We start from the raw sequence: 56,958 nt of genomic DNA, 5'->3' as shown, positions 1-56,958 counted from the left end.
GGGCTCGGGCCTCCTTGGAATGAGTAGTTGCGTACATCGTACCCGGTTCACTACAGTCACAACCGCGTACAACGTACTCACTTAATCTGGAGGGGAAAATGACCCGACCTCACGGCGACGCGATCGTCGTCACCGAAGGACTCCGCAAACGGTTCGGCACCAAGGAAGCCTTGACCGGCCTCGATCTCTCCGTGCCCACCGGCACGATCTTCGGGCTGCTCGGCCCGAACGGCGCCGGCAAGAGCACCGCCGTCCGCGTCCTGTCCACGCTGACCCGGCCGACCTCGGGCCGCGCCACGGTGGCCGGCTACGACGTCGCGACCGAAGCCGGGGAGGTACGCAAGCGCATCGGTCTCGCCGGGCAACACCCCGCGGTCGACGACAAGCTCACCGGGCGCGAGAACCTGCGGATGTTCGGCAGGCTCGCCAGGCTCGGCGAACGCGGCGCGCGGGCCAGGGCCGACGAGCTGCTGGCGAAGTTCGGCCTCGAACACGCCGCCGACCGGCTCACCGAAACCTATTCCGGCGGCATGCGGCGGCGGATCGATCTGATCACCAGCCTCATCACCGCACCGGCCGTGCTCTTCCTCGACGAGCCGACCATCGGGCTCGATCCCCGCAGCCGCAACGAAATCTGGGCCACCGTCCGCGACCTCGTCGCCGACGGGACCACGGTCCTGCTGACCACCCAGTACCTCGACGAGGCCGACCAACTCGCCGCGAACATCGCCGTCGTCGACGGCGGCAAGGTGATCGCCTCGGGAACGCCGGACGAGCTCAAGGCCCGGATCGGCTCCCATCTCGACGTGATCGTGTCGGACCCCGCGCATCTCGAAGGCGCGGCCACAGTGCTGAGCCTGCTCGGAAACTCCGTCGCGGCAACGGATCTCGACGAACTGAGCGTCAGCGTTCCGCTGCGCGCGGAGGTTCAGCTGCCTGTCGTCGTCCGCGAGCTCGACGCGGCCGGCGTGGTGGTGCGGGACGTGGGCTTGCGCAAACCGACGCTCGACGACGTTTTCCTGACTCTCACGGGAAAAGAGGTGGCGGCATGACCACGGCACTCGACGGCTGGACGTTGACCCGGCGACGGCTCGAACAGCTCAGGCACCAGCCCGGCCAGATCGCCGGGATGCTCATCTTCCCCGCGATCATGGTGGTGCTGTTCGGTTTCGTCTTCGGCAGCGCGATCGCGGTGCCCGGCGGCGGGAACTACCGCGAATACCTCATGCCGGGGTTGTTCGTGATGACCAGCTTCTCCGCACTGAGCGTCACGATGCTGAGCGTCGCGGGCGACCACACCCGGGGCGTGATGGACCGCTTCCGCGCGCTGCCGATGAGCCGGGCCGCGGTCCCGCTCGGGGAAACCGGCGCCGACGTCTTCGGTGGCCTGATGAGCCTGGCGATCATGCTCGCCTGCGGGTACGCGTGCGGCTGGCGGGCGCACGACGGACTCTGGCCCACGCTCGGGGCGATCGGCGTGCTGGTTCTCTTCCGGTACGCGGTGTCCTGGATCGGGACGTACTTCGGGCTGCTGGTGAAGAACGACCAGACCGCGGACCAGCTGGCACCGCTGACGTTGCCGGTCACCATGCTGTCCAACGCCTTCGTGCCGACCGGCGGGATGCCCGCGTGGCTCCGGGTGATCTGCGACTGGAACCCGATCAGCGCCACGGTGGCCGCGTGCCGCTCGCTGTTCGGCAACCCGGGGGTGCCCGCGGCCGACGCGGCCTGGCCGCTGGCGAACCCGGTCACGGCGTCGCTGCTGTGGTCGCTCCTGCTGCTGGCGGTGTTCGTGCCGCTGTCGGTGCGGCGGTTCAGCCAGGCAGGTCTGTAGTGCTATGAACGGACCCTTCCTCTCAAAAAACGAGAGGAAGGGTCCGTTCATAGCACTTCACGAGATCGCCATCTGTCGACAGATGGCGGCAGGTGTCAGGCCTTTTCGGCGACGGCCAGGCGCACGCAGACGGCGAGACCGGCGATGGCGGCCTCGACCTCGGCGAGCTCGGGGTACGTCGGCGCGATGCGGATGGTGCGGTCCTCGGGGTCGTTGCCACCGGGGTGCGTCGCGCCCGCGGGCGTCAGCGCGATACCGGCGCCCTTCGCGAGACGCACGACCTCCTTGGCGCAGCCTTCCGGCACCGTGAGGCTGATGAAGTAGCCACCGGCGGGCTTGGTCCACGTCGCGAGGCCGCTGTCGCCGAGCTCCTTGGTCAGGATCTTGTCGACGGCTTCGAACTTCGGCGCGATGAGCTCGCGGTGCTTGCGCATGTGCGCGCGGACGCCGTCCTCGTCCCGCAGGAACATCGCGTGACGGAGCTGGTTCACCTTGTCCGGGCCGATGGTCCGCTTGCCCAGCAGGCCGAGCAGCCACTTGACGTTCGCGGGCGAGGAGCCGACGAACCCGACGCCGCTGCCGGCGGTGGTGATCTTCGACGTCGAGCCGAAGACGAACACGCGGTCGGCGTTGCCGCTGTCCTCGGCGAGCTTGAGGATGTCGGCGATCTCGACCGACTCGTCGGTCAGGTCGTGCACCACGTAGGCGTTGTCCCAGAAGATGCGGAAGTCCGGCGCCGCCGTCGGCATGGCCGCGAGCCGGCGCACGGTCTCGTCGCTGTACGAGACGCCGTCCGGGTTGCTGTACTTCGGCACGCACCAGATGCCCTTGATGGCCGGGTCCTCGGCGGCGAGCCGCTCGACGACGTCCATGTCGGGGCCGGTCGCGGTCATCGGGACCGGGATCAGCTCGATGCCGAAGCGCTCGGACAGCGCGAAGTGCCTGTCGTAGCCCGGAACCGGGCAGAGGAACGCGATGCGCGGCTCGTCGGCCCAGCGGCGCTCGGCACCCGGCAGCTTGCTCAGCATCGACTGGACGACGGTGTCGTGCATGAGCTCCAGGCTGGAGTTCCCGGCCGCGACCAGCTGCGCCAGCGGGACCTGGAGGAAGCCGCTGAACAGGCGGCGGACCTCGGGGAGTCCTTGCAGGCCACCGTAGTTGCGGCAGTCGGTGCCGTCCTCGGCGGTGTAGACCTCGCCCGGCAGCTTCAGCATCTCCAGCGACAGGTCGAGCTGCCGCGGGGACGGCTTGCCCCGGGTGATGTCGAGGGCGAGGCCCTGCTCGACGAGGGCGGCGTAGTCGCGGCGAGCGCGCTCGAGGTCAGGGGAGAGAGAGGTCATATCCAAACGTTAACTCGCACCCTTGACGTCGGCGCTCGGGGGTGCAGTCTCTTTTTCACGAGAAGGCCGAATGCGGCATCGGCGGGGAACCATGACGCGCCGAGGGGTGTCCTGAACGACGCGTTAAGGACGTTGAGTGACACCAACGAGCCGTTTGAGACATCGCCTGGGCGGCTAAGAGTGCCCAGGCTCGGCTTGGCTGAGTGGCTCAATGACCTTCGCCATCTGTCGACAGGTGGCTGTGGTTGCGGACGCTGGGTCGGAAGGTGCCTTCAGAGGGCGGTGAGGCCGGCGATCTTCCAGCGGCCGTCGACGCGTTTCGCGGTGATGTCGAGCTGCGCCCCGGCGGACTCCTGTTGGTTGTCGGCCGTGTGCAACGTCTGCTGGTCCAGGAACAGCAGCACCGTCGCCCGGTCGCCCCGGATCTCGCGGACGCCGATCGAGCGGACCGTGGTGGTGCGGACGAGTTTCTGCTCCTCCGCCTGCTTTTTCGCCGCCGCGAAGCTGCCGCGGTACTGAGCCACCGCCGTGTCGACGAGGACGTCGGCGGCGGCGCGTTCGGTGCGCGGCAGATTGCTGAAGTCGTAGGAGAAGATCGCCTTGACCGCGGCGCCGACCTGCTCGGAGACCGCGCCCGTCTCGGCCTGGTCGACCAGTGCCTTGTTCCCGGCCGGGTCGCCGGCGGTCAGCGAGTTCGCCTGGAACGCGAACGAAACCGCGCCGCCGAGGGCGAGGACCACCACAGCGGCGAGCACGGGCAGCACGGCCGCCCGGTTCCGGAGAAACGCCTTCATCGCCCGCCCGCCTGTACCGCGCTGACTTTCCAGCCGTCGCCCGTCCGGGTGAGATCCACGTTCAGCCGGCTCAGCGCGGGGGCCGCGGCGGCACCGCCGGTGCTCAGCCGGACGTCGAGCACGGCGATGAGCTTGGCCGTCCCGGCGCCGGCGTTCAGCTCGGTGACCGCGGCCTGCCGGAGCGTGGCCGTGGCGAAGGTCTGGCTGGAGTTGGCGCGGTCGAGCTGCAGTTTCCGGTCCGCGCTGAGGTCCTTCTCGAGCTGCCCGGTGGTGACGCCGATCCAGCGGTCCAGGTCGCGTTCGCCGTTGCGGTAGTCGAAGGTGTTCAGCACGACCAGCCCGTTGCTCGCGACGGCGAGAGCGGTGTCGCGCTCGCGGGCCAGCGAGAGCTCGTCGTCATGGGAGGCGCTCCACCAGGACCAGCCGAACCACGCGGCCGCGAGCAGGGCGAGCACCGTGAGTACACCGAGGCCGTCGCGGATCTTGTCCCGGCTCAACCCGGCAACCCGAGTAGACGACCGACGCTGGCCGGACCGAGGCCGCCGGTGACCAGGCCCAAGACACCCGGCAACTGTCCCTGCCGTGCGTCCGCCGGGGCCTGTTGCCGGGCCGGAGCGGGCACGTCGACGGGCTTACCCGCGTAGGGCGCGTTCTGCGCCCCGCGCACCCCGGTCGGGCTGCCCGGCGGCTCCGCGCAGTACGCCGACATGTTCACCGGCGCCTCCGTGAGATCGTTGGCAGGACGCTGCGTCGTGCCTTCATACCCTTTAGTACAGGACGCCGGATCGAAGAGGTTCAGCACCACCCCCAAATGCCCGGTCCCGTCGGGCGAGGTGCTGGGCGCGAACGCCGAGATGATCGGGTACGCCACCAGCAGTTCCTCGATGGAACTGGTACGCGCCGAGGTGATCTGCGCGGTGGTCAGCAGATTCGCGAACACGATCCCGAGGTCGCTGCCCGAAACCGCCAGCACGTCGCTGATCTCGCGGCTCAGCTTCGGCGCTTCTTCGATGACCTTGCGCAGCTGCGGGTCCGACGACTTCAGCTGCGCGGAGATCGTCTTCAGCCCGCTGGAGAACGTCGTGATGTTGGCGGCCTGACGCTGTTGCGTGTCCAGCACCGTGCGGGCGTCGGCCAGCAGCCCTTGCGTCTGCGGCAGGTATTGGACGGCGGTCGTGGTGAGCGAATCAGCGCTGTCGAGGAGCTTCTGCAGATCCGGCCCGGCGTCGGCGAACGCCGTGTACGTCTCGTCGACCACGGTCCGCAGCGACTCCGGGTGCACGCTCGACACCAGCTTGTCGAGGTTGCTCAGCACGGTGTCCGGCGAGAGCGGGATGGACGTCCGGTCCGTGCGGATCACCGAGCCGTCTTCGAGGTACGGCCCGTTCTCGTTCTGGGGTAACAGGTCTACGAATTGCTCGCCGACCGCGGACCGGTTGGACACCGCCGCGTGCGTGTCCGCCGGGACCTTCGGGCTGTCCGCGTCGATGTCCAGTCCGAGGTCCACCCCACGATCGGTCAGGGTCATCGTCGCGACCCTGCCGATCGCGACCCCGCGGTAGGCGACCTCGGCGTTGACGAAGATGCCGCCGGAGTCGCTCATCTGCGCTGTCACCAGATACCCGGTGGTGCCGAACAGACGGCCGAGGCCGGCGTATTTCCCGCCCGCGTACACCACGGAAACCACCGCGATGACCACGAACGCCAGCAGCTTCAGCCGATGCTTCCCGGTGATCATCGGCCACCGCCGAGCAACGTGCCGAGCAGGCCACCGACCAGATCGCCCGGCTGTGGTGCCGAGGGCACGTTGGCGGGCAACGGAAGCGGGGGCGGCGGGGTGCCGTTGTTGAACCCGGTCGCGCCCGGTGTCCCGGTGCCTTGTGTGCCGGGGATCGGGATGAACGACTGCGAGGAGCTGCTGAGGTTCTCCAGGAGCGTGTCGAGGTTCAGGTCCACAGTGGCCTCGACGTTGGCGTAGTCACCCTTGATGACGTTGCCGGCGTAGTCCGGCAACGGATACGTCAGCAGGATCTGCAGGGCCTTCGGCAGGTTGTCGCCAGCTTCGACGAGTTTGTGCAGCGACGGCTGCAACGCCTTGAGGTTCGCGATCAGCTGGTCCCCGCTCTTGTTGACCGTGTCGACGGCGACCCCGGAGAGCTTGTTCAGCGCGTCCAGCATGCCGACGAGCTGATCCCGTTGCTCGGTAACGACTTTGAGACCGGGCGCGAGGTGGTCGAGCGCCGTCGTCAGGTTCCCGGTCTGGGTGACGAGTGTGCCGGAGAGCTTGTTCAGCCCGTCGATGGCCCGGACGATCTCACCCTTGCTCGCGTCGAGTTCGGTCGCGATCTCGTCCACATGGGACAGCAGTGCCCGGATCTGCGGTTCGTTGCCCGACAAAGCGTTCGTCAGTTCGTGACTGATCTTCTGCAGCTGCTCGACCCCGCCGCCGTTGAGCAGCAGCGAAAGCGCGCCGAGGACTTCCTCCACCTCGGGGTTGCGGTTGGTCCTGGCCAGTGGAATGTTCGCGCCGTCGGCGAGCCTTCCGGTAGCCGCTTCCGCCACCGGCGTGTGCAGCTCGACGAACTTTTCCCCCAGCAGACTGGATTGCCGCAACTCGGCACCCGCGTTGGCCGGGAGAACGATGTCGCCGTTCACGGTCAGCGTGACGAGGGCGGAATGTGTGTCCGGCGCCAGTTCGATCTTCTCGACGCGGCCGACCGGGACGTCGTTGACCTTGACAGTCGCCTGCGGAACGAGGTCGAGCACGTCGGAGAACTGCGCGGTGACCCGGTACGGATGGTCACCGAGGTCGGCGCCACCGGGCAGCGGGGTGTTGTAGAGCCCGGAAAAACCGCCGTCGCTGCAGGACGCGAGCAGCAGAACCCCGACGAGCACGCCTGCGATCCGCCTCATTTCGGGCCACCTCCCGAAAGCTGCGTGAGCACACCGAGCAGCGGGAGCGGCAACGGCGGCAGTTCCCCTTGCTGGATCGACGCGAGCGTCTGCGACACCGTCGGCAGCGGGAGTGTGCCGTCGAGGACCGGTGCGAGCTGCTTGCAGATGTTGCCGAGCGTGTCCGGGACTTGCTTGGGGGTACTGGCGCTGATCAACCGGCAGACGGTCAGGATCGGCGGATGGGTGATCTCGTTGAGATTGTCGCGCACCGCGATCGTGCCGGACGCGGCGTCGTAGGAGTTGATGAAGTTGGTCGCGCCGACCGGAGCGATGTCGAGCACCTCGGCGAGCGCGGCCCGCTGGTCCACGAGCACCTTGGTCAGCCCGGCCAGTTTGTCCACATTGGACGAAAGGAGATCCTTGTTCTCCTCCACGAAGGACCGCACATCCCCGAGTGACGTCGAAAGTGACGTCAGCGCGGCGCCGACGTCTCCCGATTCCGCGGCGAGGAATCCGCCGACGTCGGCGGCTCGCCGGTAGAACTCGTTGAGCTGAGCATCGCTGTCCGCCAAGGCTTTCGTGAACGAGTTGAGGTTCTGCACGGTCGCGAACAGGTCGTCCTTGGAACCGTCCAAAGTGGCGGCCAGTTCCGACAACCGGGTCACCGTGGTGTTGAGGTTCTGCCCGTTACCGTCGAGGTTGGCCGCGGCGGTGTCGAGCACACCCGACAACGCGCCGTTCTTGTTCGCGCCATCGGGCCCGAGGCCGGTGGAAAGCTCGTTCAGGCTGTTGTACAGATCGTCGAGTTCGACGGGGGTCGCCGTGCGCTGCTTCGGGATCACCGTCCCGGTCGCCATCACCGGGCCGACGTCGTAGGCCGGGGTCAGCTGGACGTACCGGTCGCTGACGAGACTCGGCGCGACGACGACCGCCCCCGCGCCGGCCGGGATCGGCACGCCGTCGTCGACCCGCAACTCCACCCGGACGGCGTCGCCCTGCGGGGTCACGCTGGTGACCTCACCGACCTTGACTCCCAGCACCCGCACCGAAGATCCCGCGTACAGCCCGACCGTCTTCCCGAAGTACGCGCTGAGCTTGGTGCCGCCCGGATCCCGGAAAGCCAGCCAGAGCCCGGCCGTCAGGAGCAGGACCACGACACACGCGAACGCCAGCCAGGTGTAGAGATCACGACCGGTTCTCGTCGACATCGTCATCGTCCCCCCACCCCCTGGTTCGGCGCGGCTATCGGCGGGGTGCAGCCCTCCGGGTTGATCTCCAGCCCGAGCGGCGTGAGCGTCGGCGGCAGCAGCCCGCACAGATAGCCCTCGAACCAGCGGCCGTTACCGGTCGCGTTGGCGCCGACCCTGGCGAACGGCGCCATCAACGCCAGGCTCCGCGACAGGTTGTCCTGGTTGCGCTGCAGCACATCGGTGACCTTCCCGAGCTTCTCCAGCGTCGGCTTCAATTGCCCGCGGTTGTCCGCCACCAGCCCGGAGAGCTGCGTGGACAACTGCTGGGTTCCCTTCAGCAGCGCGCTGATCGCGTCCTTGCGGTTCTGCAGTTCGGTGAGCAACAGGTTCCCGTCGCTGATGACCTTCTGCAGCTGGGCATTGCGATCGGCGAGCGTCTTCGACACCTGGCTCGTGTTGCCCAGCAGGGTACGAAGTTCCTTGTCCCGCGAAGAAACCGTCTGGGACAACGACGAAAGCCCGGTGAGCGCGTCCTTCATGTACTGCGGGCTGTCCTTGAGACTGTCGGAGAGCACGTTGAAGCTCTGCGCCAGCTGCTGGGTGTTGATGTCGCCGACGGTCTGGGACAGCTGCTGGAACGCGTCCTGCAGCTCGAACGGCGTGCGCGTCCGCTGCACCGGAATGGCCTCCTGCGGATTCTGCGCCGCCCCACCCGCGGGCGTCAGCGCCAGATACTTCTCCCCCAGCAAGGTTTTGATCTCGATCGACGCCGTGGTCGCGTCCCCGACCCGCACGCCCTCGACCCGGAACTTGACGGCGACCTTCTTACCCGCCAGCGAAACCTTGGTCACCTGCCCGACCTTGACCCCGGCGACCTGGACCTCGTTGTCCGGCGCCAGCCCGGCCGCCTCGGCGAAGTCCGCGGTGTACGTCGTGCCGTTGCCGAAGATCGGGAGGCTGTCGGAGAAGTAGGCCGTCAGGATGGACAGCACGACGAGCACGATCGTGACCCCGCCGACGGCGGCCTGGTTGCGGTCCTTCAGCGGTTTCACGGCCCACACCTTTCGGGACGCTCACTCAGCGGCAGCGGCACGATCGGCAGCTCGATGTTGAGCGAGGAGATACCGATCCGGCCGTTGATCCCGCACAGGTAGTAGTTGAACCAGCTGCCGTAGCTCAACGTCCGGGTGAACTTCTCCAGGTTCCCGGGCAGCACCTGGAGAAGATGCTCGACGAGCTGCTCGGAGTTGTTGAGGTTCTCCGAAAGCAGCCCGATCTGGCCGATGTCGTCCTGCAGCGCGGGCCGCGCGCCGGCGAGCAGCCCGGACGTCGTCACCGTGAGATCCCCCAGCGCCGCAACGGCTTCCCCGATCGGGCCGCGCTGTTCGGCGAGCCCGGTGACCAGCTGCTGGGTCTGGTCGATCAGGTTAGCCAGTTCCGGGCCACGGCCGTTGACCGTGGCGAGGACGTTGTTGAGATTGTCGATGACCTGGCCGATCACCTTGTCCTTGCCCGCGATGGCGGTGGTGACCGAAGCCGTGTGCGACAACAGGCTCGAGATCGTGCCGCCCTCGCCCTGGAAGACCTGGATGATCTCGTAGGACAGCTTGTTGATGTCTTCCGGGTTGAGCGCCTGGAAAAGCGGCTTGAACCCGTTGAACAACACCGTCAGGTTCAGCGCGGGCCGCGTGTGCTCGGGCGGGATCGTGCCGCCTTCGGGGAGCACCTTCTCGTCGCCGACGTCCGTGCCGAGCGAGAGATACCGCTGCCCGACGAGGTTGCGGTACTTGATCGTCGCCGTCACCGACTCGGGTAGCTTGCGCGACGCCTCGATGTCGAACCGGACCTCCGCGTGGTTGGTCTCGCCCTCCGCCACGGTGATCCCGCTGACCTGGCCGACCTTCACCCCGACGATGCGGACGTCATCGCCTTCGTTGAGTCCGGACGCGTCGGTGAACAACGCGGTATAGCCGGAGGTGACGCCGAAGTTCGTGTTCGCGATCGTGGCGCCGAGGATGCCGGTGAGCACCACGGTGACCACGGCGAAGATCAGGATCTTGATCAGCGACGGAACTGTGCGGCTCATTTGAGCTCCACCTCCGCGCCGCGGTACAGCGGCCCGACAAGCAGCCCGCCCCAGCTCGGCGCCGCTTCGTCCCCCATCGCCGGAGCCAGCAGGACGTCCATCAGTTGTTGCTCCGCCGACGAATTGGAGAGCGACGTCGACCCGCCACCGGGCAACGTGCCGTCCGAACGCGGCGGCGCGGGCTTGGACGAGCCGTCCTTGATGGCACCGTCGGGCGGGTACTGCGGCCAGACGCCCGGGTGCGGGACCTTGGGATAGCACCGGGGTCCGCGCTTGTCTTCGTACTTCGGCTCGTCGACGCCGGGCAGGTACTTGCCGCGGCTCGACGTGAACTCGATGGTCACCTTGCTCACCTCGGGATGCGCGGTTCCCTTGCCGAAGGCCAGTTCAGCGTTCGGCACCTGCTCGGCCAGCTGCTGCAGCAGGCACGGGTATTCCGGCGCGTACTTGGCGAGGACGTCGAGCGTCGGCTGGACCGCGGTGGTCAGCCGGATGAGGTTTTCCTTGTTCACCGAAAGGAAGTTCGTCAGATCGGTCGACGCCGTGGTGACCGTGGCGAACACTTCGGACAGTCCCTGCTGCTTTTCGACCAGCGTCCGGCTCGTGGTGGTGAGGTCGGCGAGTGCCTCCAGCAGATCGGGCGCGGCCTTGTCGTAGATGTAGGACACGTTGGCCAGCCCGGTGAAGTCGGCCTTGAGATCGGGCAGCGACGGAGTCAGCTCGCCCAGGTAGTCCGACAACTGCACGAGTGTCTGGCCGAGCTGCGTGCCACGGCCATCCAACGCGGTGGCGACGGCGTTCAGCGTGCTGGCCAGTTTCTGGGGCTGGACGGCTTGCAGCAGCGGCATGACGTCGCCGAGTACCTTCTCGAGTTCGATCGCCGTGCTGCTGCGGTCCTGCCCGATCACGTCCCCGGCCTCGATGGCACCAACGGCCTGCTTTAGCGGACCCTGTTCGGGCACCTGCAAGGCGACGTACCGCTCGCCGAACAACGTCTTCGGCAGCAGCCGCGCGGAAACGTTGGCGGGGATGACCGAGGTCTTGTCCGGCTCCAGCGCGAGCCCGAGCGCGGTGTGGTCCCCGGCGACCTCGATAGAGCGCACCTCGCCGACGACCATGCCGCGGATCTTCACGTCCGCGCCCACCCGCATCTGGTTCCCGACATGGTCGGTTTCCAGGCGTACTTCGGTGATCGGGGTGAACTCCTTGTGGTAAACGGCGATCGTGGTGACGAAGAACAGCGCCGCCACAAGCAGGAACACCAGGCCGAGCACCTGGTACCGCAGCCGTCGCAGCAGAAGTCTCCGGTTCATCCCGAAATCCTCACCGTGGTGTTGGCGCCCCAGATCGCCAGGCTGAGGAAGAAGTCGAGCACCGAGATCAGCACGATCGACGTCCGCACCGCGCGGCCTACCGCGACCCCGACGCCGGCCGGGCCACCGGAGGCCGTGTAGCCGTAGTAGCAATGGGAAAGGATCACCAGCACGCTGAAGACGATCACCTTGAGGAACGACCAGAGCACGTCCTCCGGCGGCAGGAACAGCGTGAAGTAGTGGTCGTAGGTGCCCGCGGACTGGCCGTAGAGCCAGATGGTGATCTGCCGGGACGCGAGGTACGAGGACAGCAGCCCGACGGCGTAGAGCGGGATGACGGCCGCGACCCCGGCCAGCACGCGCGTGGTGACGAGGTACGGCATGCTCGGCACGCCCATCACCTCGAGCGCGTCGATCTCCTCGGAGATCCGCATCGCGCCGAGCTGCGCGGTGAACCCGCAGCCGACCGTCGCCGAGAGCGCGAGCCCGGCCGAAAGCGGGGCCACTTCACGGGTGTTGAAGTAGGCGGAGATGAACCCCGTCAGCGCCGCGGTACCGAGCTGGTTGAGCGCGGCGTAGCCCTGGAGCCCCACGATCAGGCCGGTGAACAGCGTCATGCCGATCATCACGCCGAGCGTGCCGCCGATGACCGCGAGGCCACCGCTGCCGAACATGACCTCGGTCAGGATCCGCAGGGTTTCCTTGCCGTACCGGCGAATTGTGCGAGGCGCCCACGCGAGCGAACGCAGGTAGAACGACAGCTGCGCGCCGAGCCCCTCCAGGCTGGCACCCGGACGCGCGATGATCTCCAGCGTCCGGTCGGTCACCCGCGGGTTCTCTTGTGTGGTCATAGCGCCTTCGGCGGCACGACCTGCAGATAGATCGCCGTCAGCACCACGTTGATCAGGAACAGCAGCAGGAAGGTGATGACCACGGCCTGGTTCACCGCGTCGCCGACGCCCTTGGGCCCGCCCGCCGGATTCAGCCCGCGGAACGCCGCGACCACCCCGGCGACGAAGCCGTAGAGCACCGCCTTGATCTCACTGATCCAGAGGTCGGGCAGCTGCGCCAGCGCGTTGAAACTCGCGAGGTACGCACCCGGGGTGCCGCCCTGCATGACGACGTTGAAGAAGTACCCGCCGAGCACGCCGACGACGCTCACCAAGCCGTTCAGCAGTACCGAAACCACCATCGCGGCGAGCACCCTCGGCACGATGAGCCGCTGGATGGGATTGACGCCGAGCACTTCCATCGCGTCGATCTCTTCGCGGATCTTGCGGGCGCCGATGTCCGCGCAGACGGCGCTGCCACCCGCTCCGGCGACGAGCAACGCCGTGATCAACGGGCTCGCCTGCTGCACGATGGCGAGCGCGCTGGCCGCGCCGGTGAACGACTGCGCGCCGATCTGCTGCGTCAGCGACCCGAGCTGCAGCGCGATCACCGCGCCGAACGGGATCGCGACCAACGCCGTCGGCAGGATCGTCACGCTGGCGAAGAACCAGCACTGCTGGATCCACTCGCGGTACTGGAACGGGCGCTTGAAGATCGCGCGCAGCACTTCCCACGACAACGTCGACAACCGGCCCACCTGGGTCAGTGCGGCGGTTCCAGGGATCCGAAGAGCCCCATTCCTGTCGCCCACCACACCTCCGCGTGCGTTCGCCCCGAGTTGTGCCTGAAGTCTTACGCACCCGGTGACACCAACTTCTGTTAGCGGTGTTCACTAGCTCCTTGGATCTACTCCTCAGATTTTCAGGGCGTGGGTCGCGGTGGCACCTCCGTCGGCGACGAATTCCGAGCCCGTGCAATACGAACTGTCCTCGCTCGCCAGGAACACCACCAGACGGGCGATTTCCTCCGGTTTGCCGACCCGGCCGAGCGCCACCTTCTTGCCGACACGGGCGAGGTCGATTTCGATCCCGCCCGCGGCGTCGGAGATCATCTTCGTGTCGATCATGCCCGGATGCACGGAGTTGACCCGGATGTTCTTCGCACCCAGTTCCAGCGCGGCGACCTTCGTCATGCCGCGGATCGCGAACTTGCTCGCGGTGTAGGCGATGAGAAAAGGCATCCCGGCCAGACCCTCCACAGAGGACACGTTGATGATGGAACCGCCACCGGCTTCCGTCATCGGTCCAACGACCGAACGCATGCCGAGAAACGCCCCGATTTGATTCACTTTGACAACGCGCTCGTAGTCGGCGAGCTTGGTACTCGCGAGCTCCGCGAAATGCAGGATTCCGGCGTTGTTCACCAAGACAGTCGGCAAGCCGAACTCGCCGGTGACGCGCTCGATCGCCGTCGCCCAGTCGGCTTCCTCGCCGACGTCGAGGTGCTGGTAGATCGCGGCGTCCCCGAGTTCGTCGGCGAGCTTCTTGCCGTCGGTGTCGTTGACGTCGGCGATCAAGACCTTCGCGCCCTCCGCGACGAATGCCCGCACGGCGGCTTCGCCTTGGCCTCGCGCCGCGCCGGTGACCACAGCGACCTTGCCTTCGAGGCGGCCCATCACATCATCTCCTCACCGAGCGGCATGAGCACGGTTTTCAGTTCGGTGAACGCTTCGAACGCCGACTGCCCGCCCTCACGGCCGAGCCCGGACTGTTTGAACCCGCCGAACGGCAGATGCGGCTCGACCTGGAACCCGTTGATGCCGACGGTCCCGGCACGAAGCCTGCGTGCCACGCGGAAAGCACGCTGGACGTCCGAGGTGAACACGCCCGCGCCAAGCCCGTACTCGGTGTCGTTGGCCAGCCGCACGGCTTCTTCTTCGGTCTCGAACGGCACGATCGCGAGCACCGGCCCGAAGATCTCCTCCCGCGCGATGGTCGACGAGTTGTCGACGTCGGCGAAGATGGTCGGGCCGACGAAGTTGCCGGCCGCGAGGTCGCCGCCGAGACGCTCGCCGCCGGTCACCAGCCGCGCGCCTTCGGCCTTGCCCTGCTCGATGTAACCGAGCACGCGTTCGAGCTGCTTCGGGTTGATCAGCGGGCAGGAGATGACGGCCGGGTCGAACGGGTCGCCGTAGGTGATCATGCCCGCGAGGTTCGCCGCGGCGCCGACGAACTCGTCGTAGACGTCCCGGTGCACCAGCGCGCGAGTGTTGGCCACACACACCTGCCCGGCCAGGCCCATCGTGACCGCGCCCATGGTCGTCATCGCGGCCATGGTCACGTTCGGCGCGTCCGCGAAGACGAGCGCCGGGCTCTTGCCGCCGAGCTCGAGCGACACTCGCTTGAGCGTGCCCGCGGACGCCTCCACGATGCGTTTGCCGACCGCGCGGCTGCCGGTGAAGCTGACCTTGTCGACGTCCGGGTGCGTGATGAGCCGCTCGCCCGTCGGGTCGCCGGGACCGGTGACGAAGTTGAGCACCCCGGCGGGAAGTCCGGCTTCGGCGAGCAGTTCGACCATGCGCAGCACGGAAAACGTCGCGAACTCCGACGCCTTGAGCACCACCGTGCAGCCCGCGCCGAGCGCCGGGGCGATCTTCTGGGCGAAGAGCAGGAAGGGCGCGTTCCACGGCAGGATCGCCGCGACCACGCCGATCGGCTCGCGGAAGGTCATGGCGAGGTGGTCGCCGCCCTGGTACGGCGGCAGGGTCTGGCCGCCGATCTTGTCTATCCAACCGGCGTGGTGGTCGAAGATGTCCGCGGCCGCGCCGACCGAGCTCGCGTAGATGCCGCCGAAGGACAGGGGCACGCTGTTGTCCAGTGCCTGCAACGCACGCAGCTCGTCGGCGTGCTCGCGCAGCAGGTTCGCGTAGCGGTGCAGGAGGCTGATCCGGACGGTCGCGCGGGAGTTCGACCACGTTCCCGAGTCGAACGCCTTGCGCGCGGCGGCCACGGCGTCGTCGACGTCGGCCGCCGACGCGACGGCGAACTCCCCGATCGGTTCGGCGGTCGCGGGATGGTGGTGGGTCCAGGTCGCGCCGTCGCGCGCGGGCCCCCACTGCCCGTCGATGTACAACTGACCGGCCTTCAGCCCGACCGATTCGCGATGCGGCTGCACGCTGAGCGTCATGACTCTCCTCGGGGCAGGGACAGGGTTTCCGTGGCGGCGAACATGCTTTCCGGGTCACGCTCGGCGAAGTAGCCGCCGAGATCGGTTTCGAAGTCTTGGGTGGTGAACTGGTGCTCGACGGTCGGCGGGCGCAGCAGCGCGACCATGCCGCCGTGCACCACGAACACCTGACCGTTGATCTTCTCGGCGGCCGGTGAGGCGAGGAAAGCGACGAACGGCGCCACGTGGTCGACCGACAGCGGGTCCCCGCCTTCCGTTGAAGCGTCGCCGAAAACTCCCTCCCGTCGCCCACCACCACCCTCAACGGAGTTCCACGCTCCAAATACTCCTAAGGTCATGGCCGTCCGGGCGCGTGGGCAGATGGCGTTCGCGCGGACGCCGTAGCGGGAGAGTCCGCGGGCGGTGGACACGGTCAGCGCGGCGATCCCGGCTTTCGCGGCCGAATAGTTGGCCTGCCCGGCGGACCCGACGAGGAATGCCTCGGACGCGGTGTTGACCACCCGGCCGTACACCGGGCCACCGTCGCTTTTGGACTTGTCCCGCCAGTACGCGGCGGCGTTGCGGGAGAGCAGGAAATGCCCGCGCAGATGGACCTTCAGCACGAGGTCCCAGTCGTCGTCGGACATGCCGAAGAGCATCTTGTCCCGCAGCAGGCCCGCGTTGTTGACGACGACGTGCAGCCCGCCGAAGTGCTCGACCGCCGCCGCGAGGAGCGCGTCGGCCGTGGCGCGTTCGGAGATGTCGCCGGTGACGGCGAGTGCCTTCCCGCCCGCGGCTTCGATCTCCTCCACCACCGCGGAGGCGTCGGCGAGGTCGTTGACGACGACAGCCGCACCGGCCTCGGCCAGGGCGAGGGCTTCCGCGCGGCCGAGGCCCGCCCCGGCGCCGGTGACGATCGCGGCCTTGCCGTCGAGGCTCGTGCTCATCAGGCCTCCCAGCCGGAGCGGGACGGACCGTCTTTGGTCCGACTCTCACGGGTCAGACTAGAATCTGTTCTTGTTTCTAGCAAGCGCTGAGTTAACGGCGCTAACTCCGCATAAGCAGGGCGTTCTTCGGACACGCGGTGACGGCTTGGGAAACACGTTCTACTTGCTCTGCGGTCGGGCTCGACGTCGAAAGGACCAACTCCTCGTCGTCGTCAAGATCGAAGACGTCGGGCGCGAACGCCACGCAGAGCGCGTTGGCCTCGCAGAGCAACCTGTCGACACTGATCTCCATGCTTCCTCCGTTCCCGTGGTACAACTAGAACAGGTTCTACACTAGCGCGGCGCCCCGCCCGACACCATGACCGCATGGAGGCACGGATGCGAATCGGCTACACGCCCGAGCAGGAAGCACTGCGCGAGGAGCTGCGCGCCTACTTCGGCAAGCTGATGACCCCCGAGCGTCGCGAGGCACTGGATTCGAACCGCGGCGAGTACGGCGATGGCTTGGTGTACAAGGAGATCGTGCGTGATCTGGGCCGTGACGGCTGGCTCGCGCTCGGGTGGCCGGAGGAGTTCGGCGGGCAGGCCAGGCCCATGCTGGACCAACTGATCTTCACCGACGAAGCGGCCGTCGCCGGAGTGCCCGTCCCGTTCCTCACGGTGAACACGATCGGCCCCACGATCATGCGGTTCGGCACCGAAGAACAGAAGGCGTTCTACCTGCCGAAGATCGCCGCCGGGGAGCTCCACTTCTCCATCGGCTACTCCGAGCCCGAAGCGGGGACCGATCTCGCCTCCCTGCGCACGCGCGCGGTCCGGGACGGCGACGACTACATCGTCAACGGGCAGAAGATGTGGACCAGCCTCATCGAGTACGCCGACTACGTCTGGCTCGCCGTGCGGACCGACCCCGACGCCCGCAAGCACAAAGGCCTCAGCATGCTGATCGTGCCGACGTCCGCGGAGGGCTTTTCCTGGACCAAGGTGCGGACTGTCGCGGGTGTCGGCACCAGCGCGACGTACTACGACGACGTGCGCGTGCCCGTGACGTCCCGGGTCGCCGACGAGAACGCGGGCTGGCCACTGATCACCAACCAGCTCAACCAGGAGCGCGTCGCGCTGACGTCGGCCGCGCCGGTGCAGTCGGCGTTGCGCGAGGTGCGGGCTTGGGCCCAGGCGACGAAACTGCCGGACGGACACCGGGTCATCGACGCCGAGTGGGTGCAGCTGCATCTCGCGCGGGTCCACGCGCAAGCCGAATACCTGAAGCTGAGGAACTGGAAGATCGCCTGGGCGGCGGCGGAAAACGAGCTCGGGCCCGCCGAGGCTTCGGCGTCGAAGGTGTTCGGCACGGAGTTCGCGATCGAGGCGTACCGGCTGCTGATGGAGGTCCTCGGCGCGGGCGCGGTCGTCCGGCAGGACTCGCCCGGTGCCCTGCTGCGCGGCCGGATCGAGCGCCAGCACCGGTCGGCGCTGATCCTCACCTTCGGCGGCGGCACCAACGAGGTGCAGCGCGACATCATCGCCGCGACCGCCCTCGGCCTCCCCGTCACCCGCTGAGGAGCACTCCATGGACTTCGCCCTGACCGAAGCGCAACAAGACCTGGCCGGGCTCACGCGGCGGATCCTCGCCGACCGCGCCGCACCGCCGGGTCCTCCCGGCACCGGCGGGTTCGACGCCGACCTGTGGCGAGCGCTCGCCAAGGCGGGCATCGTCGACGCCGCGCTGCCGTCGTCGGTCGGCGGTGGCGGGTTCGGCCTGCTCGAACAGTGCTCGGTGCTGATCGAGGTTGGCCGCGCGGTCGCTCCCGTCCCGTATCTCCACTCCGTCACCATGGCCGCCGCGGCACTCGCCGAATTCGGCGCGGGCGAGCAGATCGAGCACTGGGTCGTACCGGTGGTCCGCGGCGAACGCGTCCTGACCGCGGTACTCCCGGACGCGGGCGCGCCGTGTGGGTTCACGGCCGAACGCTCCGGCGGCGGCTGGCGGGTTTCCGGGGCCCAGACGGCTGTCGGCTTCGCGGCCTTCGCGAACGGTTTCCTCGTCCCGGCGTCGACGTCCGAAGGCGTGGCCGTTTTTCTCTTCGACCAAGCCGAGGTTTCCGCGCAGCGGACCGTCGACCACGCCGACGCCGGGCTCGTCGAGCTGACCGACGCGGAACCGGCGTCGATGCTCGGTGCCCCCGGCGCGGGCGTGGACGACTGGCTGCGCCGGCGCGGCACCGTGGGTTTGTGCGCGCAGCAACTCGGCGTCCTGGAACGCGCCTTGGAATCGACCGCGGCCTACGCGCGGGAGCGCGAGCAGTTCGGCCACGTCATCGGCTCGTTCCAAGCCGTGCGGCAACGCCTGGCCGACGCCTACATCGACGTCGAAGCCGTCCGGCTGACGCTGTGGCAGGCGGCGTGGCGGCTCGTCGACGGGCATCCAGCGGACGAAGAGGTCGCGACCGCGAAGTTCTGGGCCGCCGACGCCGGGCACCGCGTCGCGCACACGGCCGTGCACATCCACGGCGGGGTCGGCATCGACGTCGACCATCCCCTGCACCGCTACTTCGTCGCCGCCAAGCGCCTCGAATTCGCCCTCGGCGGCGCCACCGCCCAGCTCCGCGCTCTCGGCGCTCACCTCGCCACCTCTCCCGCGTAGGTTCTGCGCGACGCGAACAAATTTGCGTAGCACGCAAGTTTCTGGTTACCCTGGTCCGGTGAACCCCGAGCTGGAGCGCATGACGCTGCGCGAGCGCAAGAAGCTCGCGGCGCGTGAAGCGCTGAGCTGGGCGGCCGTGCGCCTGGCCACCGAACGCGGGCTGGAGCACGTCCGCGTGGACGAGATCGCCGCCGAGGTCGGCGTCTCGCCGCGCACCTTCAACAACTACTTCTCCAGCAAGGAAGAAGCGATCTGCGCCAGCGGCGTCGATCGGCAGACCAGGATCCGCGAGACACTACTGGCCCGCCCCGCGAGCGAACCGCTGTGGGAGGCGGTGACCAACGCGGTCCTCGAGCAGTACTCCGGACACGGCGAACCGGACCGCGACTACGTCATGCGCGTCCGGTTGATGATCGGCAACTCCGCGCTGCGCGGCGAATTCCTGAAGTCGCACGGCAAGGTCGAATCGATGCTCGCGGAGGGCATCGCCCAGCGGATGGGTGTCGATCCCGAGCAAGACCTGTATCCGAAGCTCATGGCCGCCACGGTCTCCGGCGCGGTCCGCGTCGCGCTCGGCCACTGGCTGCACGCCACGCCGAAAGTGGAGTTGGCCCCCACCCTCGTCGAGGCGCTCAAACAGGTGGCGGCCGGACTGCCGCCACCGGAGAAAGAATTCCCTGTCAGCTAAATCGGCGGCGGCGAATTCGCCGTCGCGGTACCTTCGTCCTGATCGGCCCCGCGTGGCCGACAATTGCCGTCTTCCGAAAGAGTCCCGGTGCTGATCAAACTCCTGCGCGCCTACCTGCGCCCGTACAAACAGCCGCTGATGCTGGTCGTCGCGCTGCAACTGGTCCAGACCCTGGCCGGCCTCTACCTGCCGACACTCAACGCCGACATCATCGACGACGGCGTGGTGAAGGGCGATATCGGCTACATCCTGCAGGTCGGCGGCGTGATGATCGCCGTTTCACTGGTCCAGATCGTCTGCTCGGTCGGGGCGGTGTTCTTCGGTGCGCGTATCGCCATGGCCGTCGGCCGCGATCTCCGATCCGGGGTTTTCCACCGCGTCCAGGATTTCTCCGCCCGCGAAGTCGGACAATTCGGTACTCCGTCGTTAATCACGCGAACCACTAACGACGTCCAGCAGGTGCAAATGCTGGCGTTGATGACATTCACCCTGATGGTGTCGGCCCCCATCATGTGTGTCGGCGGCATCCTGATGGCGTTGCAGCAGAACGTGCAGCTGTCCTCGCTGCTGCTGGTCATCGTGCCGGTGCTCGCCGTCGCGATCGGGTTCATCATCTCGAAGATGCGCCCGCTGTTCCGCCTGATGCAGGAGCGCATCGACGGGATCAACCGCGTCCTGCGCGAGCAGATCACCGGTATCCGCGTCATCCGCGCCTTCGTCCGCGACACCCACGAGCGCAAGCGCTTCACCGAGACGAACACCGAACTGCTGGACGTCTCGCTCGGGGTCGGGCGGCTGATGTCGCTGATGTTCCCGATCGTGATGCTCGTCGTGAACGTCTCCAGCGTCGCCGTGCTGTGGTTCGGCGGGCACCTGATCGACAGCGGTGAGATGCAGGTCGGCGCGCTGACGGCGTTCCTGAGCTACCTGCTGCAGATCCTCATGGCGATCATGATGGCCACCTTCATGTTCATGATGGTGCCGCGCGCCGAGGTCTCCGCGGAGCGCATCCAGGAGGTGCTCGACACCGAGTCCAGCGTGGTGCTCCCGCCCAACCCGGTCCGCAGCACGATCGCCCACGGCCACCTCGAACTCCGCAACGTCGAGTTCTGCTACCCCGGCGCCGAAAAGCCCGTGGTGTACGGCGTCAACCTGATCGCGCGGCCCGGTGAGACCACCGCGATCATCGGCAGTACCGGCAGTGGCAAGACGACCCTGCTCAACCTCATCCCGCGGCTGATGGACGTCACCACCGGCGCTGTGCTGGTCGACGACATCGACGTCCGCGAACTGGATTCGACGGTGCTGTCCGACGCCGTCGGGCTGGTGCCACAGAAGCCGTACCTGTTCAGCGGCACGATCGCGTCGAACCTGCGGTACGGCAAGCCCGACGCCACCGACGAGGAGCTCTGGCACGCGCTGGAAACGGCACAGGCCCGCGACTTCGTGGAACGGCTGGCCGACGGCCTGAACTCGCCGATCGCGCAAGGCGGGACCAACGTCTCCGGTGGTCAGCGGCAACGACTCGCCATCGCCCGTGCGCTCGTCCGGCGCCCGGAGATCTATCTGTTCGACGATTCCTTTTCGGCGCTGGACTACAGCACCGACGCCGCCCTGCGCGCGGCACTAGCCAGGGAAACCGCGGACGCCACGGTGATCATCGTGGCCCAGCGGGTCAGCACGATCCGCCAGGCCGACCGCATCATCGTGCTCGACGAAGGCACCGTCGTGGGCACCGGCACCCACGCGGGGCTGATGGAAGACAACGAAACCTACCGGGAGATCGTGCTCTCCCAGCTCACTGAGCAGGAGGCGGCATGAGCACCCCGAAGACTCCCACCGCCGACGCCGGCGAACGCCCCACCCCCGCGCGCGGCCCCGGTCCCGCCGGCGGCATGGGCCGTGGTCCCGCCGCGATGATGGGCGGGATGCCGACCGAGAAGGCCTTGGACTTCAAGGGTTCCGGGCGCAGGCTGATGCAGCTGCTCCGGCCGCAGCGGATCATCATCGGGATGGCGATCCTGCTCGGCATCGCCAGTGTCACGCTGTCCGTGGTCGGCCCCAAGGTCCTCGGGCACGCCACCGACCTGATCTTCACCGGCGTGCTCAGCGCGCAGCTTCCCGCCGGCACGACCAAGGCCGAAGCCATCGCCGGGCTGCGGGCGTCGGGCAACACCACGGTCGCCGACATGCTCAGCGCGATGGACATCATGCCCGGTGTCGGCATCGACTTCGACGCCGTCGGCCAGGTGCTGCTGATCGTCGCGGGGCTCTACTTCGTGGCCTCGCTCTTCAGCTACGCGCAGGGCTGGCTGACCACCACGATCGTGCAGAAGGCCATCTTCGACCTGCGCGAGAGGGTGGAAGCCAAGTTCGCGCGGCTGCCGCTGAGCTACTTCGACAAGCAGCCGCACGGCGAGGTGCTGAGCCGGGTCACCAACGACATCGACAACCTCGCGCAGACGTTGCAGCAGACGCTCAGCCAGATCCTGACGTCGTTGCTCACGATCGTCGGTGTGCTGGCGATGATGTTCGTGATCTCGCCGCTGCTGGCGCTGATCGCGCTGGTGACCGTGCCGGTTTCGGTGTATGTCGCGGCGAAGATCGGCAAGCGCGCGCAGCCGCAGTTCATCAAGCAGTGGCGGACCACCGGGCAGCTCAACGCCCATATCGAAGAGATGTACACCGGGCACTCGCTGGTGAAGGTCTTCGGCCGCCGCAAGGAGGCGGAAACGGTCTTCGCCGAGCACAACGACACGTTGTACGGCGCGAGCTTCAAGGCGCAGTTCATCTCCGGCATGATCCAGCCGGCGATGATGTTCATCGGCAACCTGAACTACGTGTTCGTCGCGGTCGTCGGTGCCCTGCGGGTCACTTCGGGGACGCTGTCGCTCGGGGACGTGCAGGCGTTCATCCAGTACTCGCGCCAGTTCAGCCAGCCGCTGATGCAGGTCGCGTCGATGGCGAACCTCCTGCAGTCCGGGGTCGCTTCGGCCGAACGTGTCTTCGCGCTGCTGGACGCCGAGGAGCAGGAGCCGGATCCCGCCGACCCCGCGCGCCCGGAGCAGGTCCGGGGCCGGGTCGAGTTCCAGGACGTGTCGTTCCGGTACAGCCCGGACGTGCCGCTCATCGAAAACCTGTCGCTGACCGTCGAACCCGGCCAGACCGTCGCCATCGTCGGCCCGACCGGGGCGGGCAAGACCACGCTGGTCAACCTGCTGATGCGGTTCTACGAGATCAACAGCGGCACGATCCGGCTCGACGGCGTCGACGTCGCCACGATGACCCGCGAGGACCTGCGGTCGAAGACCGGCATGGTGCTGCAGGACGCCTGGCTCTTCGGCGGCACGATCACGGAGAACATCGAGTACGGCGCGATCGGGGCCTCGGAGGAGAAGATCATCGCCGCGGCTCGGGCCACCTACGTCGACAGGTTCGCCCGGACCCTTCCGGACGGCTACGACTCGGTGATCGACGACGAGGGCGACAACGTCAGCTCCGGTGAGAAGCAGCTGATCACCATCGCCCGGGCGTTCATCGCCGAACCCGCGATCCTGATCCTCGACGAAGCGACCAGCTCGGTCGACACCCGGACCGAGGTGCTGATCCAGCGGGCGATGAACTCGCTGCGCGAAGGCCGGACAAGTTTTGTCATCGCCCACCGGCTCTCGACGATCCGCGACGCCGACCTGATCCTGGTCATGGAGTCCGGCAGCATCGTGGAGCAGGGAACGCACACGGAACTGCTCGAGGCGGGCGGCGCCTACGCCCGGCTCTACGCGGCGCAGTTCGCGCAAGCCGTGGCGGAGATCGACTAGCTTCCGCGTTTGCCTGAAGGGACCTTTCGGTTGGTACGAAAGGTCCCTTCAGTTTTTTTCTGTCTTGTTACGCCGGGAGTGCGGGAGGTAGAGTCCCGAGGGCATTCCAGAAAGCGCTTACAGCGTAGTAGCCGAACTCTGGGGGTTGCGCCATGCTCAAGCCCGTCCGGTCTCTGGTCATGATCTTCGCCGTCGTGCTCGCCGCGTCCTTGGCGGTACCGCAAGCGGCCATCGCACAGGCCGATCCGCCGTTGACCGATCCCATCCCCGAGGACCCGATCGAATCCGGATTGGGGTTGGTGCTCAAGGAGTTCGCGGCCTTCCCGAAGTCGGAGCCGACTCCCCCGCCGACCGATACCCGGCTCCAGCGCTGGGCGCGCATCAACTTCCTCGACAGTGTGCCGGACGGTTCGGGACGGCTGTTCGTGCCCGATCTCAACGGAAAGCTGTACTACGTCGAGAACGGCACACCGCACGAGTATCTCGACGTCGGCGCGACTTTCGCCCCCGACTTCATGTCCGGCCGCGGGCTGGGCAGCGGGTTCGGGTTCGCCGCCTTCCACCCGCAGTTCGCGAAGAACGGCAAGTTCTACACCGTCCACACCGAAGCGGGCGCCGCGCTCACGACGAAGACGCCGGACGTGGCCCAGCCGAACACCGTCCTCCACGGCGTGCTGAGCGAGTGGACCGCCACCGATCCCCGCGGGGGAACATTCAGCGGGACCCACCGGGAACTGCTGCGCTACGGGTTTTCCGGGATGGTGCACGGATTCCAGCAGATCGGCTTCAACCCCACCGCGAAACGCGGCGACCGGGACTACGGCCTGCTGTACATCTCCACCGGCGACGGCGGACGCGGCGTGTCCAGCGACGACCCGCAGAACCTGGCTCTCCCCTTCGGCAAGATCCTGCGGATCGATCCCTTGGGCACCAACGGGGTCAACGGCCGCTACGGCGTTCCGGCGCGTAATCCGTTCGTCGGCAGGCCGGGCGTGATGGGCGAGATCTACGCCTACGGCCTGCGTGATCCGCACCGGTTCAGCTGGGACCCCCAGGCGGGCAACCGGATGTTCCTCGGGAGCATCGGCGAGCACGCGATCGAATCGGTCTACGAAGTCCGTGCCGGGGACAACTTCGGCTGGAGCGTAAGGGAAGGCGCGGCCGTCTTCGACAAGGCGGACCGCTGCAACCTCTATCCCCTGCCCGCCGACGACGCGCGGTACGGCTACACCTATCCGGTCGCCGCCTACGACCACGACCCGCCGCCCGGGTTCCCGTGCGGCCAGGACAGTGGCAACGCGATCATCGGCGGTTTCGTCTACCGCGGCCACGATGTCCCGGCGCTGCGCGGGAAGTACGTGTTCGGCGACGGCGTCGACGGCCGCCTGTTCTACACCGAAGCCGACCAGATGCGGCGTGGCAAGGAAAGGGCGCCGCTGTACAAGCTGATGGCCTACGACGAGAGCGGCAAGGTGTCCATGCAGGACCTCGCCGGGCATCCACGGGTCGACCTGCGTTTCGGCGTCGACGGCCGGGGCGAGCTTTACCTGATGTCCAAGGCGAACGGGAAGATCTGGCAGGTGACCGGCACGCGTCAGTTCGCGGGGAACTGCGGTGGTCACACCACGGTGCGCCACGCCACGGAAGCCCGCGACTGGGCGCCGGTGACCCCGGCGAAGTGGGCGTTCCCGGGACGGGAAGTAATACTGGCCGAAGCCGGGGCCCAGCGGCCGGGCCCACGACGTCCGTTCGAGTACGCGGTGCTGACCAAGGGACCGGAGTTCGGTTCGGTGCGCATCGAGGCGGAGGTCCGGCTGGACACACCGGTCGAGATCACCAACCGGGACGTGATCCTCGTCTTCGGCTACCGGTCCGACACCGAGTTCTACTACGCGCACCTGTCCACGGACAACACGATCTATCCGCACAACGGGATCTTCGTGGTGAACAACGCCGACCGGCTGCGCCTCGAGGACCAGTGGAACGCGGCCAGGTCGCGGGGTGCGAAACCGGCCATCACCGATGACCGATGGCATGACGTGAAAGTGGTGCACTGCGCGGAAACCGGGGAGATCGCGGTCTACCTCGACAACGCCAAGACACCGTTGATGACCGCGGTCGACCACACCTTCACCGGTGGGCGCGTGGGCTTCGGATCGTTCGACAACGTCGGCAGGCTGCGCGATCTCAAGGTCAGTGGTGAGGCATGAGAATCCTCCGGCCGGCACTGGTGCTCGGGCTCGTCGCGGCGCTGATGGTGGTTCCGGGGATCGCGACGGCGAGTCCCGCGGCCGTGTTCCCCACGCTGTGGCCGAATCTTGTGGGCTACTACGACTTCCAGCATCCGGTACCGGGAAATCCCGCCCGGGAAAGGGATCGGGGCTCGTCCGGGACGGATATCGACCTCGTCAACGGCGGCTCGGCGATGCGGGTCCGGGACGGCTCCGGGTTTTCCTTGCAGACCAAGCAGGTCGACCCGGCCGTGTCAGGCAACGACGACTGGAAGGCGGGGACGTACGCGTCGACGTTGAGTGCCTTCAACGAAGTTCGCGGCACGACCGTCATGGGCTGGGTCAAGATGACGGGGACCAATCCGAGCCCGAACTCCGGCACCGCCGATCCGAACGACTTCTACAACGCGATCGGGCTGGCCGGGATCCTCACGGGTGACTCGGACGGGCACGCGGTCCGCGCGCTGCTCGAACTCATCCAGGTCAACGGCGAACTCAAGCTGGTGGCACTGGGCAGGCGGGTCGACGGCGGTGCCTCACAGACGTTCGCGGCGAACGAGAACTGGAAAACCCTGCTGCCCGGCGGCGAATGGGTGTTCCTCGCGGCGACCTTCGATTTCGACCGGGGCACGATGGCGTTGTACCGGAACGGAAAGCCGCTCGCCGGTACGTATGTGACCCCGGGCGATCCGTGGGAGCTCAGCGGTCCGGGACCGCATTACAGCTCGCCGACGAATCCCCACGGGATCAAGATCGGCGGCAGCTTCCCGCAGAACACCCGGGAAGCGAACCCCTGTAATTGCCGCTTCGACGACCTGATGTTCCTCGACCGGGCAGTAGCCCCGATCGAGGTGTACCTCCAGTACCGGCTCAGTCCTCGGGGGCGATGATCGGGCGCAGCCGGCGAGGTCCGGAGTCCGGGCGCGAAGGAGGCGCGCCGAGCATGATCCGGGCGTTGGCCACGAAAGCCCCGGACGGCGAGGCCAGGATCGGGTCCAGTGCGAGGGAACGGATCTCGGGCGTGTCCTCGGCGAGCGCGGCGACCCGCAGCACCATGTCCTGCAACGCGGCGAGGTCGGCGGGTTCGTCGCCGCGGTAGCCGGTGAGCAGCGGCGCTGTCTTGGGCTCGCGGATCAGCGTCGCCGCGTCCATGTCCGTCAGCGGGATCGCGCGATAGGCCCGGTCCCCCAGCAAGGTACTGATCAACCCGGAAAGGCCGAACGAAACCAAGGTGCCGAACGACGGGTCGTCCTGGAGCCCGATCACGCACGACAAACCCTTGGGCGCCATGCGCTGGACGTAGACGTCGTCCTCGCCGGAAACCTCACGCAGGTCTTGGTAACTGGTGCGCACGGAGTCCTCGGAGGACAGGTCGAGACGTACGCCCGCGAGGTCCGGCCTGCCACGCAGCCGTTCGTCGACGGCCTTCAACGTGACCGGGTAGCCGAGTTCGGCGGCGGCCGCCACGGCGTCGTCCTCGGAGGACACGATCCGGAACGGCACCACGTCGATGCCGTAGCAGCCGAGAAGGCGGACGGAATCGTCGTCGCTCAGTACCGTGGTTTTCCCGTCCTCCGCGGACAGGATCTCCCGGACGATCTCCTGGGCCTGTTGGGTGTGGATCCCGTTCGGCCGGATGAGCGTCCCTTGTGGACGCTGCCGCCACGCCGAGTACCGGACGACCCGGGCGAGCGCGTTGACGGCCCGCTCCGGGCTCGAGTACGAGGGAATCGAGCCGCGCGTCGGCGAGCCGTCTTCGGAGAGCACGGCGAGTTCGGCGGGGACGCCTTCGACGGCCAGAAACGTTGAAACGATCGGCTTTTCGGTGTCCCTCGTGGTGTTGTCCGCCGCCACCACGGCTTCGCGCAACGCGCGCGCGTACGCCGTGCCGGGAATGGCCAGCGGGGGCACGAAAACGACGACCAGCGCGTCGACGTCCGGCGAGTTCAGCAGATCACTGACCGCCTTCGCGAACTCGGCGGGACCCGCCTGCGGGCCGACGTCCACCGGTTCGAACGCGACGCGAAGGCCTTGTGCGCGAGCGGTGTCGGCCGCGAGCAGGCCGATGGCGCTCGAATTGCCGACGATGGCGACCCGCGGTCCGGCGGGCAGCGGCTGATGCGCGAGGACGAGCGCGGTGTCGAACAGCTGGTCCAGCGACTCGACCCGGACCACGCCGGCTTGCTCGAACAGGGCTTGCACGCTCGCCTCGTCGATGTCGGTCGAGGTGGCGGCGAGCTGCGGGCGAACAGCGTGGCGGCCGGTCTTCACCGCGACGACCGGCTTGGTCCTGGCGAGCCGGCGCGCGAGCCTGGCGAACTTACGCGGGTTGCCGAACGATTCGAGGTAGAGCAGCACGAGGTCGGTGTTCGGGTCGGTTTCCCAGTACTGCAGGAGATCGTTGCCCGAGACGTCGGCGCGGTTACCGGCGGAGACGAAGGTCGAGAGGCCGAGCCCGCGGGACTCGGCGTCGGCGAGGATCGCGGTGCCGAGCGCACCCGACTGGCAGAAGAAACCCGTACGGCCCCGAGCGGGGAGCCGTGGCGCGAGGGTGGCGTTGAGCCGGATCGACGGATCGGTGTTGAGCACGCCCAGCGCGTTGGGGCCGACCACGCGCATCCCGTGTGCCCTGGCTTCCCCGACCAGCCGGAGTTCGGCGTGCAGGCCGAGCGGCCCGGCCTCGCCGAATCCGCCGGACAGGATCAGCAAAGTCTTGACGCCCTTGGCCAGCGCACCGTCCAAAACGGACTCGACGACCTCGGCGGGGACGGCGACCACGGCCAGGTCCACCGAGTCCGGGATGTCCATGACGGACGGATACGCGCGTACTCCGCGCACCGAGCGGTGTTCCGGGTTGACCGGGTACACCGGCCCGGCGAAGTCCGCCGAGAGCAGGTTCGTCAGCGCGACGTAACCGACCTTGGTGGGATCGGTGGACGCGCCGATCACCGCGACCGAACGGGGATGCAGCAGGTTGTGGACGCTACGACCCTCGGCCGCCTGCTCGCGGGATCGCGCCACCGCGAGGGATTCCTCGGTCGGGTCGATGTCGAACTCCAGGTGCAGCACGCCTTCCTCGATCGCGCGGCTGACCTGGTAACCGGCGTCGCGGAAGACGCGGACCATCGGCGAGTTCTCGGCGAGGACCTCGGCGACGAACCGGGGCACGCCGACTTCGGAGGCCGCGGCGGCGAGGTGCTCCAGCAGGATCGAGCCGAGCCCGCGGCCCTGGTGCGCGTCGTCGACGACGAACGCGACCTCGGCTGTCGGGCCGCCGTCGATCCGCTCGTACCGGCCGACGGCGACGATGTCATCGCCCAGCAACGCGACGAAGGCGACCCTGTCGTGATGGTCCACTGTGGAGAACCGCACGAGGTCGCGCGCCGGGATCCGGGGGTAGGCCCCGAAATACCGGAAGTAGCGGCTGCGTTCGGAGAGCCTGCCGTGCAACGCGACGAGGTTGTCGGCGTCGTCGGGCACCACCGGCCGCAGGTGGACGGTGCCGCCGTCGGACAGCACGACGTCGGCTTCCCAGCTGCGCGGGTAGTCGAACGGATCGCGTTTCCCGTTCTGCTCTGGGCTTTCGGTGCTCACGGTGTTCACAGTCAGTCCCTCGGATCGTCCGGGTCCAGGCCGTGCAGCGGGAAGACCGCCCGGCGGGTGTCCCGGATCGCGACGTCGACCGGGTCGTCCTGGCCGTCGCCCCAGGGTTTGAACGCGATGTCGCCGCCGTCGGTCATACCGGTGGGCAGTTCGGCGCGCGGCGCGGCCCGGCGCACGGTGTCCTGCCAGAGCGGCGGCAGCGGCGTTTCGGGAGCGACGTCCCGGTTGAGCACGGTGGCGAGCAAATGCGTCCACGAGCGCGGGACGACCCGGATCAGCTGGTATCCGCCACCACCGACGGCGATCCACTTGCCACCGGTGTGCTCCTCGGCGAGTGCCCGCAGCTCGCCGTAGATCGCGCGATGGCCGTCGACCGAAAGCGACAGGTCGGCGAGCTGGTCCTCTTCGTGCGAGTCGACCCCGCACTGCGTGACCAGGATCTGGGGCTGGAACTCGGCGATCAGCGAGGGCACGACGGCGTGGAACGCCCGCAGCCAGCCGGCGTCCTTGGTGCGGGGCGGGAGCGGGATGTTGACCGCGGTGCCTTCGGCGCCGCCGGTGCCGATCTCGGCGGAGTAGCCGGTGCCGGGCCACAGCGTGAACGGGTGCTGGTGCAGGGAAACGGTGAGCACGCGCGGGTCGTCGTAGAACGCCGTCTGGACGCCGTCGCCGTGGTGCACGTCGGTGTCGATGTAGGCCACGCGGTCGAAACCGTGGTCCAGCAACCAGGAGATGGCCACCGCGCAGTCGTTGTAGACGCAGAAGCCGGAGGCGTAGTCCCGCATGGCGTGGTGCAGGCCGCCCGCGATGTTCACCGCGCGCAGCGCCTCGCCCTCGGCGATCTTGCGGGCCGCGAGCAGCGTCGAACCGACGACCAGCGCGGACGCGTCGTGCATGTCGCTGAAGACAGGGTTGTCCGCCGTGCCGAGCCCGTGGCCGACGTCCCAGCCCGCCATCGGCGCCTGTTTGACGGCCTCGAGGTACTCCGAGGAGTGGATCCGGAGCAGTTCTTCCTCACCGGCCCGGTCCGGCACGAGCAACGGGACCCCGTCGAGCACGCCCAGCTCGGTGGCCAATCTGATGGTCAGTTCGAGCCGGACGGGATTGAACGGATGCTCCCCGCCGAGGTCATAGCCCAGCAGAGAAGAGTCCCAAACGACGGCTGGTTCCCGCATGCTTGGCACTGTAACGGCAGAAAGCCCCGCTCGCGCCAGTCCACCGGTTCAGAGCTCAGCCCGGCTCGGATCCGGTGGCGACGGGCCGGTCCGGGTCGCGGGACCAGTGCGACCAGGAACCGGTGTAGAGCGGCGCGGGCTCGGCGTGACCGGCGACTTCGAGGGCCAGCACGAGCGAACTCGCGGTGACCCCGGAGCCGCAGTAGGCCCCGACCGGACCGTCTTCGGTGACCCCCAGCGCGGCGAACCGCTCGGCCAGTTCCTCCGGCTTGCGCCACCGGCCGCCGTCGACGTTCTCCGAGGACGGCGCGTTGAGCGCGCCGGGGATGTGCCCGGCCCGCGGGTCGACGGGCTCGACCTCGCCCGCGTAGCGCGGCCGCGCCCTGGCGTCGAGAAGGACACCCTCGCGGGCGAGCGCGGCGGCCTGGCCGGCGTCGAGCACCGGCATCCCGCCGGAGCGGACCTCGATGTCGCCGGGTTCGGGCCCGGTGCTGTCCTGGGTGGTCGGCAGGCCGTCGGCGGCCCAGGCGGCGAACCCGCCGTCGAGCACCGAGACGTCGGCGTGCCCGGCCCAGCGAAGCAGCCACCACGCGCGTGCGGCGATGGACCCGTCCGCGTCGTCGTAGACCACCACGGGATGACCCGCGCGCACCCCGGCCGTCCGCAGCGCGTTCTGGAGCGCCTCCGGTTCGGGCAACGGGTGACGGCCGCCTTCGCCGGGCGCACCGGCCAGCGCGGTGTCGAGGTCGACGTAGACCGCACCCGGCAGGTGACCGGCCAGGTACGCCTCGATCCCGGGCGGGCCGCCGAGCCGCCAGCGCACGTCGAGGAGGACGGGCCGCCGCTCGGGCGAGCCGTCCACCGCAGCGGCCAGTTCAGCTGTGGTGATCAAGGGAGCCATAACGCCATCCTGCCTGCAGTAGGCTCATCCGCCCAGGTGGGGTGAACTTTTTCGACGCCACGATTTGTTATGCCCTCGCGCGGGCGTGGCTCAACGGCTTTGTGTTGTGTCCAGCGGTCCTCGACGCAGCCCTAGCGACTACGATAGGTAACGCAGACGAAGGGGACAGCGTGAACGATCTCATCGACACCACAGAGATGTACTTGCGTACCATCTACGAGCTCGAAGAAGAGGGTGTCGTCCCACTGCGCGCGCGGATCGCGGAGCGATTGCAGCAGAGCGGTCCCACGGTGAGCCAGACAGTGGCCCGGATGGAACGGGACGGCCTGGTCGTCGTCGCCGACGACAGGCACCTCCAGCTGACCGATCACGGCCGTGAGCTGGCGATCGCCGTCATGCGCAAGCACCGCCTCGCGGAGCGCCTCCTGGTCGACGTGATCGGCCTCGAGTGGGAGCACGTCCACACCGAGGCGTGCCGCTGGGAACACGTGATGAGCGAGGCCGTCGAGCGCAAGCTCGTCAAGCTGCTCGACCACCCCACCACTTCCCCGTATGGCAACCCCATCCCCGGGCTGGACAAGCTCGGTGAAGGCGGCGAGCCCGCTCCTCCGGCCGAGCCGGACCTGGTGCGGCTGGACGAGTTCTCCCGCGCCGGCGGCGGCAAGGTCGAGATCCGCCGGATCGCCGAGCACATCCAGCTCGACGAGGTGCTGATGACCGAGCTCAAGTCGGTCGGCCTCCTTCCGGGCCGCACGGTCAGCGTCGCCAAGTCCAACGGCGGCGTCGCGACCATCGAGATCATCGGCGAGAACATCTCTGTGCAGGTGGCAACCTCCGTCCTCCACGCGGTACTGGCGCAGGCCCGGTGAGCGCCGCCGCAGAGGCCGCGGCGACGTTCCAGGCGGTGCACGGCCGCACGCCCACCGGCGTGTGGTCCGCACCGGGACGCGTCAACCTGATCGGCGAACACACCGACTACAACGACGGCTTCGTCCTGCCGTTCGCCCTACCGCACCGCCTGGCCGCCGCCGCATCCCGGCGCGAAGACCAGGTGCTCACCGTCTCCACCCTCGGCTCGGACGGCCGTGTCCAGGACTCCGGCCCGCTGGACATCACCACCCTGAGCCCCGACGCCGTCGAGGGCTGGGCGGCGTACCCGGCCGGGGTCACCTGGGTGCTGCGGGACCAGGGCTTCGACCGTGGTGCCGACATCGTGATCGCGGGCGACGTGCCCTCAGGCGCCGGCCTCTCCTCCTCTCACGCGCTCGAATGCGCCGTGGCGCTGGCGTTGCTGGGCCTCGCCGGTGTCGAGCTCGACGACGGAGCCGAAGGCACCCCGACGCGGCAGCAGATAGCGCGCTGGGTGCAGCGCTCGGAGAACGACTTCGTCGGCGCGCCCACCGGCCTGCTGGACCAGACGGCTTCGCTCTGCTGCACCGAGTCGCATGTGCTGTTCCTCGACGTGCGCTCCGGCCAGTTCGAGCACGTCCGGTTCGACGCGGCCGCCGCCGGGATGCAGATCCTGGTGCTCGACACCCGCGCCAAGCACTCCCACGCCGAAGGTGGCTACGGCGAGCGCCGACGGGGCACCGAACGCGCCGCCGATCTGCTCGGCGTCAAGGCCCTTCGCGACGTCACGCTGGACGGCCTGCCGTCCGCCCTCGCCGCGCTTCCCGAAGAGCTGAGCCCGCTGGTGCGGCACGTGGTGACCGAGAACCAGCGCGTACTCGACACGGTCGACCTGCTGAAGGCCGGCAAGCTCGCCGAAATCGGCCCGCTGCTCGACGCCTCGCACGAGAGCCTGCGCGACGACTACCGGGTTTCCTCGGTGGAACTGGACCTCGCCGTCGACTCGGCGCGTGCGGCCGGTGCGCTCGGCGCCAGGATGACCGGTGGTGGTTTCGGTGGTTCGGCCATCGCGCTGGTCCGCGAGTCCGAAGTGGACACCGTGGAGAACGCGGTGGCGGCGGCCTTCGAATCCGCCGGGCTGCGCCGCCCGCGGGCTTTCGTCGCCGTGCCGTCGCGCGGCGCGGGACGCGACGGGCTGCCCGCGTAGCGGTCGCGGGTGTACGCAACCCAGTGACGGGCGGGGCCGGGGAATAGGGGAAGGTGGTCCCCACTTCTCCCGCCCGACCGGAAAGGCCCGAACGTGACCGACACGCAGACCCAGCCCCTCAAACTGGTCGTCACCGGCGGTGCCGGCTACGTGGGCAGCGTATGCGCCGCCAGGCTGGTCGAAGCCGGCCACGACGTCACCGTGCTGGACGACCTCTCCACAGGTCACGCCGACGCGGTGCACCCCGGCGCCCGGTTCATCGAGGGCGACGCCGCCGAGACGGCGGAAACCCTGCTGGCCGAAGGCTTCGACGGCGTACTGCACTTCGCCGCGAAGTCGCTCGTGGGCGAGTCCATGCAGGACCCCGCCAAGTACTGGCAGGGCAACGTGGTGACCTCGCTGCGGCTGCTCGACGCGATGCGGACCCACGGCACTCCGCGGCTGGTCTTCTCCTCCACCGCCGCGACCTACGGCGAGCCGGAAAGCTCGCCGATCCCGGAATCCGCGCCCACCCGGCCGACGAACACCTACGGCGCCACCAAACTGGCCATCGACCACGCCATCACCTCCTATGCCCTCGCCCACGGCCTCGCCGCGGTGAGCCTGCGGTACTTCAACGTCGCCGGTGCCTACGGCGACCTGGGTGAGCGGCACGCCACGGAGACGCACCTGATCCCGCTGGTGCTGCAGACCGCCACCGGGCAGCGCGAGCACATCAGCATCTTCGGCGAGGACTACCCCACCGAGGACGGCACCGCGATCCGCGACTACATCCACGTCGCCGACCTCGCCGACGCCCACCTGCTCGCGCTGCGGCACGCCGCCGAGGGCGAGCACAAGATCTACAACTTGGGCAGTGGCACCGGTTTCTCGGTGCGCCAGGTGATCGAGGCCTGCCGCCAGGCGACCGGCCACCCGATCCCCGCCGTGGTTTCCCCGCGCCGCGCGGGCGACCCGGCGGTGCTCGTGGCCGCCAGCGACCGGGCCCGTGAGGAGCTCGGCTGGAAGCCGGAGCGCACCGATCTGATCGGGATCGTCACCGATGCCTGGAACTTCACCCAGGCTCGCGCCTCGAAATAACCAGTAGCGCGCAGCGTTTCGATCGGGGTGGTGGTCGGGCGACGGGTGGCTAAAGGGGCTCCGTCAGGCTCTCCATTCCCTCGAGTTTGCCGAGGCCGCGCATTTTCACCGGCGGCACGCAGGCCCGTATCGATTGGTGGAGCAGCTTCGCGAGTATGTGGTCGGGCACGGCTTCGAGTGCGTTTTCCAGGGCCAGGCCCGCGAAAGTGGATTCATGCCGCATGTACAGGGAGTAGCCGAGGAGGACTGCCGGTTCGGCGCGCTCCGGGGCCGGAAGGCACCGGACCAGCGCCAGCCAGAGTCTCTCCGCGACCACGGCGTCGGCGCTCTCCGGCGGGACAGCCAGTGCCAGGCAGGCGTCCCGGATCCGCGGGACGGACAGGGCGACGGCGAGCTCCACTGCCTGTTCGTCGGTCAGGGTGAGGTCGCCGCTCGCGGCTTGCCGGAGTGCGCCCCGGACCACCTCGCGGCCTCGGCTGACCGACTCCGGGGTGTCGGCAGGCGGACCGAACTCGTCGTACACCTCGTCGAGCAGGGCCGAGCGCCGCGCGACCACGGTCTCGTCGGGAGCGACGAGCACGTCGGCCATGGCTTCGCGGCTGTCGTAGGTGACGTGACCCAGGCTCGCGGTGGCCGCGGCGAGTTCGGAGTAGTCGACCTCGGGCAACTCTCCCCCGCACCCGTCGCCGGCATAGCACGCCCAAGGTGCGCCCGACCTGATCTCCGAGGCCCAGAACGCCTGTAAGACGGGCGTGCCTGTCTCGGCGAGCAGTTCGGTGAGCGTCGAGACGAACTCGGCCTGCGGCAGCCGGGCCGGATCGTCGTACTCGGGCCCGTCACGTCTGCCGACGACGATGACCGTGACCCCGAAGTCACCGTCGCGGGGGAAGGCCGAGGCGACGAACGCGGCCTGCTGACGGGCGGCCTCTGGCGGAGGCAGATCGCCTCGCATGACCCGCCCGAGCCGGCGGCCGTCGGCCCCGAGGTGCGCGATGAGGAGCACCGACTCCGACGGGCGGAATCCGAGCAGATGCGGGGTCGCGGCGAGCAGCTCGGCCGGATCCCGGAGCCGGACCCGCGGGAGACCGGACTGCGGACTGGACTGGGAGAACGCGGTGGAAGTGGACATGCCCCCACTCTGCGGCGTGGAAAGGCCGCGGAGTGGGGGCGGGGCAAATCTGTGGACAACTCGGTGGCCCTTGAACAACTCGGGCCGGATGATCTTCGCCGGACGAATTCTGTCGGTGGTATGCGTTACCCTCGCCCGCCGCTGAACCGCCGCTAGTCGCAGTGTTCGAACACACTCGTGTAGGCGTCGGCGCCGACCGAACCGCCCCATTTGACGCAGGTGGAATCAGCGACCTTCTTGACCGGACCGGCGTAGTAGGTGAAATTGCCCGAGTCGGTGACCCGTGCCGAACCCTGCACCTCGAGGAAGGCCGAAGTCGCGGAAGCGGTGCCCAGCGAAACCGCCTTCAGCGTCACGACGCAGTTGTTCTTGTTGGCGGAGTTGTAAAGCAGGTAGGTCGTGCCCGAGCTGCCCAGTGCCTGCTGGTCGACGATACCGAATCCGTCACCACAGGCCTCTTCGGCCGAATACGGGTTACCGCCGCAGTTGTTCTTACTGGTGAAGGCGGTCTTCGTGTAGTAAGGCACCGAAACGCCGTTCAGCTTCGCGTTCTGCGTGACACCGTTGAGGTTTTCTTCGAAGTGCAGATGCGGCCCGCTCACGTTTCCGGTCTGGCCCGCCTTGCCGATCTGCGTGCCGGTGCTGACGACCTGGTTCACCGAAACCTGCTGCGCGGAGAGGTGCGCGTACCGGGTTTTCCAGCCACTGCCGTGGTCGATTTCGATCCAGCGCCCGTAACTCGCGGTGCCCATGTTCTCCACCCTGGTCACCTTGCCACTCGCCGAAGCGAGCACGGCCATGCCTTCGATTCCCGCCTTCTGGAAGTCGACCGACTTCACCGGGTTGTGGTAGTCGAAGGTGGCCGCCGTGACCGTGGTGCCGCATTTGAACGGCACCTGGAAGTTGGGCGCGGCCGACGCCTGGGTCTGGCCGGCGGCGACCAGCCCCAGCGCCGGGATGATCGCCGCCGCGGCGAGGACGGCGAAGCGTCTCAACCTGTGCATGAAATCCTCCGTGAGAGATCGGAAAATCGACTGCGCACAGAAAAGCCCGCCGAAGTACATTTTCCGTACAAGGGTGTCTCCACCCTGGGGTCTACGCGCGAATCCACCCGGGAGCCAACCCTGCGCCGACGTCGCCGGCCAGGGAACGGCCGAAGCTTGAGCTCATGGGAAACACCAGTTCGGCCACCGTTCTTCTGTACGTCGCCATCGCCGCCTTCGTGTTCTGGCGCGTCATCCTCAAACAGCTCGCCGGGAGCACGCTGAGCGTGCGGTCGCTGTGGCTGATCCCGGTGATCCTGCTCGCCATCGGCGGTTCGTCCACTTTGACCGCGTTGCCGACGGCGGGTGGCACCGAAATCGCCCTCCTCGGCACGGATCTGGTCGTGCTGACCGTGCTCGGGGTGATCCGCGGCGGCAGCGTCGCACTGTCCATACGGGACGGTCTCGCCTTTCAGAAAGGCACCGCCCTCACGCTGATCCTGTGGCTGGTGACCATCGGCGTGCGTGTCGGCTTCGGGGTACTCGGCTCGCAGCTCGACGCGTCGGGGCCGCTGACTTCGGCGTCGATATGGCTTTCGGTGGGCTTGAGCATCGGGATCCAGAACGCCGTGATCTACGCCAGGGTCCGCAAACTGGGGCTGCCCGTCGCGGCCGACCGGCAGAGTGCCCGGGTGGACCACTGAGGCATGCTGGACGACATGACCGCACCGGCGAAGAACCTCGACGCGCCCGACTGGGTGCGCTGGGGTTTCGTCGTGGTACCCCTGATTTCCGTGCTACCGGTCGGCAACGCCGTGGCGTGGGCGCTCATCGCGCTGACGCTGGTGGCCGCGACTCCGCTGCTGTGGATGCCTACGGCACCCGCTTGGGTGATCCCGCTGGGGATGGCCGTCGTGGTCGCCTCGAGCGGTGCGCTGTGGACACTCACGCCCAACGGCTGGGTGTCGGTGGCGATGTTCAGCACCACGTTCCACTCGGTGCGGCTGCTCTCGCGAGCGCGGGCCGCGGTGATCGTCACCATCGCGGCGGCCGTCACGACGGTGTGGGTGAGCGTCAACGCGGGCCGCTGGGCCGACGCCCTGCTGCTGTACGCGATCCTCGTCGTGATCGTGCTGCTCGGACTCAACCGCCGCACCCGTGCCGCGCAACTGGAGCAGACGGAACTGGCACTGGCCAGGGCCCAGACCGCGACCGAGGAGCACGCGCGGGCGGCGGCGCTGGCGGAGCGGACCAGGATCGCGCGGGAACTGCACGACGTCCTCGCGCATTCGCTGGCCGGGCTGGCGCTGAACCTGCAGGGCGCCCGGCTGATGCTGGTGCGCGACGGCTCCAGCCCCGACGCCGTCGCGCAGATCGAACGGGCGCAGAAGCTCGCTTCGGACGGCCTCAGCGAGGCACGCGACGCCGTCGCCGCGCTGCGGGACGACCCCGTGCCCGTCGCGCGCGCCGTCGCGGACCTCGTCGCGGCGTACCGGCTGGACACCGGCGCCGCGGCCGAGCTGGAACTGCACGGCGAACCCCGTGATCTGGAGACCGCGACCGGGATGGCCGTGGTCCGCGCGGTCCAGGAAGCCCTGTCCAACACGCGCAAGCACGCGCCGGGCGCCGAGGTCCGGGTGACGATCACCTACCGGCCCGAGGACGTCGACGTCATCGTGCTCGACGCGCAGGGCAGGCGGCCGCCGGAGCCGGTCACGCCGGGCTACGGTTTGCGAGGAATGCGCGAGCGGGCGGAACTGCTCGACGGGCACCTGGACAGTGGACCGGTGGAGGACGGATGGCGAGTACACCTGACAGTGCCGGCGTAGCGCTGCGTGTGGTGCTGGCCGACGACCAGGCCGTCGTGCGCGAGGGACTGGTGACGCTGCTCGGGCTGCTGCCGGGGGTCGAGGTCGTCGGCGCCGGGGCGGACGGGCTGCAGGCGCTCGCGCTGGTCGGGGAGCACCGGCCGGACGTGCTGCTCGTCGATCTCCGGATGCCGCGCTGCGACGGCGTGGAGACGACCCGGCGAGTGCGGGCCGAATTCCCCGCGACCGAGGTCGTCGTGCTGACCACGTACACCGACGACGATTCGCTGCTGGCCGCGTTGCGCGCCGGGGCACGCGGATTCCTGACGAAGGACGCCGACGCGGAAGCGATCGCACGCGCCCTGCACGCCGCCGCGGACGGTCAGTCCACTGTGGACGCCGAGCTGCAGCAACGCTTGGTGGCGGCGGCAACGCGGGCCACGCCGGTGCGCACGAAAGACGTCGAAGGGCTTACCTCACGCGAGGTCGAGGTGCTCACGCTGATCGCGGCGGGGATGTCGAACACGGAGATCGCGCGGGCGCTGGTGGTCAGCGAAGCGACGGTGAAAACGCATGTGAACCACCTGTTTTCGAAGGCCGGACTGCGGGATCGGGCGCAGGCGGTGGCGTTCGCCTACAAGGCGGGCATCGCAGACTGACCCCGGCCGCCATCTGTCGACAGATGGCGACGAGAGGCACGGTGCGGGACACCCTCCTGACGAAGGTGCCCCGCCCGTAGCACCTAGAAAGCGGCTCGCAGGCCGGTTTTCCCGCCGACGATCGGCAGGGTGATCGACGTCTTGGTGAGGTCGATCGCCAGTCCGGCACCCGGCTTCGGCCGCAGGGTGTAGTCGTGGTCGCTCGACGCGAGCAGGAACTCCAGCTTGTGGCCGGTCGCCAGGATGTAGTCCTTCGGCATCAGCTCGACCTCGACGTTGTACGACTTGCCTGGCTCGATCGCCTTGGTCACCGCGGGGTCGGTGCGGTTCTGCGGGTCGGTCCAGCCTCGGGTGATCACGTGCGAGGTGCCGTCCGGCGCGCGGTCGAGCAGCACGCCGGTGATGTTCGCGGCCGGACGGTCGAACGAGATCGACAAGTCGACTTTGGCCGTACCCGAGAGCCGGACGGGCTTCTTCGCCGCCGTGGTCGAGTACGAAAGCCGGTTGCCCGAGCTGGCCAAGTCGGCGAGCTGCTCGATCTTCTTGCTCGAGTCGTCCGCGAGCCGCTCGATCGTGGGACGACCGGGCAGCGGGTTGCGGAGGTCGAGGGTGCCCTTGGCCTTGCCGCCGGGCCACGGGTAGACCGTCGCGTCGGCGGTGCCGGGGGCGGGCCACTCGGCCTCGTCGACCCACGACAGGTCCTCACGCTGCACGGTCGACTTCGGCTCGAGCTGGATGCCGTTGTCGAGACCGTAAAGGTAGTGCGACATCCACTTGTTCAACGTCGACAGCCAGACGTCTCGGCGCAGCGAGTACGGGTCGGCGTGCCCGGCCTGGTGCAGCCAGATCTTGTGCTCGACACCGTGGGCCTTCAGCAGTTCGTACCACTCGGCGACCTGGCTGGTCTTGACGTTCCAGTCGTTGAGGCCGTGCACCGCGAGCACCGAGGCGTGCACCTTGGAGACGTCGTCGCGGTAGTTGCGGACGTCCCAGAACGGGCTGTAGTCGCCGGTCACCCGGTCCTGGTCGACGGCCAGCTTGTCGATCACCGGACGGCAGATCGCGCGGTCGGAGCGGGTGTAGACGTACTCGGCGAGCACGTCGGCGTCCTCGCCCTGGAAACCGCCGGCGGCGACGGTGGCGCCGTCGTTGCGGTAGTAGTCGTACCAGCTGGAGATCGCCGCGATCGGGACGATGGTCTCCAGGCCCTGGACCCCGGTGCTGGCGACGGCGTTCGGCAGTGTGCCGTTGTAGGACACGCCCATCATGCCCGTCTTGCCCGTGCTCCAGCTCGCCGTGACGGGCGCGCCGGCGGGGTCGCTCGCGGAGGCCCGGCCGTTGAGCCAGTCGACGACCGAGCGCGCGCCGATGGTCTCGTTGACGTCACCGGTGGTCGGGCAGCCCGTGGACTGGCCGCTGCCCAGCGACTCGCCGTAGACCACGGCGAAACCGCGTGAGACGAAGTACTGCTCGTAGCGCCAGGTGATCAGCGCCGCGTTGGGGCCGACGGCCGACGCGGCGACGCGCGGGCCCGCCGCGGGACGGTTCTGCCCCGGCGCGTACAGCTCGACGTCCACGTTGTGGTTGGCGATGTCGTTGCCGCCCGCGTAGTACGGGCTCGCCTGGTACACGACAGGCACCTTCATGCCCTGCAGCGTGGCCTTCGGGCGCACCACCTCGACGTGGACCTTGTCGTCCTGCCCGTCGAAGTCGCTGTCGACCGGCGCGTCCACCCAGAGGTTGTCGCGCACGACGTCGGTGGGGCTGAACACCGGCTGCGCCTCACCGCCCTGGAACACCGGCGCGGGTGGCGGATCCGCTTGTGCCGCAACGGAAGTCAACGGCAACGCGACCACAGCGGCGAGCAGAGCGGCTAGGCGTACAGATCTCACAAGGCCCCCATGTCGGGTAAAGCGGACTGCATCGCGATCGACCCTTCCGGGGTCACCCGGTGGTGTCAAGGGACTAACGTCGGTGTCATGCCGACCGCCGTGGAAGCCCCCATCGTCGCCGTGACCGTCTACCCGCAGCACGCCAGGATCACCCGCCGGGGACGCGCCGCGCTCGCCGGCGAGTCGAAGTTCACCGTCGAGGGCCTGCCGCTCGGTGTCTCCGCAGATTCGGTGCGCGCCAACGGTTCCGGGCCGGCGTCGATCGTCGGCGTGGACGTCGGTGTCCAGCGGCGCGCGGAGTACTTCGACAGCGGCCTGCGCGAGTTGCGGGATCGGCGCCGGGCGGCCCAGGGGCGGCTCGACGAGGTCGTCGACGCCGAAGCCGTCGAGGTGTCCAAGGCCGAGCTGCTCGCCACGCTCACCCGCCGCAGCGGAGCGGCGTTCGCGAAGGCGCTCGCGGCGGGCTCCACCGAGCCGGAGCGGGTCGCCGGAGTGGGTGACGCGCTCGCCGGGCAGCTCGCCCAGGTGCTGAGCAGGCGCCGGGAACTGGCCACCCGGCACACCGAGCTCGCCGAGGAACTCGAGGCGATCGACCGCGCGATCGGCGCGCGCAGCTCCGGCGTCCCGGACAGCACGGCGATCACCATCGAGCTGGAGGCGCTGCCGGATGCCGCCGCGGACGCCGAAATCGAGCTCGAAGTGTCCTATGTGGTCACCGACGCGTGGTGGCAGTCGGGCTACGACGTCCGGCTCACGGGCGAGACCGTCACGGTCACCTGGCACGGCGTGATCACGCAGAGCACCGGCGAGGACTGGCCGGAGTGCGAGCTCGCGCTGTCCACCGCGCGGCCGGCCGCCACCGTCAGCGTGCCCGAGCTCAGCCCGTGGTTCCTCGATCGTGTGCAGCCGGTGCGCGCGTTCGCGGCGGCGGGCGGATACGGCTCGGCCGCCCCGGGCGGAGCACCGGAGGTCAATTCCTATTCCGCTCAATCGGCCAGCCTGACCAAGCTGTCCCGGATGGCCGACACGTCAGCCACCGTCGAACAGGGCGCCGCCGCGGCGACCTATCGTCCCGCCCGGCCGATCGCGGTGCCCTCGGACGGCAGCGCGCACCGCTCGACCATCGCGCGTCTCGAACTCGAAGCCAAGCTCGACTACGTCACCGCGCCGGTGACCGCCGAAGAGGCCTTCCTTCGGGCGGTCGTGATCAACGGTTCCGAGCACACCCTGCGCCCAGGCAACGCCTCGGTCTTCCACGAAACGGAGTACGTCGGCACGACCCGGCTCGACCTCTGGGCGCCCGGCGAAGAGGTCGAGCTCGCGCTCGGCGCCGACGAGCGGATCCGGGTGGAGCGCGAACTCGTGCGGCGCGCGGCGAGCAAGGCGACGCTGTCGGGCACGAAACGCCGCGAAGCCGAGTACCGGACGAAGGTCACCAACCACAGCCCGCGCCAGGCGGCGGTGACGGTGCTCGACCAGGTGCCCGTGTCCCGCGACGACGGCATCGTGATCAAGGACGTCCACACCAAGCCCGAACCGTCGGAAACCACTGAACTGGGTGAATTGACCTGGCGGCTGGAATTGGCCCCGGGAACGACCGGGGAAATCACACTCGGCTTCCGCGTCGACACCGCCAAGGGCGTTGACCTGGCCGGTTGGCGCGAGTAACGCACAGGTTTCCCACAGCGAAACACAGCGAATCAACAGGAAAAAACTGCAACCAATCGTGTGATTGTGCACGTTAATGGGGCATGCGCAGACGAAGATGGTGGCTGGGTTTGGCGAGTGCGGCCGCGGCCGCCGTGGTACTCACGGCGACCTTCGTGGTATTTCCGCCACACAAGAACGACGCGGTCGAGGCCGGGAGCATCACCACGCTTCCTCCGCCGGAAGCCCCCGCCCCGGTCCTCTCGTCGCCGACCACCTCGAGCTCGGCGGCGCCGGTCACGCTGTCTGATGAAGAGCGCGACAGCCTCGCGGAAGCGGTCACGGCCGCAGTGGGCAAGGCGTCCCCGCGGACCACGCTCGGCTTCACCGTCTACGACCGGGAAACCGGCGAGGCACTGGCGTCGGTCAACGCCGATACCCCGCTGTACACCGCGTCCGTGGTCAAGCTGCTCATCGCGATCGACGCGCTGCACGACGACGGCTGGATCACCCCGGACTCCGGCACCATCGACGACCTCACCGACATGCTCGCCGGGAGCAACGACTCCATGGCGTCGGCGTTCTGGGGTGACGACGGCGGCACGGCGATCGTGACCCGCATGGCCGACCTGATCGGCCTCGACGACACGAGCCCGCCGACGGACCCCGGCGAGTGGGGCATGACGAAGACGAGCGCGAACGATGTCGTCGCGATCTACCAGTTCATCGACGACCAGATGCCCGCCGACGCGAGCACGACGATCATGAAGGCGCTCGGCGAGGCCAGGAACCCGGCCGACGACGGCTTCGCGCAGTACTTCGGCATCCCGGACGCGTTCACCAGCGTCCCGTGGGCGGTCAAACAAGGCTGGATGGAACTGAAGAACGCGCTCGTGCTGAACACGACCGGCGTGGTCGGCGCCGACTCGCGTTACGTGGTGGTGCTGCTGACTCAGCAGCCGGGCGGCATCGGCTGGGCGAGCGGCCGCGCCGCCGTCACCGCGGGGATGACCGCGGCGGCGGCGGCGCTGAAAAACGCGATCGCCTCGTCCTAGGACCAGCCAGCCCGCCCGTCTCCCACCACCCTCGACGGAGACACAGCACTAGCCCTGGGAAATGTAGGCCTCGAGCTGCTCCTGGCTCTTCTCGAGCTCCTGCATGCGGTTCTTCACGACGTCACCGATGCTGATGATGCCCGCGAGCTTGCCGTCGACGAGCACGGGCACGTGCCGGATCCGGCGTTCGGTCATCAATCTGCTCAGGTCGTCGACCGAATCCTCCGGCACGCAGCTCGCGACCATCTTGGTCATGATCTCCGAGACCGGCTTGTCCAGCAGGTCCGTGCCGTGGTCGTTGAGTCTCCGCACGACGTCGCGCTCGGAAACGATGCCGGCGATCCCGTCGGGGCCGACCACCACCATGGCGCCGACGTTGTGTTCGGCCAGGCCGCTGAGCAACGCTTTCACGGTGGTCTGTGGTTCGACCGTGGCCACCGCGGTCCCTTTGCTCCGCAGCAAATCGGAAATTCGCATCGCGATCCTCTCCGGTTCGGTGAGCTCGATCACTAAGGTTATGGCCTGGAGCGCGGGTGCGAAAGTCGCCAACCCGGGCAAACAGGTCACGGACCGGCGTTCACGCAGCGTGGCAGGGCCATGATCAGCTTGTACCGGTTGCTCAAGAAGTCTTCGGAAACCTCCGCAGGACGGCCCTCGGACCGAGGTTTTCGAGCCCCGCGACCTTCTCTTCGGCGACCAGTTCGCGGAGTTCGGGACCCCACTCGGCGACGTCGAACAGCTCGAAGCCCCGCGCGAGATACCAGGGCGCGTTCCACGGGACATGGGTGAACGTCGTCAAGGTGACCGGGACATCGGCGCCGTCGACGGCCGCGGCGAGCAGCGCCGAACCGATCCCGCGACGGCCCTGGTCACGCCGGACGGACAACTGGTGGACGTGCAGGTGGTCGCCGACGGGCCCGGTGACGATGAAGCCGATCGGCGGGTTCCCGGCCGCGAGGACACTGTGGCTCGCGCCGATCTCGTCGAGGACACTGCCGGGCGGGAACTCCATCTCCGGGAACATCTTGTCGGAGTCGAGCTCGACCTCGCGCAGCGCGGCGAACTCGGCCGGGTCCGCGACCCGGAGCACCGGCTCGCCGAGCCGTTCCGCGAGCCCGTCCAGCCCGGCGCGGATGCCCGCCGCGTAGTCGTCGGAACCCAGCGCGTCCAGCGTGGCGCGGGCGAGCGCGAGCTGCGCGCGGGCGCCGGCCAGGTCGCCGAGTTTGCGGTAGTCCTCACCCAGGTTGAGGTGCAGCGAGGGATAGAACCCTTTCACCGCAAGGGAAGAGTGATGCTCCTGCGCCCGCTCGTCGGTCAGCGAATCGGCCGCCCGGAGCGCGCGGAGATCCCAGGCGAGCTCCTCGGCGGGATCGTCCTGGACGTCGGCCATGTAGTGCGCGAGCGCGCACCGGTGCAACGGGTCGCCGTCGTCGCCGATCTCCGCCCACAGCCCGCCGAACAGCGTCCGCGCGCCCGGCCGGTCACCCCCGAGATGCAACCGCAGGCCCTCGTGGATGGCGGCCATCGTCGAATCCGGTTCGCTCACGCGGAACTCCCTTGTCGATCTTCTCCATCACCGCCCGCAGGCGGTGCAGGCCGGGCCCGATCTGGGTGGCCGGGATGGCACCGTAACCGAACACGAGACCCGACCGCGCGGGCTTTCCCGCGGCGAAGAATTCGAGCGCGTACAACGAAATCCCGGCGTTCCGGGCGGCACGGGCGTACGGCCGCGCGTCGCACTCGCTCAGTGCGCTCAGGTGCAGGCCCGCGGACGACGCTATCGGCGTGAGCACGTCGGCGAAGTCCCGGCGGAGGATCTTGAGGATCAGCTGCTGCCGGGTTTCGTACTCGCGCCGCATCTTCCGGATGTGCCCGGCGAAACCACCGCTGTCGATGAACTCGGCGAGCGCGGCCTGCGCCGGGTTCGGCGATTGCCAGTCGGTGACGAACTTGGCCTTCACGAGCGCGTCGCGCAACGACGGCGGCGCGACCAGGAACCCGAGCCGCAGCGCCGGGGAAAGCACCTTCGAGAACGAGCCGACGTAGACGACCCGGTGGCTGGTATCGAGGCTGTACAACGGTTCCAGCGGACGCCCGGCGTAGCGGAACTCGGTGTCGTAGTCGTCCTCGATGATCGCGGCGTCGTTCCGTTCCGCCCACGTGAGCAGCTCGAGGCGCCGGTTCAGCGACATCGCCATGCCCAAGGGAAACTGGTGCGACGGCGTCACGTAGACCAGCCGGCACCCGGACGGGATCAGGTCGACGACGATGCCCTCGTCGTCGACGGGCACACCGATGGTCTTCGCGCCGAGGGTGTCGAAGAGGAACCGCGGCGGCGGGTAGCCCGGGTCTTCGACGGCGACGACGTCACCGGGGCACAGCAACACCCGCGCGACGAGATCGACAGCCTGCTGGGCGCCGTTCGTCACCAGGATGTCCCCGGCTTCCGCGCGCACGTCACGGGAAACGCCGATGTGCCGGGCGATCGCGGCCCGCAGCCCGGCGTGCCCGCGCGGATCGCCGTAGGTCATGCCGCCGGACTTCGTCTCGCGGAGCTGGTTCGACGTGAGCCGGCGCCAGGTGTCGAACGGGAACCGCCGCACATCGGGAACCCCGCTGCGGAAGTCGAAGTCCGGTGCCGGGGCGAAGCCGCGCGGCGGGTTCGGGACCGTGTCCCAGACCGGTGCCGGGCACAGCGAAGCGACCTCCGGCGCCGGGGGCCGGTCCTCGTCGCTCCCCCGAGCGAACCCGGCCTGGACGAACGTGCCGGCCCCGACCTTGCCAATGAGGAACCCCTCCGCGGTCAACCGGTCGTAGGCGGCGCTGACGGTGTTGCGGGAGACCAGCAGCCGCCGCGCGAACTCCCTGGTCGGGGGCAGGGCTTCACCGGCGAGGATCCGGCCGTCCAGGATGGCGGCCCGGATCTGGCGGTAGATCTCGTCGCGACGGCCACGGCCGCCCTCGAAGTCGATGTGGATGTCCACCACGGGAAGCATAGATTGGCCCAACTGGAAATGGGCGACTTTGGCACTTCTCGTGGGCCGATAACCGGATTAATTTTCTGACATGGACATCCGCGAACTCGACCGCCGTACCCTCGCCGTGCTCGACAAGATCGTCAGCGGCGTGACCGAAGCCGACCTCGCCCGCGAAACCCCTTGTGCCGGTTGGGATCTCGCCGATCTGCTCCGCCACCAAATCGCCGAAAACAACGCCTTCGCCGTCGCACTGCGCGAAGGATCCGCACCGGACTGGAACAATGGCACACTCGGCCGGGATCCTTACCGCGGTTATGCGGAATCCGCCGAAGCCGTTATGGCCGCTTTCGCCGAAGACGATGTGCCGGAACGTCTTGTGGCCATCCGCGAATTCGGCACCTTTCCCGGCGCTTTCGCCGCGCGGATGCATCTCCTCGACTCCGTCGGGCACGGCTGGGACCTCGCCAAGACGCTGGGCGTGCCCTACGAACCCGACGAAGACGCCGTCGCGGACGCACTGGCCTTCGCCGAAATGATCCCCGCCTACCCCGAAGACCGGCTCATCCACGGGACCTTCGGCGTCGTGGTCGCTGTCCCCGCCGACGCGTCCCCGCTCGACAGGTTCCTCGGACTCGTGGGCCGCGACCCGGCCTGGACGCCGACGATCAGGTGACCTCGGACGCGGGCGCGGACCAGGTGTCGCACGCCGCGGTGTTCTTCTCCTCGGACCCGGCCCGCGCCCAGCTGAGCTGGTGCTTGCGGCTGCCGTGGGTCTCGCTGTCGCTGGTGTTGCCGTAGTCGGCGATGGCCGCGTTCGCCGTCGACGCGCTGATGTCGCCCCGCCCCGCCGAAGCCGCGATGAACAGCGCGCCGAAGCAGTTCGCCTGGAGCTCGATGCGGCGGACGCGTTCCTGGTCCTCCGGGCTGCTCTCGTCGTCGCTGGTCATCTGCTGGCTGGCGGCGTTGAGGATGCCGCTCTCGTTCTGCACGTGGTGGCCGTACTCGTGGGCGATCGTCGCGAGGTGCGAACCCTTGTTGACGCCGACGGCCTCCAGCATCCACTCGCGCGGCGCGTAGATCGTGCTGTCGCCCGGGCAGTAGTAGGCCAGCGCCTTCTTGCTGTCCGGCGCGTCGCCGCAGCGGCTGACCTGCGGGATCTTGACCTGCAGCAGTGCCTTCGACGTCGGCTCGCCGACCTGCCGGAGCGCGGGGTGCCAGGCGTCGTCGAGGCAGGAGATCTGCGCTTCGTAGAACGCCGTGAGCTCGGCGTCCGACCGGCCGAGCTCCGGGAGCTCGCAGGTGACGTCGGTCAACCTGACATCCTTGCCGAGCAGCGGGTTCGAGGCCAGTTCGATGACCTTCTCGGCCTTCTTCGAGCCGGAGCCTTCGGACCGTTGAGCCTTGGCCTCGGCGGCGGCACCCGGCGCCTCCAGCGCCTGCCCGGAGATCGTCCTGGCACCCGGCGTGACGACGACGGCCGCGACGAAGAACAACGCCACGGCGAACACCCCGATGATCACCTTCGACCCGGTGCCCAGCCGCGACGGCGGCCGTTCCGGCATCCATGCGGGCCGGTACGGATCACCCGGCGGCGGATCGGAAACCGTCATGAACTCCCCTGGAGGCGGGCGCGATTTCGGATCCCCCGACCCGGGCGCTGAGCCCAGCATACGGGGACCCGAAAGCAAGAGGATCACAAAAGGGGAACGCCGGTCGTCTGGCGAGGACCCCGGCCGGACGACCAGACTGTAGCCATGACCGAAGAGGACCCGTACCTGTGGCTGGAAGACGTGACCGGCGAACAGGCCTTGGACTGGGTACGCGCCCGCAACGCCGAGACCATCGGCGAGCTCACCGGCTCCAAGCGGTTCGCGGGGCTGCGCACCGAACTCCGTGAGGTGCTGGACGCCGACGACCGCATCCCGTACGTCCGGCGCCGCGGCGAGCACCTGTACAACTTCTGGCAGGACGCGACCCACCCGCGCGGGCTCTGGCGCCGCACCACACTGGAGGAGTACCGCAAGGACGCGCCCGGCTGGGAACTCCTGCTGGACCTCGACGCGCTCGCCGAGGCCGAGGACGAAAACTGGGTCTGGCAGGGCGCGACGGTGTTGCGCCCCGAATACCGCTTCGCCCTGATGGAGCTGTCGCGCGGCGGCGCGGACGCGACCGTGATCCGCGAGTTCGACCTCGACGAGCGCAAGTTCGTCGAAGACGGCTTCACCCTGCCCGAGGCGAAGAGCGACATCGGCTGGATCGACGCCGACCGCGTCTACGTCGGCACCGACTTCGGCCCGGGTTCGCTGACGAGCTCCGGCTACCCGCGGATCACCAAGGAATGGCGCCGCGGCACGCCGATCTCCGAAGCCACGACGGTCTTCGAGGGCAAGCCCGACGACGTCTCCGTGGTCGCCGGGCACGATCCGACAGAGGGCTACGAGCGCGACTTCGTCTACCGCAGCATCGACTTCTACCGCTCGGAGCGGCACCTGCGCACGCCGTCGGGCACGCTGGTCCGGATCGAGGTGCCAGAGGACGCGAAGACGACGGTCCATCGGGAGTGGATGCTGGTGCGCACCCGTTCGCCGTGGACGGTCGGCGGCGTCGGCTACCCGACCGGCGCGCTGCTCGCGATCGACTTCGAGTCCTTCCTGGACGGCGAACGCGACTTCACCCTGATCTTCGAGCCGGACGCGCACACCTCGCTCGAGTACTACGCGTGGACCCGCAACCACCTGCTGCTCGCGACGCTCTCCGACGTCAAGACCGAGCTGCGGGTGCTCACCCCCGCCGACGGCTGGAGCTCGAAGCCGCTGGCCGGGGCACCCGCGCTCGGCGCCGCCGAAATCCTGGACACCGATCCGGACGTCAGCGACGAGTACATCCTCAACACCAGCGGCTACACCTCACCGTCGACGCTGAGCTACGGGCATGTCGGCGGTGACGTCGAAGTGCTCAAGCAGGCGCCCGCCTTCTTCGACGCCGAGGGCATCACCGTCGAACAGTTCTTCGCGACCTCGCTCGACGGCACCCGCATCCCGTACTTCGTCGTGCGGCCGTCCGGTGTCAAGGACGGGCCGACGCTGCTCACCGGTTACGGCGGCTTCGAGGTCTCACTGACGCCCGGCTACAGCGGCGTCATCGGCCGCGGCTGGCTGGCGCGCGGCGGCACGTACATCGTCGCCAACATCCGCGGCGGCGGTGAGTACGGCCCCGAGTGGCACACGCAGGCCGTGAAGTCCGAGCGGCACAAGGTGTACGAGGACTTCAGCGCCGTCGCCGCGGACCTGACGTCGCGGGGCATCACCACGCCCGGACGGCTCGGCATCCAGGGCGGCAGCAACGGCGGGCTGCTGATGGGCGTCATGCTCACGCGGTACCCGGAACTGTTCGGCGCGATCGTGGTGCAGGTGCCGCTGCTGGACATGAAGCGGTACCACAAGCTGCTCGCCGGGGCGTCCTGGATGGCCGAGTACGGCGACCCGGACGAGCCGGACGAGTGGGAGTTCATCAGCGAGTACTCGCCGTACCAGAACGTCCACAGTGGACGGGACTACCCGCCGACGCTGTTCGTGACGTCCACCCGTGACGACAGGGTGCATCCCGCGCACGCGCGCAAGATGGTGGCGAAGATGCGCGAACAGGGCTACGGCGTCCGGTACCACGAGAACATCGAAGGCGGGCACGGCGCGGCCGCGGACAACGAACAGCTGGCGTTCAAATGGTCGCTGGTGTTCGAGTTCCTCTGGGAGCAACTGACGCGGGATCACTGACAGAAGGTGTCAGTGAAGGGGGTCGAAGCTGTGTCCCATGAGCACAGACTTCGACTTCCTCCACGGCACCTGGGACGTCGTCAACCGGCGACTTGGCAAACTCCTCGTCGGCAGTGACGAGTGGGACGAGTTCCCGGCGACGGCGTCCTCGCACGACGTGTTCGGCGGCGCCGGGAACTTCGACGAGATCGTCTTTCCCACCAAGGGGTTCTCGGGCATGACGCTGCGGCTGTTCGCGCCGGAGACCGGGAAATGGTCGCTCTACTGGGCGAACAGCCGCGACGGCGTCCTGCAGCCGCCCGTGGCCGGCTCCTTCACCGACGGATCCGGCGAGTTCTTCGGCGACGACGAGCACGAAGGCAAGCCGATCCGCGTCCGCTACACGTGGACGGAGATCACCGGCGACCACGCGCGCTGGGACCAGGCCTTCTCCGGCGACGGCGGCGGCACCTGGGAAGTCAACTGGATCATGGAGTTCACCCGCAGGTGATCCGGATCACGTACCCGACGCAAGGGCCAAACGGGCGAGAGTTAGGATTTCATACCTTTCCGACCCACCCCTTCGGAAAAAGATCATCAAAGCAAAGAAGGACCCTTGTCATCGATAGTCATCCTCAGCGCCTTGGCCACCGTCGGCGCGCTGCTGCTCATCCAGACCAAGGCACGCAGGCAACTCCACATCGCCACCCCGACAGGTAAGACCCAAGCCGGAAACATCGTCGAGGCGTGCTTCGACGAGCACTGGAAAAGTGTCAGCGGCCCGGGAACCTTCAACTACCAGCCCAAGTTGCGCGATCACGCGCCGACCATCTCGATCACCGTGTCCGGCAACGACGCCTGCAGCACCGTGACCATCTGGACCTCCCGCTACGACTGGTCCTATCACGGAATGTGCCACGCGGCGCTCATGGTGCGCACGCAGCACACCCTCACCAAAAGGCTCACCAGCGAACAGGTCCCGGTTCCCGGTTTCCTTTCCGCCAATTCCCACCGCGTGGGCACCCTGCCCAGCCTTTAGGAAAAGGTGACTTCGGCCAGTTTCGCCGAAACCCAGAAAAAGACCTTCGGATCGCCGAGCGCGGAAGCCGTGAGCCATTCCGCCGCCCGGCGAGCCTCCCACTCGTCGTGGATCAGCCCCCACGGCCCCGGCCGCACCCCCGTCGCCCGCCGGACGTCGTCGACGAGCCCGCCGAGACAGGTCCACGTGTGCCAGCCGCCGGTGTCGAACCCGACCAGCTCATGCCCGAGCACGGTGTTTTTGGCGGGGAACGGCTCGGGGGTGCTCAGCAGCCGCGGTGCGCCGATGTCCTTGATCAAGAGCGCGGCGTCGGCCGCCGCGATGCCCACGGCGAGCACGTGAAGATCCGAGCGGCCGGCTTTCGCTTGCCCAGCCGAGTCCACGTCGTCGAACCACTCGTCCCAGTCGTCGGGCTGCGCGCGCATCACATCGGCGACGCAGTCGCTCATCGAGATCAGCTCCGGCCCCAGCAGGCCCCAGTCCTGCCAGTTCCGACGGATCGCTCGTGACGCCACTCGGTAGCCCGCCAGCACATGCTCTTCACTCACCGCTTCATTCTCACCGGCCGTGCAAACCAGATTCCGCCCGCGGGGATCGCCACCTGTCGACAGATGGCGATCCCTTAGCTACTAAGAGATCACGTGATGTCGGCATCTCGCGGCCGACTCAGCTGCAGCCGGAGGTGGCACCGCAGCCTTCGCAGGCGTAGCAGGAGCCGGCGGGCCGCATCTTCGTCCCGCAGGTCATGCACAGCGGTGCGTCGGCGGCCTTGCCGAGCCTGAGTTCCATCAACTCGGCCGTGCTGTGGACTCGAGAGTCATGCTCGTCCTTGACCGCCGCATCGGCCCGCGGCCCGGCGTCCACACCGGTCCGCAACGCCTCCAGATCGACGTTCTCCTGCTCCCCCGGCGACCCGTAATCCCGCTCGACCTGCACTGTCCGCTCGTCGGCGGTGAAAATGCCGAGCTGCGCGCGCTTTTCGTACGGCAGGTAGTCGAGCGCGAGCCGCCGGAACAGGTAGTCCAGCACGCTCGTGGCGATCCGGACGTCCGGGTCATCGGTCATGCCCGCCGGTTCGAACCGCAAGTTGGAGAACTTGGAAATGTAGAACTCCAGCGGGATCCCGTACTGCAGCCCCACCGAGATCGACATCGAGAACGCGTCCATCACCCCGGCCAGCGTCGAACCCTGCTTGCCGAGCTTGATGAAGATCTCGCCGAGCCCGTCATCGGGATACGACCCGGCGTGCAGGTAGCCCTCCGCGCCGCCGACGGTGAACGACACCGTCTGACTCGGGCGTTTCTTCGGCAGCCGCTTGCGCACCGGCCGGTACTCGACGACCGGCCCCGGCTCCGCGGCGTCCTTCTTGCCGGTGGACAGCGGCTGGCCGACCTTGCAGTTGTCGCGGTAGATCGCCAGCGCCTTGAGCCCGGACTTCCAGCCCTGGAAGTAGATCTCCTCGACGTCCTCGACGGTCGCCGACTCCGGCATGTTGACGGTCTTGGAAATCGCGCCCGACAGGAACGGCTGCACGGCCGCCATCATCCGCACGTGCCCCATCGGCGCGATCGACCGCTCACCGACAGCGCAGTCGAACACCTCGTAATGCTCCGGCCGCAGTCCCGGCGCGTCGACCACGTGCCCGTGCTGCGCGATGTACTCGACGATCGCCTCGACCTGTTCGGCCGGATAACCCAGCGCCGTCAACGCGCGGGGAACGGTCTGGTTCACGATCTGCATCGAGCCGCCGCCGACCAATTTCTTGAACTTGACCAGCGAAAAGTCCGGCTCGATTCCCGTCGTATCGCAATCCATCATGAAACCTATGGTGTTGTGACTGACGAACCCGTTCGCCACATAGGTGACGTTCTCGGGCACCGAAAGATCGTAGGTCGGTTGCACGCCGCCATCTTCATTCGCCGCGACCGGCTCGAAGAGATAGCCGAGCGCGCGACCCAAACGAGGATCCAACGTTTCCGAGAAAATCCTCTTGGCAAGCATGCGCGCTACGCCACCGGACTTCCGGATCGACGTGATGGCCACGTTCCGGCTTTCGTGGCCGACCGGAATCAGTTCGTCCCAGACCTCACGCGGCAGGCGGATCCGGTCACCCTTCGCCGAACCACTCGGCTCGAGGGATACCAGAAGCTTCGCCTTGCGCTCACTGATGAAACCGACGAACTCGTCGAAGTTCATCGCGTGGTCGACGTTGCGCAGCCGGACCTGCAGGACCGGCCCACCCCAACCACTGGTCGTACGCCGAGTAGTGGTCGCCATTCCCAGTGTCAGCAAGAGTCCACGAAGGTCCTCGGCGAAGCACTCCGACGAAGTCGACACGCTCGGCACACCATCAAGGACCGTGCCATCCGCTTCGAAGACTCCTCGAAGGAAAGCGGCGTAAACAGCTGGATCGTTGGTCTCCCGGATACTCGCTGGAACTCTAGGTGTCCAGCCCTTACCAGTGTGATCGACGCCCGGCAGCTCCTTGGCGAATCCCGCGGCTTTCCACCAGCGAGCCAGACGCATCGACTGAAGCGTCACTTCCTGATAGCCCTGACACTGTCTGACAGCCGGTTCCAAGCCGAACAAACCCTTGCTGAGCATCCGGAAACGCTCCGCGACGTCGAGATCGGTGTCTGCGACACACAGCCTGATCCCCTTGGCGTGCAGGCTTCCGTCGCCCATGAAGTACCCGACCAGCTCGGCGAGATCAGCGTCAACCTCATCGGGCACTCGGATACCACGATCACCGGCGCAGTAGGCCTGGTCGAGTACAGGCAATGGCACGCGGCGCGGGTCACCGACCAAACCGTTCAACTGCAGTGGCAGGAGATCGTCCGGACGCACGTCGGCCAGCCGCTTCCAAACCCAGGCGCCGGTTTCCGGCTCCACCACCTTCACTCGGTGGGCGAGTGTTCCTTGAATCCGGTAACCGCCCTTGGTCACAATGCGTCGCGTGGGCTCCTCGCCATTGACGAAGAATCGGGTCGCCCGACGCGGTCCTTCGTCCGTTCCGACAGTCAGCTCAAGATCCTGCCAACGGTCGCCGTACAAATCGCCGAGTTCCGAAAGCCTCGCGAGCCCGCGATCCGTCGTGACGAGCGTTTCGGCGGTCAAACACCCAGTCGGCGCCAATACACTGGCTTGCGAATTGCGCCACCCATTAACGACGCCGATTTCTAAATTGCGCTTCCATTCTTCGGTCGCCAGCGAACGGACAGCGGCGTCATTCGCATGGTGCGTGCGCACGGCGTCGTTCGCGGCGAGGTGCTTGCGCATGACCCGCTGGTGCGGCTCGGCGTTACGGGCGTAACCCTCGTACGGGCCGACGGCTCCGGCCAACTCGGCCGAGCGACGATAGGAAACACCGGTCATCAACGACGTGATGGCCGCCGCGAGCGCACGGCCGCCTTCGGAGTCGTAGGCGTGGCCGAGTGCCATCAGCAGCGCGCCCAGGTTGGCGTAGCCGATACCCAGCTGCCGGAACTTCCGCGTGGTGTCACCGATGGCCTCGGTCGGGAAGTCCGCGAAGCAGATGGAAATGTCCATCGCCGTGATGACGAATTCGACCGCCTTTACGAACAAAGGACCATCGAAGGTGCCTTCATCGGTGACGAACTTCATCAGGTTCAGCGAGGCGAGATTGCAGCTGGAATTGTCCAAATGCATGTATTCACTGCATGGATTAGACGCGGTGATACGGCCTGATTCCGGGCAGGTGTGCCAATCGTTGATGGTGCCGTCGTATTGGATGCCCGGGTCCGCGCATTCCCACGCGGCGGTGGAAAGGGTGCGGAAAAGCTTCTTGGCGTCGACCTCTTCGAGGACCTCGTTGGTCATCCGCGCGCGGAGGCCGAACTTCCCATCGGCTTCCACCGCACGCATGAACTCATCGGAGACGCGGACGGAGTTGTTCGCGTTCTGGTACTGCACCGAGGTGATGTCCGCGCCGCTGAGGTCCATGTCGAACCCGGCGTCGCGCAGGACCTTGATCTTCTTTTCCTCGCGTGCCTTGGTTTCGATGAACTCTTCGACGTCCGGGTGGTCGACGTCGAGGACGACCATCTTCGCCGCGCGCCGCGTGGCGCCGCCGGACTTGATCGTGCCCGCGGACGCGTCGGCGCCGCGCATGAACGACACCGGGCCGGACGCGGTGCCGCCGGAGGTCAGCAGCTCCTTCGAGGAGCGGATGCGGGAGAGGTTGAGGCCCGCGCCGGAGCCGCCCTTGAAGATCAGGCCCTCCTCGCGGTACCAGTTGAGGATCGACTCCATCGTGTCGTCGACGGCCAGGATGAAACAGGCGGACACCTGCTGCTTCGACGCCGTGCCGACGTTGAACCAGACCGGCGAGTTGAAGCTGAAGACCTGGTGCAGCAGCATCCAGGTGAGTTCGTGCTCGAAGACCTCGAGGTCGGCCGGGGTGGCGAAGTAGGAGTTGTCGCCCGCGGCCTTGACGTAGGTCTTCACCACGCGGTCGATGAGCTGCTTGAGGCTGCTCTCCCGCTGCGGCGAGCCGACCGCGCCGCGGAAGTACTTGCTGGTGACGATGTTGGTGGCGTTGACCGACCAGGACTCGGGGAACTCGACCCCGCGCTGCTCGAAGTTCACGCTGCCGTCGCGCCAGTTGGTCATCACGACGTCGCGCTGCTCCCAGGCGACCTCGTCATACGGGTGCACGCCGTCGGTGGTGAAGACCCGCTCGACGGTCAGCCCGCCGCCGGACTTCTTCTTGCCACGCCCGGTCGTCGGTGCGCCGGTTCCCACGGTTTCGGTCATCGGGTCTCGTCCCCTTACTCCCGCGCGCAGCGGCGACTCTCAATCGCCTTCGGCGCGCTCGCCTTCTTCTTCCGCAGCAGCACCCGCCATGGCCTCACGCAGGTCGGAGATCTCCTTCTCGAAGTCCTCGACCGAGGAGAACGAGCGGTAGACGCTGGCGAACCGGAGGTAGGCGACCCCGTCGAGCTCACGCAGCGGGCCCAGGATGGCCAGGCCGACCTCGTGACTCGGGATCTCCGCCAGACCGGCGGAGCGGATCGACTCCTCCACGCGCTGCGCGAGCTGCTGCAGCGCGTCGTCGTCGACCGGCCTGCCCTGGCAGGCGCGCCGGACTCCGCTGACCACCTTGTCCCGGTTGAACTGCTCGGTGACCCCGGAACGCTTCACGACGGCGAGCACCGTCGTCTCCGACGTCGTGAACCGCCTTCCGCACGACGCGCACGAGCGCCGCCGCCGGATGGCCTGCCCCTCATCCACCTCTCGGGAGTCGACGACCCGAGAGTCCGCATGCCGGCAGAACGGGCACCTCATCCGCCGATCACCTTCCCCTCCGCGCCGGCCGCCCCGGTCGACGTCCCGGCCGCCACGCGCGGCCGTGCTGCGATCGCCGGGCACCCCTGCACCCTGGTGATCGACTTGTGGACATCCG

At 68.1% G+C, this 56,958-nt stretch carries 49 protein-coding genes and 1 pseudogene; 21 read left to right on the top strand and 29 right to left on the bottom strand.

Annotated elements, in window-relative coordinates; all coding sequences use genetic code 11:
* The first annotated feature begins 98 nt into the window (after positions 1-98).
* Positions 99-1,052 carry an ATP-binding cassette domain-containing protein gene (locus VGP60_RS34060; protein ID WP_327552289.1) on the top strand — a complete coding sequence of 318 codons (954 nt, stop codon included), beginning with the start codon at positions 99-101 and terminating at the stop codon, positions 1,050-1,052.
* Positions 1,049-1,834, top strand: coding sequence for an ABC transporter permease (locus VGP60_RS34055; RefSeq protein WP_327552288.1), 786 nt, complete (start codon positions 1,049-1,051; stop codon positions 1,832-1,834). Before VGP60_RS34060 ends, VGP60_RS34055 begins: the two co-directional genes overlap by 4 nt.
* Before the next feature lie 95 nt (positions 1,835-1,929).
* Here VGP60_RS34055 and VGP60_RS34050 read toward each other — a convergent pair whose 3' ends face one another.
* The 15 genes from VGP60_RS34050 to VGP60_RS33980 form a co-directional block, all read right to left on the bottom strand.
* A complete protein-coding gene (locus tag VGP60_RS34050) occupies positions 1,930-3,174 on the bottom strand; it encodes an aminotransferase class I/II-fold pyridoxal phosphate-dependent enzyme (protein ID WP_327552287.1) in 1,245 nt (414 codons plus the stop codon).
* A gap of 272 nt (positions 3,175-3,446) precedes the next feature.
* Entirely contained in the window at positions 3,447-3,968 is a 522-nt protein-coding gene (locus VGP60_RS34045; protein ID WP_327552286.1) for a hypothetical protein, read from the bottom strand.
* Positions 3,965-4,465, bottom strand: a complete 501-nt coding sequence (locus VGP60_RS34040) for a hypothetical protein (protein WP_327552285.1) — start codon at positions 4,463-4,465, stop codon at positions 3,965-3,967. Before VGP60_RS34040 ends, VGP60_RS34045 begins: the two co-directional genes overlap by 4 nt.
* The gene (locus tag VGP60_RS34035) at positions 4,462-5,706 is read right to left on the bottom strand and encodes an MCE family protein (RefSeq protein ID WP_327552284.1); all 1,245 of its coding nucleotides are present in this window, start codon (positions 5,704-5,706) and stop codon (positions 4,462-4,464) included. The genes VGP60_RS34040 and VGP60_RS34035 overlap by 4 nt, the downstream gene beginning before the upstream one ends.
* Positions 5,703-6,881 (bottom strand): MCE family protein, encoded by a 1,179-nt coding sequence (locus tag VGP60_RS34030; RefSeq protein ID WP_327552283.1) that lies wholly within the window; start codon positions 6,879-6,881, stop codon positions 5,703-5,705. The genes VGP60_RS34035 and VGP60_RS34030 overlap by 4 nt, the downstream gene beginning before the upstream one ends.
* Positions 6,878-8,077 carry an MCE family protein gene (locus VGP60_RS34025; protein ID WP_327552282.1) on the bottom strand — a complete coding sequence of 400 codons (1,200 nt, stop codon included), beginning with the start codon at positions 8,075-8,077 and terminating at the stop codon, positions 6,878-6,880. Before VGP60_RS34025 ends, VGP60_RS34030 begins: the two co-directional genes overlap by 4 nt.
* Positions 8,074-9,105 carry an MCE family protein gene (locus tag VGP60_RS34020; protein WP_327552281.1) on the bottom strand — a complete coding sequence of 344 codons (1,032 nt, stop codon included), beginning with the start codon at positions 9,103-9,105 and terminating at the stop codon, positions 8,074-8,076. The genes VGP60_RS34025 and VGP60_RS34020 overlap by 4 nt, the downstream gene beginning before the upstream one ends.
* Positions 9,102-10,139: an MlaD family protein gene (locus VGP60_RS34015; RefSeq protein ID WP_327552280.1), complete on the bottom strand. Its 1,038-nt coding sequence runs from the start codon at positions 10,137-10,139 to the stop codon at positions 9,102-9,104. The genes VGP60_RS34020 and VGP60_RS34015 overlap by 4 nt, the downstream gene beginning before the upstream one ends.
* Positions 10,136-11,452, bottom strand: coding sequence for an MCE family protein (locus tag VGP60_RS34010; RefSeq protein ID WP_327552279.1), 1,317 nt, complete (start codon positions 11,450-11,452; stop codon positions 10,136-10,138). The genes VGP60_RS34015 and VGP60_RS34010 overlap by 4 nt, the downstream gene beginning before the upstream one ends.
* Positions 11,449-12,303, bottom strand: coding sequence for an ABC transporter permease (locus VGP60_RS34005; RefSeq protein WP_327552278.1), 855 nt, complete (start codon positions 12,301-12,303; stop codon positions 11,449-11,451). The genes VGP60_RS34010 and VGP60_RS34005 overlap by 4 nt, the downstream gene beginning before the upstream one ends.
* Positions 12,300-13,094 carry an ABC transporter permease gene (locus tag VGP60_RS34000; protein ID WP_327552277.1) on the bottom strand — a complete coding sequence of 265 codons (795 nt, stop codon included), beginning with the start codon at positions 13,092-13,094 and terminating at the stop codon, positions 12,300-12,302. Before VGP60_RS34000 ends, VGP60_RS34005 begins: the two co-directional genes overlap by 4 nt.
* Positions 13,095-13,196: 102 nt before the next feature.
* Positions 13,197-13,958 (bottom strand): glucose 1-dehydrogenase, encoded by a 762-nt coding sequence (locus VGP60_RS33995; protein WP_327552276.1) that lies wholly within the window; start codon positions 13,956-13,958, stop codon positions 13,197-13,199.
* Positions 13,958-15,469: an aldehyde dehydrogenase family protein gene (locus VGP60_RS33990; RefSeq protein WP_327552275.1), complete on the bottom strand. Its 1,512-nt coding sequence runs from the start codon at positions 15,467-15,469 to the stop codon at positions 13,958-13,960. The genes VGP60_RS33995 and VGP60_RS33990 overlap by 1 nt, the downstream gene beginning before the upstream one ends.
* Positions 15,466-16,395 (bottom strand): 3-oxoacyl-ACP reductase, encoded by a 930-nt coding sequence (locus VGP60_RS33985; protein ID WP_327552274.1) that lies wholly within the window; start codon positions 16,393-16,395, stop codon positions 15,466-15,468. Before VGP60_RS33985 ends, VGP60_RS33990 begins: the two co-directional genes overlap by 4 nt.
* 100 nt (positions 16,396-16,495) lie before the next feature.
* Positions 16,496-16,687: a ferredoxin gene (locus VGP60_RS33980; protein ID WP_327552273.1), complete on the bottom strand. Its 192-nt coding sequence runs from the start codon at positions 16,685-16,687 to the stop codon at positions 16,496-16,498.
* A gap of 86 nt (positions 16,688-16,773) precedes the next feature.
* On the opposite strand from VGP60_RS33980, the gene VGP60_RS33975 reads away from it, so the two are divergent.
* From VGP60_RS33975 to VGP60_RS33945, 7 genes are all read left to right on the top strand, one after another.
* Positions 16,774-17,955, top strand: coding sequence for an acyl-CoA dehydrogenase family protein (locus VGP60_RS33975; protein WP_327552272.1), 1,182 nt, complete (start codon positions 16,774-16,776; stop codon positions 17,953-17,955).
* Between the two features lie 10 nt (positions 17,956-17,965).
* Complete coding sequence (locus tag VGP60_RS33970; protein WP_327552271.1) at positions 17,966-19,039, top strand: acyl-CoA dehydrogenase family protein; 1,074 nt, start codon at positions 17,966-17,968, stop codon at positions 19,037-19,039.
* A gap of 79 nt (positions 19,040-19,118) precedes the next feature.
* A complete protein-coding gene (locus VGP60_RS33965; protein WP_414640449.1) occupies positions 19,119-19,727 on the top strand; it encodes a TetR family transcriptional regulator in 609 nt (202 codons plus the stop codon).
* A gap of 87 nt (positions 19,728-19,814) precedes the next feature.
* Positions 19,815-21,548: an ABC transporter ATP-binding protein gene (locus tag VGP60_RS33960; protein ID WP_327552269.1), complete on the top strand. Its 1,734-nt coding sequence runs from the start codon at positions 19,815-19,817 to the stop codon at positions 21,546-21,548.
* The gene (locus tag VGP60_RS33955) at positions 21,545-23,545 is read left to right on the top strand and encodes an ABC transporter ATP-binding protein (RefSeq protein ID WP_327552268.1); all 2,001 of its coding nucleotides are present in this window, start codon (positions 21,545-21,547) and stop codon (positions 23,543-23,545) included. Before VGP60_RS33960 ends, VGP60_RS33955 begins: the two co-directional genes overlap by 4 nt.
* 152 nt (positions 23,546-23,697) lie before the next feature.
* A complete protein-coding gene (locus VGP60_RS33950; RefSeq protein ID WP_327552267.1) occupies positions 23,698-25,755 on the top strand; it encodes a PQQ-dependent sugar dehydrogenase in 2,058 nt (685 codons plus the stop codon).
* Positions 25,752-26,666, top strand: coding sequence for a hypothetical protein (locus VGP60_RS33945; protein WP_327552266.1), 915 nt, complete (start codon positions 25,752-25,754; stop codon positions 26,664-26,666). Before VGP60_RS33950 ends, VGP60_RS33945 begins: the two co-directional genes overlap by 4 nt.
* Here VGP60_RS33945 and VGP60_RS33940 read toward each other — a convergent pair.
* Genes VGP60_RS33940 through VGP60_RS33930 form a run of 3 tightly spaced genes read right to left on the bottom strand, consistent with a single transcriptional unit; the run spans position 26,647 to position 31,455 of the window.
* The gene (locus tag VGP60_RS33940; protein ID WP_327552265.1) at positions 26,647-29,370 is read right to left on the bottom strand and encodes a GNAT family N-acetyltransferase; all 2,724 of its coding nucleotides are present in this window, start codon (positions 29,368-29,370) and stop codon (positions 26,647-26,649) included. The genes VGP60_RS33945 and VGP60_RS33940 overlap by 20 nt on opposite strands.
* Before the next feature lie 11 nt (positions 29,371-29,381).
* Positions 29,382-30,554: an acetoin utilization protein AcuC gene (locus tag VGP60_RS33935; RefSeq protein ID WP_327552264.1), complete on the bottom strand. Its 1,173-nt coding sequence runs from the start codon at positions 30,552-30,554 to the stop codon at positions 29,382-29,384.
* Between the two features lie 55 nt (positions 30,555-30,609).
* On the bottom strand, positions 30,610-31,455 hold the full coding sequence (locus VGP60_RS33930; RefSeq protein WP_327552263.1) for a sulfurtransferase: 846 nt from the start codon (positions 31,453-31,455) through the stop codon (positions 30,610-30,612).
* A gap of 170 nt (positions 31,456-31,625) precedes the next feature.
* Between VGP60_RS33930 and VGP60_RS33925 the strand changes: the two genes are divergently transcribed.
* The 3 genes from VGP60_RS33925 to galE all read left to right on the top strand — a co-directional run bounded on the left by VGP60_RS33925 (position 31,626) and on the right by galE (position 34,591).
* Positions 31,626-32,324 carry a metal-dependent transcriptional regulator gene (locus tag VGP60_RS33925; RefSeq protein WP_327552262.1) on the top strand — a complete coding sequence of 233 codons (699 nt, stop codon included), beginning with the start codon at positions 31,626-31,628 and terminating at the stop codon, positions 32,322-32,324.
* Positions 32,321-33,511: a galactokinase gene (gene galK, locus VGP60_RS33920; RefSeq protein ID WP_327552261.1), complete on the top strand. Its 1,191-nt coding sequence runs from the start codon at positions 32,321-32,323 to the stop codon at positions 33,509-33,511. The genes VGP60_RS33925 and galK overlap by 4 nt, the downstream gene beginning before the upstream one ends.
* A 93-nt stretch (positions 33,512-33,604) precedes the next feature.
* Complete coding sequence (gene galE, locus VGP60_RS33915; protein ID WP_327552260.1) at positions 33,605-34,591, top strand: UDP-glucose 4-epimerase GalE; 987 nt, start codon at positions 33,605-33,607, stop codon at positions 34,589-34,591.
* A 49-nt stretch (positions 34,592-34,640) separates the two neighbouring features.
* Here the strand turns inward: galE and VGP60_RS33910 are convergent, their stop codons facing one another.
* Both VGP60_RS33910 and VGP60_RS33905 read right to left on the bottom strand, forming a co-directional pair.
* A complete protein-coding gene (locus VGP60_RS33910) occupies positions 34,641-35,720 on the bottom strand; it encodes a DUF4192 domain-containing protein (RefSeq protein ID WP_327552259.1) in 1,080 nt (359 codons plus the stop codon).
* Positions 35,721-35,872: 152 nt separating this feature from the next.
* Positions 35,873-36,724 (bottom strand): M23 family metallopeptidase, encoded by an 852-nt coding sequence (locus tag VGP60_RS33905; protein WP_327552258.1) that lies wholly within the window; start codon positions 36,722-36,724, stop codon positions 35,873-35,875.
* Positions 36,725-36,888: 164 nt separating this feature from the next.
* Here VGP60_RS33905 and VGP60_RS33900 point away from each other — a divergent pair, with 164 nt between their 5' ends.
* Genes VGP60_RS33900 through VGP60_RS33890 form a run of 3 tightly spaced genes read left to right on the top strand, consistent with a single transcriptional unit; the run spans position 36,889 to position 39,170 of the window.
* On the top strand, positions 36,889-37,407 hold the full coding sequence (locus VGP60_RS33900) for a hypothetical protein (protein WP_327552257.1): 519 nt from the start codon (positions 36,889-36,891) through the stop codon (positions 37,405-37,407).
* Positions 37,408-37,422: 15 nt separating this feature from the next.
* Positions 37,423-38,532 carry a sensor histidine kinase gene (locus VGP60_RS33895; RefSeq protein ID WP_327552256.1) on the top strand — a complete coding sequence of 370 codons (1,110 nt, stop codon included), beginning with the start codon at positions 37,423-37,425 and terminating at the stop codon, positions 38,530-38,532.
* The gene (locus VGP60_RS33890) at positions 38,502-39,170 is read left to right on the top strand and encodes a response regulator transcription factor (RefSeq protein ID WP_327552255.1); all 669 of its coding nucleotides are present in this window, start codon (positions 38,502-38,504) and stop codon (positions 39,168-39,170) included. Before VGP60_RS33895 ends, VGP60_RS33890 begins: the two co-directional genes overlap by 31 nt.
* Positions 39,171-39,253: 83 nt before the next feature.
* Here VGP60_RS33890 and VGP60_RS33885 read toward each other — a convergent pair whose 3' ends face one another.
* A complete protein-coding gene (locus VGP60_RS33885; RefSeq protein WP_327552254.1) occupies positions 39,254-41,062 on the bottom strand; it encodes a Xaa-Pro dipeptidyl-peptidase in 1,809 nt (602 codons plus the stop codon).
* A gap of 87 nt (positions 41,063-41,149) precedes the next feature.
* Between VGP60_RS33885 and VGP60_RS33880 the strand changes: the two genes are divergently transcribed.
* A complete protein-coding gene (locus VGP60_RS33880) occupies positions 41,150-42,730 on the top strand; it encodes a DUF4139 domain-containing protein (RefSeq protein ID WP_327552253.1) in 1,581 nt (526 codons plus the stop codon).
* 83 nt (positions 42,731-42,813) lie between these two features.
* Complete coding sequence (locus tag VGP60_RS33875) at positions 42,814-43,764, top strand: hypothetical protein (protein ID WP_327552252.1); 951 nt, start codon at positions 42,814-42,816, stop codon at positions 43,762-43,764.
* Between the two features lie 48 nt (positions 43,765-43,812).
* Here the strand turns inward: VGP60_RS33875 and VGP60_RS33870 are convergent, their stop codons facing one another.
* From VGP60_RS33870 to VGP60_RS33855, 4 genes and pseudogenes are all read right to left on the bottom strand, one after another.
* Positions 43,813-44,241 carry a CBS domain-containing protein gene (locus tag VGP60_RS33870; RefSeq protein ID WP_327552251.1) on the bottom strand — a complete coding sequence of 143 codons (429 nt, stop codon included), beginning with the start codon at positions 44,239-44,241 and terminating at the stop codon, positions 43,813-43,815.
* A gap of 142 nt (positions 44,242-44,383) precedes the next feature.
* Entirely contained in the window at positions 44,384-44,776 is a 393-nt protein-coding gene (locus tag VGP60_RS33865; protein WP_327552303.1) for a GNAT family N-acetyltransferase, read from the bottom strand.
* A gap of 84 nt (positions 44,777-44,860) precedes the next feature.
* Positions 44,861-45,289, bottom strand: a pseudogene (locus VGP60_RS33860) (hypothetical protein); the annotation flags it as partial.
* Positions 45,246-46,748 (bottom strand): PLP-dependent aminotransferase family protein, encoded by a 1,503-nt coding sequence (locus VGP60_RS33855; protein WP_327552250.1) that lies wholly within the window; start codon positions 46,746-46,748, stop codon positions 45,246-45,248. The gene VGP60_RS33855 and the pseudogene VGP60_RS33860, both read right to left, overlap by 44 nt.
* 82 nt (positions 46,749-46,830) lie before the next feature.
* On the opposite strand from VGP60_RS33855, the gene VGP60_RS33850 reads away from it, so the two are divergent.
* A complete protein-coding gene (locus VGP60_RS33850) occupies positions 46,831-47,415 on the top strand; it encodes a TIGR03086 family metal-binding protein (RefSeq protein WP_327552249.1) in 585 nt (194 codons plus the stop codon).
* Here VGP60_RS33850 and VGP60_RS33845 read toward each other — a convergent pair.
* The gene (locus tag VGP60_RS33845) at positions 47,408-48,352 is read right to left on the bottom strand and encodes a neutral zinc metallopeptidase (RefSeq protein WP_327552248.1); all 945 of its coding nucleotides are present in this window, start codon (positions 48,350-48,352) and stop codon (positions 47,408-47,410) included. The two genes, VGP60_RS33850 and VGP60_RS33845, sit on opposite strands and share 8 nt — an antisense overlap.
* A gap of 144 nt (positions 48,353-48,496) precedes the next feature.
* Here VGP60_RS33845 and VGP60_RS33840 point away from each other — a divergent pair, with 144 nt between their 5' ends.
* From VGP60_RS33840 to VGP60_RS33830, 3 genes are all read left to right on the top strand, one after another.
* A complete protein-coding gene (locus VGP60_RS33840) occupies positions 48,497-50,515 on the top strand; it encodes a prolyl oligopeptidase family serine peptidase (RefSeq protein WP_327552247.1) in 2,019 nt (672 codons plus the stop codon).
* Between the two features lie 37 nt (positions 50,516-50,552).
* Positions 50,553-51,005 carry a hypothetical protein gene (locus tag VGP60_RS33835; protein WP_327552246.1) on the top strand — a complete coding sequence of 151 codons (453 nt, stop codon included), beginning with the start codon at positions 50,553-50,555 and terminating at the stop codon, positions 51,003-51,005.
* Between the two features lie 105 nt (positions 51,006-51,110).
* Positions 51,111-51,533: a hypothetical protein gene (locus VGP60_RS33830; protein WP_327552245.1), complete on the top strand. Its 423-nt coding sequence runs from the start codon at positions 51,111-51,113 to the stop codon at positions 51,531-51,533.
* Here the strand turns inward: VGP60_RS33830 and VGP60_RS33825 are convergent.
* From VGP60_RS33825 to nrdR, 3 genes are all read right to left on the bottom strand, one after another.
* Entirely contained in the window at positions 51,530-52,081 is a 552-nt protein-coding gene (locus tag VGP60_RS33825; RefSeq protein WP_327552244.1) for a hypothetical protein, read from the bottom strand. The genes VGP60_RS33830 and VGP60_RS33825 overlap by 4 nt on opposite strands.
* A gap of 118 nt (positions 52,082-52,199) precedes the next feature.
* Positions 52,200-56,309, bottom strand: a complete 4,110-nt coding sequence (locus VGP60_RS33820) for a vitamin B12-dependent ribonucleotide reductase (RefSeq protein ID WP_327552243.1) — start codon at positions 56,307-56,309, stop codon at positions 52,200-52,202.
* 39 nt (positions 56,310-56,348) lie between these two features.
* Positions 56,349-56,840: a transcriptional regulator NrdR gene (nrdR, locus tag VGP60_RS33815; RefSeq protein WP_327552242.1), complete on the bottom strand. Its 492-nt coding sequence runs from the start codon at positions 56,838-56,840 to the stop codon at positions 56,349-56,351.
* Positions 56,841-56,958 lie beyond the last annotated feature (118 nt).

Source organism: Amycolatopsis sp. (assembly GCF_036008905.1).
Taxonomy (GTDB): domain Bacteria; phylum Actinomycetota; class Actinomycetes; order Mycobacteriales; family Pseudonocardiaceae; genus Amycolatopsis.
Note: the sequence above shows the minus strand (reverse complement) of the source record. Positions and strands in the feature narration are given on the sequence as shown.

Bases quoted from the DNA above. Each gene is read 5' to 3' on its own strand.
- VGP60_RS33930 (WP_327552263.1), bottom strand. From the start codon at position 31,455: ATGGCTCCCTTGATCACCACAGCTGAACTGGCCGCTGCGGTGGACGGC.
- VGP60_RS33905 (WP_327552258.1), bottom strand. From the start codon at position 36,724: ATGCACAGGTTGAGACGCTTCGCCGTCCTCGCCGCGGCGGCGATCATC.
- VGP60_RS34015 (WP_327552280.1), bottom strand. From the start codon at position 10,139: ATGAGCCGCACAGTTCCGTCGCTGATCAAGATCCTGATCTTCGCCGTG.
- VGP60_RS33985 (WP_327552274.1), bottom strand. From the start codon at position 16,395: ATGAGCACGAGCCTCGACGGCAAGGCCGCGATCGTCACCGGCGCCGGG.
- VGP60_RS34035 (WP_327552284.1), bottom strand. From the start codon at position 5,706: ATGATCACCGGGAAGCATCGGCTGAAGCTGCTGGCGTTCGTGGTCATC.
- VGP60_RS34060 (WP_327552289.1), top strand. From the start codon at position 99: ATGACCCGACCTCACGGCGACGCGATCGTCGTCACCGAAGGACTCCGC.
- VGP60_RS33890 (WP_327552255.1), top strand. From the start codon at position 38,502: ATGGCGAGTACACCTGACAGTGCCGGCGTAGCGCTGCGTGTGGTGCTG.
- VGP60_RS33865 (WP_327552303.1), bottom strand. From the start codon at position 44,776: ATGGAGTTCCCGCCCGGCAGTGTCCTCGACGAGATCGGCGCGAGCCAC.
- VGP60_RS33910 (WP_327552259.1), bottom strand. From the start codon at position 35,720: ATGTCCACTTCCACCGCGTTCTCCCAGTCCAGTCCGCAGTCCGGTCTC.
- VGP60_RS33895 (WP_327552256.1), top strand. From the start codon at position 37,423: ATGACCGCACCGGCGAAGAACCTCGACGCGCCCGACTGGGTGCGCTGG.
- VGP60_RS34050 (WP_327552287.1), bottom strand. From the start codon at position 3,174: ATGACCTCTCTCTCCCCTGACCTCGAGCGCGCTCGCCGCGACTACGCC.
- VGP60_RS33835 (WP_327552246.1), top strand. From the start codon at position 50,553: ATGAGCACAGACTTCGACTTCCTCCACGGCACCTGGGACGTCGTCAAC.
- VGP60_RS33995 (WP_327552276.1), bottom strand. From the start codon at position 13,958: ATGGGCCGCCTCGAAGGCAAGGTCGCTGTGGTCACCGGCGCGGCGCGA.
- VGP60_RS34030 (WP_327552283.1), bottom strand. From the start codon at position 6,881: ATGAGGCGGATCGCAGGCGTGCTCGTCGGGGTTCTGCTGCTCGCGTCC.
- VGP60_RS33840 (WP_327552247.1), top strand. From the start codon at position 48,497: ATGACCGAAGAGGACCCGTACCTGTGGCTGGAAGACGTGACCGGCGAA.
- VGP60_RS33965 (WP_414640449.1), top strand. From the start codon at position 19,119: ATGACGCTGCGCGAGCGCAAGAAGCTCGCGGCGCGTGAAGCGCTGAGC.
- VGP60_RS33850 (WP_327552249.1), top strand. From the start codon at position 46,831: ATGGACATCCGCGAACTCGACCGCCGTACCCTCGCCGTGCTCGACAAG.
- VGP60_RS33950 (WP_327552267.1), top strand. From the start codon at position 23,698: ATGCTCAAGCCCGTCCGGTCTCTGGTCATGATCTTCGCCGTCGTGCTC.
- nrdR (WP_327552242.1), bottom strand. From the start codon at position 56,840: ATGAGGTGCCCGTTCTGCCGGCATGCGGACTCTCGGGTCGTCGACTCC.
- VGP60_RS34025 (WP_327552282.1), bottom strand. From the start codon at position 8,077: ATGACGATGTCGACGAGAACCGGTCGTGATCTCTACACCTGGCTGGCG.
- VGP60_RS34045 (WP_327552286.1), bottom strand. From the start codon at position 3,968: ATGAAGGCGTTTCTCCGGAACCGGGCGGCCGTGCTGCCCGTGCTCGCC.
- VGP60_RS33980 (WP_327552273.1), bottom strand. From the start codon at position 16,687: ATGGAGATCAGTGTCGACAGGTTGCTCTGCGAGGCCAACGCGCTCTGC.
- VGP60_RS33820 (WP_327552243.1), bottom strand. From the start codon at position 56,309: ATGACCGAAACCGTGGGAACCGGCGCACCGACGACCGGGCGTGGCAAG.
- VGP60_RS33900 (WP_327552257.1), top strand. From the start codon at position 36,889: ATGGGAAACACCAGTTCGGCCACCGTTCTTCTGTACGTCGCCATCGCC.
- VGP60_RS33970 (WP_327552271.1), top strand. From the start codon at position 17,966: ATGGACTTCGCCCTGACCGAAGCGCAACAAGACCTGGCCGGGCTCACG.
- VGP60_RS33845 (WP_327552248.1), bottom strand. From the start codon at position 48,352: ATGACGGTTTCCGATCCGCCGCCGGGTGATCCGTACCGGCCCGCATGG.
- VGP60_RS34005 (WP_327552278.1), bottom strand. From the start codon at position 12,303: ATGACCACACAAGAGAACCCGCGGGTGACCGACCGGACGCTGGAGATC.
- VGP60_RS33935 (WP_327552264.1), bottom strand. From the start codon at position 30,554: ATGCGGGAACCAGCCGTCGTTTGGGACTCTTCTCTGCTGGGCTATGAC.
- VGP60_RS33945 (WP_327552266.1), top strand. From the start codon at position 25,752: ATGAGAATCCTCCGGCCGGCACTGGTGCTCGGGCTCGTCGCGGCGCTG.
- VGP60_RS33955 (WP_327552268.1), top strand. From the start codon at position 21,545: ATGAGCACCCCGAAGACTCCCACCGCCGACGCCGGCGAACGCCCCACC.
- VGP60_RS34055 (WP_327552288.1), top strand. From the start codon at position 1,049: ATGACCACGGCACTCGACGGCTGGACGTTGACCCGGCGACGGCTCGAA.
- VGP60_RS34010 (WP_327552279.1), bottom strand. From the start codon at position 11,452: ATGAACCGGAGACTTCTGCTGCGACGGCTGCGGTACCAGGTGCTCGGC.
- VGP60_RS33875 (WP_327552252.1), top strand. From the start codon at position 42,814: ATGCGCAGACGAAGATGGTGGCTGGGTTTGGCGAGTGCGGCCGCGGCC.
- VGP60_RS33990 (WP_327552275.1), bottom strand. From the start codon at position 15,469: ATGACGCTCAGCGTGCAGCCGCATCGCGAATCGGTCGGGCTGAAGGCC.
- VGP60_RS33870 (WP_327552251.1), bottom strand. From the start codon at position 44,241: ATGCGAATTTCCGATTTGCTGCGGAGCAAAGGGACCGCGGTGGCCACG.
- VGP60_RS33975 (WP_327552272.1), top strand. From the start codon at position 16,774: ATGCGAATCGGCTACACGCCCGAGCAGGAAGCACTGCGCGAGGAGCTG.
- VGP60_RS33880 (WP_327552253.1), top strand. From the start codon at position 41,150: ATGCCGACCGCCGTGGAAGCCCCCATCGTCGCCGTGACCGTCTACCCG.